This window comes from uncultured Lacinutrix sp., from assembly GCF_947500605.1.
GTDB lineage: Bacteria > Bacteroidota > Bacteroidia > Flavobacteriales > Flavobacteriaceae > Lacinutrix.
This window is the reverse complement of sequence record NZ_CANMSJ010000009.1, coordinates 1-57,671: the sequence shown is the minus strand read 5'-3', so window position 1 is coordinate 57,671 and position 57,671 is coordinate 1. Positions and strand designations below refer to the sequence as shown.

47 protein-coding genes and 5 tRNA genes (1 of these 52 running past the window's edge) are annotated in these 57,671 nt (G+C 32.0%); 45 read left to right on the top strand and 7 right to left on the bottom strand.

The features are described from left to right. The 4 genes from typA to Q0935_RS12590 form a co-directional block, all read left to right on the top strand. A protein-coding gene (gene typA, locus Q0935_RS12605; protein ID WP_299386714.1) for a translational GTPase TypA crosses the window boundary here: on the top strand, positions 1-608 show its 3' portion. 1,192 nt of this gene lie to the left of the window's left edge; only the last 608 of its 1,800 coding nucleotides appear in the window; its start codon lies beyond the left edge, outside the window; the stop codon is at positions 606-608. A gap of 269 nt (positions 609-877) precedes the next feature. Further along, complete coding sequence (locus tag Q0935_RS12600; protein WP_299386708.1) at positions 878-1,741, top strand: GNAT family N-acetyltransferase; 864 nt, start codon at positions 878-880, stop codon at positions 1,739-1,741. Continuing rightward, positions 1,738-2,838 carry a DegT/DnrJ/EryC1/StrS aminotransferase family protein gene (locus Q0935_RS12595; protein WP_299386704.1) on the top strand — a complete coding sequence of 367 codons (1,101 nt, stop codon included), beginning with the start codon at positions 1,738-1,740 and terminating at the stop codon, positions 2,836-2,838. The genes Q0935_RS12600 and Q0935_RS12595 overlap by 4 nt, the downstream gene beginning before the upstream one ends. Next, entirely contained in the window at positions 2,838-4,142 is a 1,305-nt protein-coding gene (locus tag Q0935_RS12590) for an O-antigen translocase (RefSeq protein WP_299386702.1), read from the top strand. Before Q0935_RS12595 ends, Q0935_RS12590 begins: the two co-directional genes overlap by 1 nt. Here the strand turns inward: Q0935_RS12590 and Q0935_RS12585 are convergent. Then, positions 4,123-5,262 (bottom strand): glycosyltransferase, encoded by a 1,140-nt coding sequence (locus Q0935_RS12585; protein WP_299386697.1) that lies wholly within the window; start codon positions 5,260-5,262, stop codon positions 4,123-4,125. The genes Q0935_RS12590 and Q0935_RS12585 overlap by 20 nt on opposite strands. A gap of 35 nt (positions 5,263-5,297) precedes the next feature. On the opposite strand from Q0935_RS12585, the gene Q0935_RS12580 reads away from it, so the two are divergent. Further along, entirely contained in the window at positions 5,298-6,137 is an 840-nt protein-coding gene (locus Q0935_RS12580; protein WP_299386692.1) for a glycosyltransferase family A protein, read from the top strand. A 2-nt stretch (positions 6,138-6,139) separates the two neighbouring features. Then, a complete protein-coding gene (locus Q0935_RS12575; protein WP_299386688.1) occupies positions 6,140-6,556 on the top strand; it encodes an FdtA/QdtA family cupin domain-containing protein in 417 nt (138 codons plus the stop codon). On the opposite strand, the gene Q0935_RS12570 is transcribed toward Q0935_RS12575, so the two are convergent. After that, positions 6,546-7,436: a glycosyltransferase family 2 protein gene (locus tag Q0935_RS12570; protein WP_299386684.1), complete on the bottom strand. Its 891-nt coding sequence runs from the start codon at positions 7,434-7,436 to the stop codon at positions 6,546-6,548. The genes Q0935_RS12575 and Q0935_RS12570 overlap by 11 nt on opposite strands. Positions 7,437-7,561: 125 nt before the next feature. On the opposite strand from Q0935_RS12570, the gene Q0935_RS12565 reads away from it, so the two are divergent. After that, positions 7,562-8,377 carry a 2OG-Fe(II) oxygenase gene (locus Q0935_RS12565; RefSeq protein WP_299252811.1) on the top strand — a complete coding sequence of 272 codons (816 nt, stop codon included), beginning with the start codon at positions 7,562-7,564 and terminating at the stop codon, positions 8,375-8,377. On the opposite strand, the gene Q0935_RS12560 is transcribed toward Q0935_RS12565, so the two are convergent. Then, on the bottom strand, positions 8,378-9,061 hold the full coding sequence (locus Q0935_RS12560; protein WP_055435196.1) for a cell division ATP-binding protein FtsE: 684 nt from the start codon (positions 9,059-9,061) through the stop codon (positions 8,378-8,380). It lies immediately after the preceding gene. A gap of 122 nt (positions 9,062-9,183) precedes the next feature. Between Q0935_RS12560 and Q0935_RS12555 the strand changes: the two genes are divergently transcribed. From Q0935_RS12555 to Q0935_RS12520, 8 genes are all read left to right on the top strand, one after another. Beyond that, entirely contained in the window at positions 9,184-10,470 is a 1,287-nt protein-coding gene (locus Q0935_RS12555; RefSeq protein ID WP_299386680.1) for a hypothetical protein, read from the top strand. Positions 10,471-10,582: 112 nt separating this feature from the next. Further along, positions 10,583-13,606 carry a tetratricopeptide repeat protein gene (locus Q0935_RS12550; protein WP_299386675.1) on the top strand — a complete coding sequence of 1,008 codons (3,024 nt, stop codon included), beginning with the start codon at positions 10,583-10,585 and terminating at the stop codon, positions 13,604-13,606. A 122-nt stretch (positions 13,607-13,728) separates the two neighbouring features. Further along, positions 13,729-15,480, top strand: coding sequence for a TonB-dependent receptor (locus Q0935_RS12545; RefSeq protein ID WP_299386671.1), 1,752 nt, complete (start codon positions 13,729-13,731; stop codon positions 15,478-15,480). Positions 15,481-15,633: 153 nt separating this feature from the next. Further along, positions 15,634-17,256: an amidohydrolase gene (locus Q0935_RS12540; RefSeq protein WP_299386669.1), complete on the top strand. Its 1,623-nt coding sequence runs from the start codon at positions 15,634-15,636 to the stop codon at positions 17,254-17,256. 110 nt (positions 17,257-17,366) lie between these two features. Then, on the top strand, positions 17,367-17,894 hold the full coding sequence (locus Q0935_RS12535; protein WP_299386665.1) for a hypothetical protein: 528 nt from the start codon (positions 17,367-17,369) through the stop codon (positions 17,892-17,894). 4 nt (positions 17,895-17,898) lie between these two features. After that, complete coding sequence (locus Q0935_RS12530; RefSeq protein ID WP_299386661.1) at positions 17,899-18,213, top strand: hypothetical protein; 315 nt, start codon at positions 17,899-17,901, stop codon at positions 18,211-18,213. A 219-nt stretch (positions 18,214-18,432) separates the two neighbouring features. Further along, positions 18,433-18,612 carry a hypothetical protein gene (locus Q0935_RS12525; protein ID WP_299386657.1) on the top strand — a complete coding sequence of 60 codons (180 nt, stop codon included), beginning with the start codon at positions 18,433-18,435 and terminating at the stop codon, positions 18,610-18,612. Between the two features lie 38 nt (positions 18,613-18,650). Beyond that, positions 18,651-19,322, top strand: a complete 672-nt coding sequence (locus Q0935_RS12520) for a hypothetical protein (RefSeq protein WP_299386653.1) — start codon at positions 18,651-18,653, stop codon at positions 19,320-19,322. On the opposite strand, the gene Q0935_RS12515 is transcribed toward Q0935_RS12520, so the two are convergent. Further along, positions 19,319-20,020 carry a bifunctional 2-polyprenyl-6-hydroxyphenol methylase/3-demethylubiquinol 3-O-methyltransferase UbiG gene (locus Q0935_RS12515; protein WP_299386650.1) on the bottom strand — a complete coding sequence of 234 codons (702 nt, stop codon included), beginning with the start codon at positions 20,018-20,020 and terminating at the stop codon, positions 19,319-19,321. The two genes, Q0935_RS12520 and Q0935_RS12515, sit on opposite strands and share 4 nt — an antisense overlap. Positions 20,021-20,132: 112 nt before the next feature. Here Q0935_RS12515 and Q0935_RS12510 point away from each other — a divergent pair, with 112 nt between their 5' ends. The 3 genes from Q0935_RS12510 (at position 20,133) to Q0935_RS12500 (ending at position 22,770) form a co-directional block, all read left to right on the top strand. Then, positions 20,133-20,627, top strand: a complete 495-nt coding sequence (locus Q0935_RS12510) for a YkgJ family cysteine cluster protein (RefSeq protein WP_055435188.1) — start codon at positions 20,133-20,135, stop codon at positions 20,625-20,627. Positions 20,628-20,686: 59 nt separating this feature from the next. Then, complete coding sequence (locus Q0935_RS12505; protein ID WP_299386644.1) at positions 20,687-21,511, top strand: sterol desaturase family protein; 825 nt, start codon at positions 20,687-20,689, stop codon at positions 21,509-21,511. Between the two features lie 290 nt (positions 21,512-21,801). Further along, positions 21,802-22,770 (top strand): hypothetical protein, encoded by a 969-nt coding sequence (locus tag Q0935_RS12500; RefSeq protein ID WP_299386640.1) that lies wholly within the window; start codon positions 21,802-21,804, stop codon positions 22,768-22,770. A 220-nt stretch (positions 22,771-22,990) separates the two neighbouring features. Here the strand turns inward: Q0935_RS12500 and Q0935_RS12495 are convergent, their stop codons facing one another. Next, complete coding sequence (locus tag Q0935_RS12495) at positions 22,991-24,265, bottom strand: DUF1343 domain-containing protein (RefSeq protein WP_299386637.1); 1,275 nt, start codon at positions 24,263-24,265, stop codon at positions 22,991-22,993. Positions 24,266-24,272: 7 nt separating this feature from the next. Here Q0935_RS12495 and Q0935_RS12490 point away from each other — a divergent pair, with 7 nt between their 5' ends. Next, complete coding sequence (locus tag Q0935_RS12490) at positions 24,273-25,511, top strand: FtsX-like permease family protein (protein WP_299386633.1); 1,239 nt, start codon at positions 24,273-24,275, stop codon at positions 25,509-25,511. A gap of 314 nt (positions 25,512-25,825) precedes the next feature. Next, a complete protein-coding gene (locus Q0935_RS12485; protein WP_299252765.1) occupies positions 25,826-26,806 on the top strand; it encodes a PLP-dependent cysteine synthase family protein in 981 nt (326 codons plus the stop codon). A gap of 260 nt (positions 26,807-27,066) precedes the next feature. Here Q0935_RS12485 and Q0935_RS12480 read toward each other — a convergent pair whose 3' ends face one another. Continuing rightward, positions 27,067-27,501: a hypothetical protein gene (locus Q0935_RS12480; protein ID WP_299252762.1), complete on the bottom strand. Its 435-nt coding sequence runs from the start codon at positions 27,499-27,501 to the stop codon at positions 27,067-27,069. 119 nt (positions 27,502-27,620) lie between these two features. Here Q0935_RS12480 and Q0935_RS12475 point away from each other — a divergent pair, with 119 nt between their 5' ends. From Q0935_RS12475 to Q0935_RS12360, 24 genes are all read left to right on the top strand, one after another. Next, positions 27,621-28,901, top strand: coding sequence for a DUF2851 family protein (locus tag Q0935_RS12475; protein ID WP_299386627.1), 1,281 nt, complete (start codon positions 27,621-27,623; stop codon positions 28,899-28,901). Between the two features lie 39 nt (positions 28,902-28,940). Beyond that, positions 28,941-29,168: a PspC domain-containing protein gene (locus tag Q0935_RS12470; RefSeq protein WP_055435178.1), complete on the top strand. Its 228-nt coding sequence runs from the start codon at positions 28,941-28,943 to the stop codon at positions 29,166-29,168. Between the two features lie 3 nt (positions 29,169-29,171). Beyond that, positions 29,172-30,197, top strand: coding sequence for a TrkA family potassium uptake protein (locus Q0935_RS12465; protein WP_299252755.1), 1,026 nt, complete (start codon positions 29,172-29,174; stop codon positions 30,195-30,197). Positions 30,198-30,289: 92 nt separating this feature from the next. Beyond that, positions 30,290-31,900 carry a sodium:alanine symporter family protein gene (locus Q0935_RS12460; RefSeq protein ID WP_299252751.1) on the top strand — a complete coding sequence of 537 codons (1,611 nt, stop codon included), beginning with the start codon at positions 30,290-30,292 and terminating at the stop codon, positions 31,898-31,900. A gap of 14 nt (positions 31,901-31,914) precedes the next feature. Then, positions 31,915-32,793, top strand: a complete 879-nt coding sequence (locus Q0935_RS12455; protein WP_299386622.1) for a helix-hairpin-helix domain-containing protein — start codon at positions 31,915-31,917, stop codon at positions 32,791-32,793. An 11-nt stretch (positions 32,794-32,804) separates the two neighbouring features. Continuing rightward, a complete protein-coding gene (locus Q0935_RS12450) occupies positions 32,805-33,977 on the top strand; it encodes an acyl-CoA dehydrogenase family protein (RefSeq protein WP_299386617.1) in 1,173 nt (390 codons plus the stop codon). Positions 33,978-34,323: 346 nt separating this feature from the next. After that, complete coding sequence (locus tag Q0935_RS12445; protein WP_299386613.1) at positions 34,324-35,742, top strand: carboxypeptidase-like regulatory domain-containing protein; 1,419 nt, start codon at positions 34,324-34,326, stop codon at positions 35,740-35,742. 185 nt (positions 35,743-35,927) lie between these two features. Further along, positions 35,928-36,818: a tyrosine-type recombinase/integrase gene (locus Q0935_RS12440; protein ID WP_299386609.1), complete on the top strand. Its 891-nt coding sequence runs from the start codon at positions 35,928-35,930 to the stop codon at positions 36,816-36,818. Positions 36,819-36,851: 33 nt separating this feature from the next. Continuing rightward, positions 36,852-37,154 (top strand): ribosome-associated translation inhibitor RaiA, encoded by a 303-nt coding sequence (gene raiA, locus Q0935_RS12435; protein ID WP_299252736.1) that lies wholly within the window; start codon positions 36,852-36,854, stop codon positions 37,152-37,154. Positions 37,155-37,255: 101 nt separating this feature from the next. Beyond that, positions 37,256-37,329 (top strand) — tRNA-Thr (locus tag Q0935_RS12430). A 64-nt stretch (positions 37,330-37,393) separates the two neighbouring features. Continuing rightward, positions 37,394-37,475: transfer RNA gene (locus tag Q0935_RS12425), tRNA-Tyr, on the top strand. Between the two features lie 52 nt (positions 37,476-37,527). After that, positions 37,528-37,600, top strand: a tRNA-Gly gene (locus Q0935_RS12420). Positions 37,601-37,611: 11 nt separating this feature from the next. Continuing rightward, a tRNA-Thr gene (locus tag Q0935_RS12415) sits at positions 37,612-37,683 on the top strand. Between the two features lie 69 nt (positions 37,684-37,752). Next, complete coding sequence (tuf, locus tag Q0935_RS12410; RefSeq protein ID WP_055435170.1) at positions 37,753-38,940, top strand: elongation factor Tu; 1,188 nt, start codon at positions 37,753-37,755, stop codon at positions 38,938-38,940. 61 nt (positions 38,941-39,001) lie between these two features. Continuing rightward, positions 39,002-39,074 (top strand) — tRNA-Trp (locus tag Q0935_RS12405). A gap of 91 nt (positions 39,075-39,165) precedes the next feature. Continuing rightward, complete coding sequence (secE, locus tag Q0935_RS12400; protein WP_299252726.1) at positions 39,166-39,360, top strand: preprotein translocase subunit SecE; 195 nt, start codon at positions 39,166-39,168, stop codon at positions 39,358-39,360. Positions 39,361-39,369: 9 nt separating this feature from the next. Next, entirely contained in the window at positions 39,370-39,924 is a 555-nt protein-coding gene (nusG, locus tag Q0935_RS12395) for a transcription termination/antitermination protein NusG (protein ID WP_055435168.1), read from the top strand. A 69-nt stretch (positions 39,925-39,993) separates the two neighbouring features. Further along, positions 39,994-40,434 (top strand): 50S ribosomal protein L11, encoded by a 441-nt coding sequence (gene rplK, locus Q0935_RS12390; RefSeq protein ID WP_299386604.1) that lies wholly within the window; start codon positions 39,994-39,996, stop codon positions 40,432-40,434. Between the two features lie 17 nt (positions 40,435-40,451). Continuing rightward, positions 40,452-41,141, top strand: a complete 690-nt coding sequence (rplA, locus tag Q0935_RS12385) for a 50S ribosomal protein L1 (RefSeq protein ID WP_299252711.1) — start codon at positions 40,452-40,454, stop codon at positions 41,139-41,141. Between the two features lie 19 nt (positions 41,142-41,160). Continuing rightward, on the top strand, positions 41,161-41,682 hold the full coding sequence (gene rplJ / locus Q0935_RS12380; protein WP_055435165.1) for a 50S ribosomal protein L10: 522 nt from the start codon (positions 41,161-41,163) through the stop codon (positions 41,680-41,682). 55 nt (positions 41,683-41,737) lie between these two features. After that, positions 41,738-42,109 carry a 50S ribosomal protein L7/L12 gene (rplL, locus tag Q0935_RS12375; protein WP_299252701.1) on the top strand — a complete coding sequence of 124 codons (372 nt, stop codon included), beginning with the start codon at positions 41,738-41,740 and terminating at the stop codon, positions 42,107-42,109. 124 nt (positions 42,110-42,233) lie between these two features. Then, the gene (gene rpoB, locus Q0935_RS12370) at positions 42,234-46,046 is read left to right on the top strand and encodes a DNA-directed RNA polymerase subunit beta (RefSeq protein ID WP_299253110.1); all 3,813 of its coding nucleotides are present in this window, start codon (positions 42,234-42,236) and stop codon (positions 46,044-46,046) included. A 71-nt stretch (positions 46,047-46,117) separates the two neighbouring features. Then, positions 46,118-50,419 (top strand): DNA-directed RNA polymerase subunit beta', encoded by a 4,302-nt coding sequence (gene rpoC / locus Q0935_RS12365; protein WP_299386598.1) that lies wholly within the window; start codon positions 46,118-46,120, stop codon positions 50,417-50,419. 147 nt (positions 50,420-50,566) lie between these two features. Beyond that, positions 50,567-50,887 carry a DUF3467 domain-containing protein gene (locus Q0935_RS12360; protein ID WP_299252695.1) on the top strand — a complete coding sequence of 107 codons (321 nt, stop codon included), beginning with the start codon at positions 50,567-50,569 and terminating at the stop codon, positions 50,885-50,887. A 265-nt stretch (positions 50,888-51,152) separates the two neighbouring features. Here the strand turns inward: Q0935_RS12360 and Q0935_RS12355 are convergent, their stop codons facing one another. Continuing rightward, positions 51,153-52,742, bottom strand: coding sequence for a peptide chain release factor 3 (locus tag Q0935_RS12355; protein ID WP_299386594.1), 1,590 nt, complete (start codon positions 52,740-52,742; stop codon positions 51,153-51,155). A 505-nt stretch (positions 52,743-53,247) separates the two neighbouring features. Here Q0935_RS12355 and Q0935_RS12350 point away from each other — a divergent pair. Then, positions 53,248-57,671: Calx-beta domain-containing protein (locus tag Q0935_RS12350; protein ID WP_299386590.1), on the top strand; the 4,424-nt coding region annotated here is incomplete at its 3' end.

Genomic DNA, 57,671 nt, shown 5'->3' with positions numbered 1-57,671 from the left:
TTGAAGAGTTAACTATTGACCTTCCAGAAAATGTATCTGGTAGAGCTGTAGAGTTTGTAACATTACGTAAAGGTGAGTTACTTTCTATGGAAGCTAAAGGAGATCGTATGATTTGCGAATTCTTAATCCCTTCTCGTGGTATTATTGGTTTACGTAACTTATTATTAACTGCTACTGCTGGTGAGGCTATTATGGCACACCGTTATAAAGAATACCAACCTTTAAGAGGTGCTATTCCAGGTCGTGTTTCTGGATCTTTAGTATCTATGGAGAATGGAACTGCAATTCCTTATTCTATCGATAAATTACAAGATAGAGGTAAGTTTTTCGTAGAACCAGGTGAAGATATTTATGAAGGTCAAGTAATTGGTGAGAACTCTCGTCAAGATGATATGAATATTAACATTACAAAAGCTAAAAAGCAAAGTAATGTACGTTCTTCTGGAGCAGATGATAAAGCTAAAATTGTACCAGCAATTAAATTCTCTTTAGAGGAAGCTTTAGAATACATCCAAAAAGATGAGTATGTTGAGGTTACACCAAACCACTTACGTTTACGTAAAATTTGGTTAAAAGAAGCAGACAGAAAAAGAAACAAAATTGCTTAATTAGCAATTAGATATAGTTTATTTAAAGAGAAACACTGAAAAGTGTTTCTCTTTTTTTTTACTTAAAATTAAAATAATATTTAAACCGCGACTATTTGGTCGCTCTTTTTGTTTAAAAAATTAAAATTATTGTATTTTGCTATGCATAACCTTAACTAACAATTACCGCTATTTATACTGTACAAAAATATACGCCAGAAAACCTTAAGCTTTGGGACGACTTTGTGTCTAAGGCCAAGAATGCGACATTTCTTTTTAAAAGAGCGTTTATGGAGTATCATAGCGATAGGTTTGAGGATTTTTCGTTATTGGTTTTTAAAAACGAAAAACTTGTAGCAGTATTACCAGCAAATAGAAATGGAAATCAGTTGTTTTCTCATCAAGGATTAAGTTATGGTAGTTTTGTTATTTCTAAAAAGACTAGAATATCAGACTATTTTAATATAGTTAGCACACTTTTAAAATGGATAAATACTGAAGGTTTTTTAGAATTAACTATAAAGCAGCTTCCTTTTATTTATAATAAAAATTTAGCTGAAGAATTTGAATATGTATTGGGGGAAATAGATTATAGCTTAGTAGCAAATAACAGTTATTATGTTTTAGATAATTTAAAAGAATATAAGCCCAATAGAAATAGAACTCGAGCGATAAAGAAAGCTCAAAAGCAAATGGAACTAGTAAATTCTGGAATGGATTTATTTTGGGAAAGTATATTAACTAAAAACTTAAAAGATAAGTTTGGAGTAAAACCAGTGCATACTTATAATGAAATTGCTGCTCTACAATCTAAATTCCCTAATGAGATAAAATTTTATGGAGCTAAAGAAGGAGTTGTTTTACATGCGGGAGTAGTATTATTTATTACAGAAAACGTAGTGCATTTTCAATACAGTTCCGGGAAAGAAGATAGAGATGAAACGGGAGCATTAGATTTCTTGTTTGATGCTATTATTAAAAAGTATTCCAACTATAAATATATAAGTTTTGGGAGTTCGGCAACAGACGATACGCTTAAAATAGATTTAGGATTAGCCTATTGGAAAGAAAGTTTTGGTGCTTATTTAATGCCACAACGTACATATACTATTAAAACAAATTCAGGTACTAACTTAGAACGCGCTTTTAAATGATTAAATTTCTAGACCTACATAAAATAAATGCACGTTTTGACTCCCAGTTTAAAAAAGAGTTTCAACAGTTTTTAGATTCTGGTTATTATGTTTTGGGAGATGGTACAACAGCTTTCGAAACTAATTACGCTAATTACTGCGGTACAAAACATTGCGTAGGCGTTAGTAATGGCTTAGACGCCTTAATTCTTATTTTTAAAGCATATATACAAATAGGGAAATTAAATGTAGGAGACGAAGTTATAGTGCCTGCAAACACCTATATAGCATCTATTATATCTATTATCCAGGCAGGTTTAAAGCCTGTTTTTGTGGAACCTAATAGTGCAACCTTTAATTGCGAAGCTTCAACTATTAAAAAGTATATAACAAGTAAAACGAAAGCAATATTAACTGTGCATTTGTATGGGCAGTTGGCAGATAGTGAAGCGATTTCTTTATTGGCTCAAGAGCACGGTTTATTATTAATAGAAGATGCTGCGCAAGCGCATGGAGCAGAAAATGTTTTAGGAAAAAGAGCCGGTAATTTAAGTAACGCAGCTGCTTTTAGTTTTTATCCAAGTAAAAACTTAGGGGCTTTAGGTGAAGCAGGAGCTGTAACGACTAACGACGATGAACTGGCTAAAGTAGTTTCAGAATTAAGAAATTATGGTTCTGTAAGAAAATACGAAAATGTAAGGCTAGGAGTTAATAATAGAATTGACGAGCTACAAGCTCGTATATTAAATATTAAATTACAACATTTAGATGCGGATAACGATAAAAGACGTGATATTGCTAAACGCTATCTTTCTAAAATTATAAATAAAAAAATAACACTTCCATTTTATGATGGATCTAAAAACCATAGTTTTCATCTGTTTGTTGTATTGGTAGATAACCGAGATGATTTTATAAATTATTTGTTGAAAAATGATATCCAATCTTCAATACATTACCCAAAACCACCGCACAAGCAAGAAGCATTACAAGAGTTTTTAGATTTACAATTACCTGTTACAGAGCATATACATAGAAACTGTGTAAGTTTGCCAATAAGTCCTGTTTTAACGGAAACTGAAGTAATTAAAGTTATTAAAACTGTAAATGCTTTTTGATGAGTTTAAATGATTATAAGACCTATTTTAAACAACATACTTTATTAAAGATTACATCTCTTAATTCTTTAGTAATTTGTGTTAAACTTTTTGTTTCTGTGTTTATTCAGAATTTATTAGCCGAGACGGTTGGTGCTTCTGGATTAGCAAAAGTAGGACAGATTAGAAATTTAATAGGTATTGTAACTAGCACGTCTTCTTTAGGTGTTTTTAATGGTGTTGTAAAATACACTTCAGAATTAAAAGAGGATAAGGCACTTTTAAATAAAATGTTTTCTACTACTTTTATTTTTATAGTGGTTGGTATTATCTGCAGTAGCTTAACATTACTTTTATTTTCTAACACAATAACGATTTATTTATTTGGAGATAGTGAGTTTGTGTTTGTTATAAAATTACTTGCAGTTATAGTGCCGTCTATAGCTTTAAATAGAGTTTTTAGTGGTGTTTTAAACGGACTTTCTGCTTATAAAAAGTATGCGAAAATAGAACTGTTTTCGTACTTATTGTCTAGTGTTTTATTTGTGTCTTTTCTGTTACAATTTAATCTAGATGGTGTATTGGTTGCTATTGCTATAACTCCTATTTTACAGCTGTTAGTTAGTGTTTTTGTATTTGGTAAAACTTTAAAAAAGTATATTAAATTAGATACTTTAAAGTTGAATAATATATACCTAAAGGGATTGCTAGTATTTACAATTATGTCTTTGGTATCTACTGTTTTATTAAATTTTGTGGAAATAGATATTAGAACACAAATTTCTAACCGTATTAGTGAAGATGAAGCTGGAAACTGGACAGCAATGCTTTTTTTATCTAAAAATTATATGGTATTTTCTTCAGGATTATTTACGCTTTATGTGATTCCTAAATTTGCGAGAATACAAGCAGGAATGGAGTTTAAAAAAGAAGTAATACATATTTATAAAACATTAATACCACTTTTTGGCATTGGAATGGTTGTTATTTATCTTTTTAGAAATGTAATTACACATATTATTTACCCAGATTTTGATGCTATGGAGCCTTTATTTAAATGGCAATTATTGGGAGATTTTGTTAAAATAGCATCATTGGTAATTGCACATCAGTTCTTGGCAAAAAAGATGTTAGTAAGCTTTATTGTTACCGAAATAATATCGTTAGCCTTGTTCTACGGTTTATCTATGTTTTTGGTAGATATTTATGGAACAGAAGGTGTTGTAATGGCTCACTTTTTTAGATATATTATTTACTTTTTTATGGTATTAATTATTATTTGGTACTCTTTTAAATATAATAAAATTAGCGGGTCCAAGCCTTAAGATATTGTTTAGCAGATTTTACGTAGTTATGTTCGCGTTCAATAAATTGTCTTGCATTTTTAGAAATTTCTGTAATCTTTTCTGGATTTAATATCAACCATTCTAATGAGTTAAAAATAGCTTGAGCATCTGGCAGTGCGTTAATAGCAACGGTATTCTCTTTTAAGTTGTAATAATCTAACCATTCTTGTTCAGCACCTGTAAAAACAACTTTTCCTTTGGCCATTGCTTCTAGAGCATTATAACCTTGATCGTATGCATACACTTGATCTAACAAAATATGCGATTCATTATAAATTTTTATATACTCGCTGTAAGGTAAATTCTCGGTGATTTTTATAGTTACTTTATCAGCATACTTTTCTTGAATACTATCTAAAGCTTTTTCAAAAAACGAGATTCCTTTTTTTATTTTTGAGTGCGTATTTATTCCTAAAAATATAATGATTTTATTATTTGTATTTGGTTTAATATACTCTATCTTTTCTGTGTTAATAGGGTTTGGGATAAGACCTAAATAATTAGGTTGATTTAGCATTGGTAGATGATAGTCTATATCTGAGGCAATCGTTCCAGAACTAACTGTTTTTAAAAAATCATGAAGTTTTTTGTAGGGTGCTGTTGTATATTTTAAAGAAAATACAAATAGATTTTTTAATGTTTTGTTTTTTAGGTACGGTGTTAAAATAGAGTATTTTATGCTGTTTTTTAAGTAATAATTAATAGAGGTGTAGTCATCTCCACAACATAAAAGGAACAAGTTCTTATTTTGAGAAACAAGTTGCTTTAAAATTTCAACTTGTGTTTTAGGCTCTATAAAAAGGGCGTCTTCATTTATTAACTGTACAATATCAAAATCACTAAACTGAGGTAATAGTTTTTTAAATCTGAAAGCATTTTCAATCTTAATAAAATCGGTATTAAAAAAACGAATGGATAAATTATTAAGTTTATTTAAAACGAAGAAAGATTTAATTTTAGAGTTAAAATTAATATCGGTTTTAAACTTCTTCATACCATCGCCAGAGCTTACAATTGTTACTTCATGACCAAGTTTAACTAAGCCTTCTTTTAAAGAACTATGCAATCTACTGTATTCTCCAACTAATAGAATCTTCATTTATATTTTATACATTTGTTATCAAAGATAATTTAATGAACAATGCCACCAAAACTAATTTTAAATTAGAGATTCTGTTGTCTACAATGAACAGAAATTCTTTAGATTTTCTGGCAAAACTTTTTCCTAATAATAGTTATTTTAACTATAATTTTCTCATTATTAATCAGACGAAAAAAGATTGTTTATTAACATCTAAGTACAAAAATATTAGAGTAATAAATTCATTTACAAAAGGTTTAACTAATAGTAGAAATTTAGCTTTAGAAAATGCTAAAGGCCCAGTTTGTTTAATTGCAGATGATGATGTTATTTATAATTCTAATTTTGAAGCTGTAATTCTTAAAAGTTTTAAAGAGAATGCAATAGCAAATATTATTACATTTAAGATGAAAGATCTTGAAGGTAAGGATTTTAAAAATTACACAGCGAGTACATGGCACAGCGTGTTATCTTTAAAGCAAGTTAACTCTGTAGTTATTGCTTTTAAATTGAAAGATGTAAGAGCTAAAAACATTATTTTTAATCCATATTTTGGACTAGGTTCTACTTTTGAAACGGCAGACGAATATATTTTTTTAAGAGACTGCTTAAAGGCAGATTTAAAACTTTGGTTTCAATCGGATTATATATTATCTCATGATATTAATAGCTCCGGTAAATTAGAAGGAAGTGATAGGATCATTTTTGCAAGAGCTGCATTATTTTATAAGTACTCGGGAATTTTGGGCTATTTAAGATTATTTAAATATCTTTTCGTTATTCTTAATAATGATAGTATTAAGTTTAGCCAATTATTTGCTAAGTGCAAAACAGGATTACAAGGTATTTCAGCATATAAAAAAATAGTACAAGCAGGACAAGAAACAAGATAGTAATGGAAAACACAACAATAGACAACGTAGAGGTTATTAATATTCCTAAAATTATAGATGCAGAAAGAAGAGGCAATCTATGCGTTATAGAGAATGATATCTTGCCATACAGTGTAGAACGTGTTTATTATTTGTTTGATGTCCCAAGCGATGCAAATAGAGGAGGACATTCTCATATTGCATGCCATGAACTATTAGTTGCTTTAAGTGGTAGCTTTGATGTAGTAATAAAAGATGGCACAAATGAAAAGACTATTACATTAAATAAGCCCGACAAAGGATTATTAATAGTGGATGGTATTTGGCGTGAACTTGAAAATTTTTCTTCTGGTGCTGTATGTTTGGTATTAGCTTCAGAGGTTTATAAGGAAGAAGATTATATAAGAGAATATTCTCAATTTGTAGAATCTAAACAGTAGTGTCTTTTCTATAGGCATAACACATGTAGCTAAGTCTGTATATCTGTAAGATGGTTATTGAAGGAGATCCACTTAGTAGATTTTTCTTCATGCTACTTTTAAAAATGTTGAAGAATAAACTAAACAACCAAACTAATTTATAGCGATTTAATTTCGAAAATAATAAAAGTAAATCGTTACTATGACTTTTAATGTCTTCCGTTTTATAAAAATGTAATAACGTTAATGCAGCTTGCTCTTGTTTTTTTAAGGACTGCTTGTTTTCTTCAATTCCAAGATGATAGACCTCATTGTCAATATGTAAAACTTTAACATTATTATCTTGAAGTAAGGCTGCGAAATAGTTATCGAAACCATAGCCTTTATTGTCTTCAATCTTTGAGTTAATTAAATTGAAAACATCTTTTTTTATTAAGTAGTTAGCCGAAATAATTACTTTATAAGGAGATAAGTTTCTAGTGGTTGCAGGAATTTGTTCTTTTTTGCTTCCGTACTTCCAACGTAAAACAATAGAATCTTTTGGCTTCGTTTTGTAGTAGGCAAAACCTCCAAAAATGGCATCAAAATCTAATTTAATAGTATTGCTATAGTTAGTTATAAACTGTTCGGTTTTAGGTAAAACATCGGCATCTAAAAACAGAAGCCATTTGTATTTTGCTTTACTTGCTAATGCTTGTCTTGCTTTTACGCGTCCAATGTTGTTTTTGTTTTCAATAATTGTTGTGTTATTTAATCCATTGCTCGAATTTAAATTTTGCGTACTACCATCTTCTAACACAATTATTTCAAAAGAGAAATTGCTATTATTTAGTTGCGCATGTACTGCTGTAACTAATTTTGAAACATTACAGTTGTATGTTGGGATTAAGACTGAAAGCATAATTTTATGTGTTTAAAAATACTATTTTTTAATAGGAAGAAATAAGAAATTGTCTTTTTAATTTTTAGCATTATAATTCTATAAAAAATTATAAATTGCAGCAGATTAATTTTTGATATTTTCTTTTGGATAAACACGCTATTTCAGATATTATTTATAACCATATTCTCACTAATAAGCAGTCTTTGATTGCACAATTTAATGAGAGCAAAAATGCTATTGGTTATTTTTATATAGATAATGTTTTACCAGAAAAATTGGCGTTAGAATGTGCTAAGGTTTTTCCGAAGCCTGAAGAAATGAAATTACTTAAATCCATTAAAGAGTTTAAGTATGTGTCTGCGCAAATGGATAAGCATCATCAATTATTAGAAGAAGTTATTTATGCTTTTCAAAACGAGAAAATTGTAAAACTTATTGGCGAAATATGTAACATTTCTTCTTTGTTTCCAGACGATTCACTTTATGCAGGAGGTTTATCTCTAATGGCACAAGATAATTTTTTAAATCCTCATTTAGATAATTCTCATGATGCAGAACGCGAACGCTGGAGAGTTTTAAACTTACTGTATTATGTTACGCCAGAATGGGAAAAAAATAATGGAGGGCATTTAGAATTATGGCCAAATGGACCACAAAAAGAACCTATAGAAATAGAAAGTAAATTTAATAGGTTAATAGTTATGGCTACGCATTCTAGTTCATGGCACTCTGTTAATAAAGTAATGATAGATGGATCGAGATGTTGTATTTCTAATTATTATTTTAGTGATAAAGCATTGCGAGAAACGGATAAATTTCATGTTACCAAATTTAGAGGCAGGCCAAATGAAACATTTACTAACCTATTTTTAGATTTCGATTCTAGCTTAAGAATGTTAGTTAGAAAAGTATTTAAAAAAGGTGTGCGTAAAAATCCACATGTTTACAAAAAGCAATAATTAAGCTCTTCGTTGTACAACTTCAAATACTTGATTTTCATCACACTTTAAAGTTTTACTTGGGTACTTTAAAAGCAAAGCATAATCGTGCGTTGCCATTAAAATTGTATTTCCGTTTTTGTTAATTTCTTGCAATACTTCCATTATCTCCACACTTGTTTGTGGATCTAAGTTTCCTGTAGGCTCATCGGCAAGAATAAGTTCAGGATTATTTAGTAAAGCACGTGCAATAGCAATGCGTTGCTGTTCTCCTCCAGACAGCTCGTGAGGGAATTTAAAACCAGTGGTTTTCATGCCTACTTTATCTAGCACTTCTTCCATGCGCTTAGTCATTTCTGCCTTATTTTTCCAACCTGTTGCTTTTAATACAAATTCTAAATTAGCATTAACAGTTCTATCGGTTAATAATTTAAAATCTTGAAAAACAACACCTAATTTTCGTCTTAAAAAAGGAATGTCTTTCTCTTTTAAAGTATTTAAATTAAAATCTACAATACTACCTTCTCCTTTTTTTAAAGGAATGTCTGCATATAAAGTTTTCATGAAACTACTTTTTCCAGAACCAGTCTTTCCAATTAAATAAACAAAGTCTCCTTTTTTTATTTCTACATTAACGTTAGACAAGACTAAACTGTCACCTTGAAAAATAGAAGCGTCTTTAAATTCGAGAACAGTATTTGCCATATAGATTTTATCATTAATAATAAGTGTAACAAAGAAAATAAAAAAATATGACAGATAAATAGTTTCATCAATTAATTAAAATCTAAAAATGTTAATTTAGCCATTAATTATTTATAATGTCTATGTTAAAACAATTACCTAAACAATCACGTATAGTTTACCTCCTTATTTATTTGTTTGCAGGTTTATATGTTTTACGTGTTGGTCCTACTTTTTATCCAGATAGTTATGCTTTTATAGACATGGCAATTAATAGATCTCCTGTCTATTCGGTTTTTTTAAAATGTTTTACGCTAATATTTGGAGATGCTTTTGCGTTTCCAACACTTATAGTTCAGTATTTATTAATGGTTTTTGCAACACATTTTTTGCTTAGCACATTATACAAAAGCTTAAAACTACACTCTTATACAGTGTTATTTTTTCAATTAACTTTTTTAGCCAATGCTATAATTTGGTACCATTCTGTAACTAGAATTTTATCTGAGTCTTTAGCATTTCCATTGGTAATTATATTTGTTGCTTATTTGTTTACAGCAATAAAATATAACAGTTTTTCATCTTTATTAAAAGCGATAGGTGTATTGTTTTTACTTCAGTTTAATAGAGGTCAGTTTATTGTCTTTATTCCAATAGTATTGTTAATTGGTATTTACTTAATGTACAATACTAAAAAAATAAAAATAGGTGTGTTATCTATCGCTTTATTAATCTTAATTCCAATTTTTAGTAGTTTTTCTGAACGTGTTTATAATAAAATAGTAATCAATCAATACAAAAACTATGCTATGACATATGTGCACTTTATAAGCGCACCATTTTTTGTTGCGAATAGCGAAAATGTATCTCTTTTTAAAACTGAAGAAGAGAAAGATTTTTTTAGAAGAACTTTTAATAGGTTAGAATCTAAAAGGTTGACTTTAGAAATGTCAACAGAAGACGATGAAGCACCTTATGTTTTTTTTGAAAGAAATTTCACTAAAATATGTAATGCAACTATTCACGAATACAATAGAGATTTTTATGCAGCTAAAGGTCTTAATGAGTATGAACAGCAGTATAAGGTAGACGAGCTAACATCTAGTATGTTTTTACCATTACTAAAAGCGAATTTAAAGAGCTGGGTAAAACATGTAAAACGAAGTTTTATAAAAGGAGTTGGAGGTAGAATAGTTTTATTAATACTCTTCTTTATTTTGGCATGTAGCTCTTGGTTATTTATTAAAAGTAAGGATTATAGATTCGTGTTTTTGGCACTTGCAATTGTTCTTAAATTTTCAAATAACTTAATAATTGCAATGGTTGTACATTCTATAGGACGTTATACTTTCTATTTCGATTGGATAATTTTTGCAGCACTAATTCTACTATTTAATCCGTTATTTAAAAAATACAGCAAACTCAATTAATTAGAAAGAGTACTAAGGGTTTTTTCTTTTAAATAACAATTATAACAAATTTCTAACGTTAACATATTAGGATTAATTTATCTTTGATTTTTAAATTTAAAACACCTAGTCAATGACTAAAAAGTATATAACAGTTCTACTTGTAGCCCTAAGTTTTACATTATTATCTTCAGCACAGCAATCTGCTGCTTACACAAGCAATTTTGTAGCTTATCAAAAAGCGCTATCGTTATACAATAATCAACAATATTTAGCAGCTCAAGCAGCTTTTAAGGATATTAAAAAAGAGTCTCAAGGCGATGCTATAGAATCAGACTGTGCCTATTATATTGCTAATTGTGCTGTAAGATTAAACCAGAAAAATGCAGATACTCTAATCGAAGAGTTTGTAGAAGATTATCCAACAAGTACTAAGAAAAATACTGCTTTTGTAGATGTTGCAGATTACTATTTTGAAAACGGGAAATTTGCATATTCAGAAAAATGGTACAGTAAAGTAGACGAAAACTCACTATCCCTAAACGAACGCGAAAAGTTCAATTTTAATCGAGGATATACTGCATTTTCTTCAAAAAATTACAAAGCCGCAAAAAAGTATTTAAATAGAGTAGAAAACTCTCAAAAATATGGTTCACAAGCTAAATACTATATTGGTTTTATGGCTTATGAAGGAGATGATTACGATAAAGCCAACGAATATTTTACACAAGTTGAAGGTGAAGATAAATACAAAGAAAAGTTAAGTTATTATCAAGCAGATTTAAATTTTAAATTAGGAAAATTTGAAAAAGCAATAGAGTTAGCAAAAGCGCAATTAGAGAAAACAAACGAGCAAAACGAAGTATCCGAACTTAATAAAATTGTAGGTGAAAGTTATTTTAATTTAGAAAACTACGAAGAGGCTATTTCTTATTTAACGGAATACAAAGGCAAAAAAGGAAAGTGGAATAACACCGATTATTATCAATTGGGCTATGCTTATTACAAGCAAAAAGATTATGAAAAAGCCATTTCAGAATTCAATAAAATTATAAATGGTAATAATAGTGTGGCGCAAAATGCATACTATCACTTAGGAGAAAGCTATGTGAGTTTAGATAAAAAGCAAGAGGCTTTAAATGCTTTTAGAAATGCCTCGCAAATGGATTACGATTTAAAAATTCAAGAAGATGCGTGGCTTAATTATGCTAAAATTAGTTACGAAATTGGTAATCCATACCAATCGGTTCCTCAAGTATTAGCGAGTTATTTAGATAAATATCCGGAAACAAATAATAGAACAGAATTAGAGACTTTATTAATAGACTCTTATATTACTTCAAAAAACTACAAAGAAGCTTTAGTTTTATTAAAAGGTAAAAAGAGTTTCGAGAATAAAGTAGCTTATCAAAAAGTAACGTATTACAGAGGAATAGAATTATATAACGAAAGCAATTATGCTGAAGCCGAAAAGATGTTCGATGCTTCTATAGGCGAATCTCAAGATTTAAAGTACACAGCAAGAGCAACATTTTGGAAAGCAGAAACCGATTATAATTTAACAAATTACGATGATGCTTTAATTGGTTTTAAGCAATTTCAACAGCAAACTGATGCCAATAAAACTCCAGAATATAACAATTTAGATTACCACTTAGCATACACTTATTTTAAGCAGAAAAATTACGATCAAGCGATTAAGTACTTCAAAGATTTTACAGCAAGTAAAAAAGAAGATAAAGTAAGATTAAACGATGCTTACTTACGTTTAGCAGATAGCTATTTTGTAACAAGTGCTTATGAGAGCGCGATTACAATGTATAGCGAAGCACTAAGCGTAAATAAAATTGAAATGGATTACGCATTCTTTCAAAAAGCGATGAGCTATGGTTATTTAGGACAAACAGATAAGAAAATTTCAGAATTAGAAACATTCATTTCAAAATATCCAAGTTCAAAATTACGTGACGACGCTATGTACACCTTAGGTAATGCCTATGTAAAAGCAGGAAATACAGGTAAAGGTATTGCAATGTATAATCAATTAGTTTCAGAATATAATAATGGATCTTTTACTTCAAAAGCATTATTACGCCAAGGTTTAGTGCATTACAATAAGAGTCAAAATGAAGAAGCGTTAACTAAATTTAAAAAAGTTGCTGGCGATTTCCCTAATTCCTTAGAGGCAAATCAAGCAGTAGCAACAGCACGTTTAATATATATAGACTTGGGTCGTGTAGATGATTACGCTGCATGGGTTCAAACCTTAGATTATGTAGAAGTAACCGATGGCGATATAGATAATGCCACATACCAATCTGCAGAAAAGCAATATTTAGATGGTAATACAAACGATGCTATTAAGTTGTTTAATCGTTATTTAAATGATTTTAATAACGGATTACACGCAAATCAAGCTCATTTTTATTTAGCACAATTGTATTTCAAAAAAGAGTTAAAAGAAAACGCAAAACCACATTATAAAGCAGTTGTAAATGCATCTCAAAGCGAGTTTACCGAAGAGGCTTTATTGCGTTTGTCTCAAATAACATTAGAAGAGAAAAACTGGAACGAAGCAATACCTACATTAAAACGTTTGGAAGCCGAAGCTAATTTTCCTCAAAACAGTCTGTTTGCGCAGTCTAATTTAATGCAAGCAAATTACCAACTAAATAAGTATACAGAAGCTGTCGCTTACGCGGAAAAAGTACTCAACAATCTAAACTTAGATAATAAAATAAAAAGTGATGCTTATGTTATTATTGCACGTTCGGCAATTAAGACAAACGATGAAGCGAAAGCTAAATCTGCTTATGCAAATGTAGAGTTAACAGCTACGGGAGAAACTGCAGCAGAAGCATTATACTACAATGCTTACTTTAAAAATAAAGAAGGTAGTTATGCTGCATCGAATACTGTTGTACAGCGTTTGGCTAAAGATTATTCTGGCTATAAGTTCTATGGCGCAAAAGGATTAATTATTATGGCTAAAAACCAATATGCTTTAAACGATGCTTTTCAAGCAACTTATATTTTAGAAAGTGTTATTAAGAATTTTAATGATTTTCCAGAGGTTGTTACAGAAGCGCAAACAGAGTTAGCTATAATAAAAACAGAGCAAGCTAAAACGAATGCCTCAGTAGAAACTGAAGATTAGTGTTTTTAAATTAAAACAAATGTAACTCTATCATTCCTGCGCAGGTAGGAATCCACACAATAACAAGAATTAATATAGATTTCTGCTTTCGCAGGAATTAAAGAAAAAATAAAGGAGAATATATGTTTCACAAAAAGCAATTCTTATTAATTATAGCAGCATTAACTACAACAGTAATGCTTGCACAAGAGCGCGAACAAGACACGTTAAACCCAGATGTTATTAATGTAATTAAACCGTATGCGCCAACGATTTCCGATGCCTTTAAAGTAAAGGAAATGCCAACATTAGACGATGCAGAAACAGGAACAAAAAAAGAAATAAAGTATAATATCTTTTCTTTTCCGGTGGCTTCAACATTTACACCAGCAAAAGGAAAAGCAGCAGTTGTAGACAAAGCTAGAAAAGTGAAATTATACGATAATTATGCCACTTTAGGAGTTGGCACATACACTACTATTGTAGGCGAAGTGTACTTAAACCACGAACTTAATAGTGGCGAGAACGTAAGTGCTCATGTTAGTCATCACTCTTCTCAAGGCGGTATAGATGGAGTTCTTACAGACGATAATTTTTTAGATTCTAAAATAGATTTAACTTACAGTAAATTAACTAACGATTTAAATTGGACTGTTGGTGGTGGTTTTGGATTGCAATCTTATAACTGGTATGGTTTACAGCAACCATTATTTAACCAAGCTACAGCAGATACGTTAGATGTTGGCCATAATTTTACAGATGCTCATATTTCTGGAGCATTAAATATTGAAGATGGTATTTTTAAAGGTGCCGATGTGTTATTCAGACGTTTTGGTGACAATCTGGGATCTGGAGAAAACAGACTAAAATTAAGCGGAACAGCAGATATTCCTATTAGAGATGAAATAGTCTCAACAGTATTAAGTTTAGATTATTTAGGAGGAAATTTTGAAAGAAATTATTTTGATGCTACAGAAATAAACTACGGAAACTTTCAAGTAGGTTTAGCACCAACATACCAAATTAAAAAAGACGATTTAACCGTGAATTTAGGTGTAATATTAACTTATTTAAACGATACCGAAGCTGGTAAAAGTAGTTTCTTTATCTATCCAAATATTAGCGCAAGCTACCGTTTAGTAGATGAGTTTATTATTGCTTTTGGAGGTGTAAAAGGTGGTTTAAATCAGAATTCTTATCATAGTTTTTCTACCGAGAATGCATTTGTTTCTCCAACATTATTTATTACACCAACAGATCAACAATACAATGCTTATGCTGGTTTAAGAGGTAAGTTGTCTAATACTATTGGTTATTTGGTTAGCGGAAGTTATAAGTCGGAAAAAAGTAAAGCTTTATTCCAAAACAATTTAGTGCCTTATGGTTTCGATAATAATGAAAGCTACCATTACGGAAACTCGTTTGGTGTAACTTACGACGATGTTACAACTTTAGGAGTAGCAGGAGAATTAAGTGTAGATATAAATAGAAATTTTACTTTAGGTGCAAAAGGAGAATACTTTGTTTACAATACAAAGAACGAAGAAGAAGCTTGGAATTTACCAGAAATTAAAGGAACTTTATTTATGGATTACCAAATTAACGAACATTGGTTTGCAGGAGCAAACCTGTTCTTTGTAGGTGAACGTAAAGATTTAACGGGTTTTAATGATATCAATAATCCAAGTTTACCTAGCCCTTTAAATCCAACTCAAGTTATAGCATTAGATAGTTATTTCGATGCTAACATTCATGGAGGTTACCATGTAAACGATCGTATTTCTGTATCTGTAAAAGGAAACAATCTTATTGGAGAAAATTACAACAAGTGGCAAAATACAGATGTTCAAGGTATTCAGTTTTTAGCTGGAGGAACTTATAAATTCGATTTCTAAAAATGTTTCGGTCATTGTGAGGCACGAAGCAATCTTAATAATAGAACCACAATTAAGTAAATTAATTAGAAGTAATTTTTATTTCATTTCAAAAACGTCCTCTAAACAAGAGGACGTTTTTTATTCTTATATTTATCATCCAAAATAATACAAATGAAAAAGCTAATAATAGTTGCAGCAATCTTTACACTCTTAAGTTGTAATAACAATAAAATAGAAGTCGATTCTATTGTAATAAATGCTAATGTTTATACTGTAGATTCAGATTTCGCTAAAGCGGAAGCGTTTGCTATTAAAGACGGAAAGTTTCAAGCAATAGGAAGTACTTCAGAAATACAGAAAAGCTTTTCCGCTAAAGAAATAATTGACGCTAAAGGAGAAACTGTTGTACCTGGCTTAATAGATGCACATTGTCATTTTTATGGATTAGGTTTAAATAAGCAAACCGTAAATTTAGTAGGTACTACGAGTTTTGATGACGTTATGAAACGTGTTATAGCATTTCAAGAGAAAAAAAACACATCATTTATTATTGGTCGTGGTTGGGATCAAAACGATTGGGAAGATAAAACCTATCCAGATAAAATGCTTTTAGATAAATTATATCCAGACACTCCAGTTGCTATAACAAGAATAGATGGTCATGCTATGTTGTGTAATCAAGTGGCTTTAGATATGGCAAATATTACTGCAAAATCTAAAGTTGAAGGTGGAGAAATAAAGATTAAAGACGGAAAACTTACAGGAATTCTTATTGATAATCCTATGGAATTGGTTGAGGCTATTTTTCCAAAACCAACACGTAAACAACAAATAAATGCATTGTTAGATGCGCAAGAGTTTTGCACTAATTTAGGTTTAACTACAGTTAGTGATGCAGGGTTAGACAAGAAAGTAATTGAATTAATAGATAGTTTACAAAAAGCAAATACATTACACATGCGAGTGTATGCTATGATTAGTAATAAAAAGGAAAACCTGGATTATTACTTAAACAAAGGGAAAATTAAGACAGAGCGATTAAATGTACAGTCTGTAAAAGTATATGCAGATGGTGCTTTAGGTTCTCGTGGAGCAGCTTTAAAAGAATCTTACAGCGATGAGCATAATCATTTTGGAGCCATGGTAATTGGAACGGACGATTATAGAGCTTTGGCACAAAGAATAGATAAAGCAGGTTACCAAATGAATACGCATGCTATTGGAGACTCGGCTAATAGATTTGTGCTTCAAACTTATGAGAAGACTTTAATGAATCAAAAAAATAGACGTTGGAGAGTAGAGCACGCACAAGTGATTACAGATAACGATTTTAATTATTTTGAAAATGAAAACATAATTCCTTCAATACAACCTACACATGCAACAAGCGATATGTATTGGGCAAAAGATAGAGTAGGAGAAACTCGAGTAAAAGGTGCATATGCATACAAAACATTATTAGAAAAAAGCGGAAGAGTTGCACTTGGTACAGATTTTCCTGTGGAACAAGTAAGTCCATTTCTAACATTCTATGCTGCGGTAGCAAGAAAAGATTTGAAAGGTTATCCTGAAAATGGTTTCCAAAAAGAAAATGGTTTAACAAGAGAAGAGACTTTAAAAGGGATGACCATTTGGGCAGCATATTCTAATTTCGAAGACCAAGAAAAAGGAAGTATTGAAGCAGGTAAATTTGCAGATTTTATAATATTAAATCAAGATATTATGGAAATTCCTGAAGAAAAGATACCTTTAACAAAAGTAAAGCTAACCTATATTAATGGAGTGGCACAATAATTGATTTTAGAAAATTAGAAAAAAACAAAATATGTTCATGGTTTTATATGCTAAGTAGCGTATTACTATTGTTAAACATATAACCATTAAAATATTAAATATAAAGACATATGAAAAGAGTATTTACATTACTATTATTTTTAAGCTTATCGGCAACAAGTTTTGCGCAAGTAGATGCATATAGTGAAGACGTTAAAAAATGTGTTAAAAGTAATGGTACAATGTCTTATTACGAAGATGTAATGGAGCAAATGTATACTATGCTTAAAGTTCAGTTTACAGATGCTAATGTTCCAGATACCGTTTGGGCAGAAGTTAAAAAAGGAAAATCTGCTGCAATGGATGAGTTAGCACAAATGATGGTGTCTGCTTATAAAGGACACTTTACACATCAAGATGTTAAAAACATGAATGTTTTATACGCTTCTAAAGCAGGGAAAAATATGTTTAAAACAGATGGTTTAACTGAAGGCGATAAAGTGATTTTAAGTGAGTTTTATAAAAGCGATACAGGACAGAAAATTTTAGGATCTCAAGAGTCTATGAATGAGTCTATGAGTAAAATTTCAGAGATGTGGAGTAGCGGAGTTTATCGTGGTGTAATCGCACAATTGTCTGAAAAAGGATATAATTTATAAGGTAATGCTTAGGAGAGCGTTACAGGTATTATTTGTTCTTGTTTCTTATCAAGTATTCGCATGTACCTGTATTTATCCTCCTATACCTCAAAGATTCGATACTGCTAATGCTGTTTTTAAAGCAAAAATAGTAGAAGTCGTAGCATATTATGAAAATACAAAACAGCCAAAACAAGTTAGATTTCGCCTTTTAGAAGATTTTAAAGGTACGGTCTCCTCAGATTTTATCTATTTATCTAAGTCAGTAGGTTCATGTTCTTCTCCAAACCTCCAAGTTGGTTCTACATGGTTAATTTTTTCTGATGCTTCTAAAAACTAAAGGATATCTGTTTCTATATGTAATCCTTCAGTTTTATACAACAAAGGAAAAGCAGAAATAGAAGAGGCTAAATTAAAGGTTTTAAAAAAGATCTTTAAAGATTATAGTGATTTAGATAATATCACACTTCTCAAATCTAATAACACTTTTAGTATTTATAACCCAGTAAAAGGGCGTAGATATAAATTAAGTTACAAAGCATTTAATAATGATTATGGTTTGTATTATATTACAGTCGATCCTATTTCTGGTAAAGTAATTGAAGTTACTATTATAAAAGTGTTGAATGAAAAAGACGACTTAAAAATAATAGAAACTTATAAATCGAAAAGAATTAAAAATAGGCAACAATTTACCGATGTTTATAAAATTCCTGTGATTGTCTGGAAAACGGATTAATAAAGAGTCTTCTGTCTAAACCTAAATTTATAAAAAGAATGAATAAATTTTTACTTACCCTAGCTTTACTTACATCTACTAGTTTCGCTTTCGCACAATACGGCTGGACTAAAGCAGAAGTCACTTTAAAAAACGGAACTGTTTTAGAAGGTGAAGCTTCTTTAGCAATGATGTCTAACGGTATTAATTTAGGGAAAGAAAAGCTTAAATTCAGAAAAAATAAAAAGGATAAGAAATCTAAATATCTACCCAAAGAAGTTGAGCAGATAGTTTTTACTGTTAGCTATAAAGAGAAAGTAGGACGAAAAAAGGTAGAGAAAACTAGAATTGAAAATTACATTCCTGTTTATTTAAATAAAAAACAAAGTAAATTAGGCTTTGTAGAATTAATGGTAGATGGCAATTTAAGACTTGTTGGTAGAACCGTTGCTGTACAATCTGGCGGTGGTTGGAATGGAGCAACTGGAGCTCCTGGAGCTGCACCGGTTTACATGCCTGGTTATATGGGGAGTCATAACCAAGTAATGTTTTTAAAAGAAGGAGAGAAGCCTCAGATTTTTAATCAAGTAAGCTTAACCAAGTCTTTTAGAAAAAGAGCAATGGATTATTTTAAAGATTGCCCGACGTTGAAAAATAAAATTGATAAAAAAGAATTTATAAAAGAAGACCTTCAAGATATCGTTAAGTTTTATAACTCTAGTTGTAACTAGATATAAAGCTTAGCTAAATAATCGAAATGCTCACCTTCTGCAACCTTCTCGCAATTTAATCCAACCGAAGCACAAGCAATAACCAAAGTGCTAAAATCTAGGTATAACCATTTCATTGGTGATTCCTCTTCATCTTTATATTTTAAGAAGTAATCTAACTCGCCATAATATCCAGAGTTTAGATCTTGCCAAAAGCCACCATCTTCGTCTTCGTACATATATTTAATGTCAGTAGAATCTATTAAAATTTGTCCATTGGTATTTAACAAGTTTTTTAAATGTGTTAAATATTCGGGAAGTGCTTTTAGAGTTTGAAAAATTCCAGTACCATTCATTAATAGTAATATAGTATCGAAAGTTTCTTTCTCTTCTAATATGGGAAGCAATTCAGCATTTAAAACTCCTCTTTTTTTACAAACTTCAATAGCACCTTTAGATAAGTCAATAGCTTTTACATTTTCACCTTTTGCTTGAAGATATAAACTATGGCTGCCCGCACCACAACCAACATCTAAAATATGTCCTTTTGCGAGTTTTAATGCTTCTTTTTCAATTTTTGGCATTTCAGTATAGTCCCTAAATAAATAATCTAGAGGTAGAGTATCTTCTTCCGAAATGTTAGTGGACGTAATAATGTCTTCTGAAGTATTTCCGTTGTAAAAATCTAATAATGCTTTTCCGAATAAGTCTTTTTTCATATAGCTGTCGTTGCGAGACTTTAGTAAAGGTAATCTGTTAATTTGTAGTTTCTTTTTAAATATTATTTAAGTCCTTTACTATTGATAAAGACGAAAATATTATTTTCGCACAATGCAAGACATTATCAATAATCTTCCAAAGCTCGCCAAAGATAAGCATAAGGAAAATAAAACCTTTTTTACAAAGCTTAAAAAGAAGGCACCCAAAAAACTGGATTACATTATGCAGGAATTGCATGATGAAGAATTTAAAAGCACCGATTGTTTAGAATGTGCCAATTGTTGTAAAACTACAGGTCCTCTATTTACAGATAAAGATGTAGATAGAATTGCGAAGCATTTTAAAATGAAAACGCAAAAATTTGTAGAGCAGTTTTTAAGGATAGATGAAGACAACGATTACGTGTTGCAAAGTGTACCTTGTACTTTTTTAGGTGCCGATAATTATTGTTCTATATATGATGTGAGACCAAAGGCTTGTAGCGAGTTTCCACATACCGATAGAAAGAAGTTTCAGCAAATCTCTAATTTAACCATGCAAAATGTTGCAATTTGTCCTGCAGCTTTTAATATTGTAGAGAAGATGAAGGAACGTATTAAATTATAAAATACTGGGTGAGTTAATTTTGTGTTTTTTAAATTATTACCTTTAAATAAAAACGATATTTGGAAAATTTAATCACCTATTTCGAAAACATTCCAACACTACATAGAAGTGTTTTACTAGTTGGCGGTATTACTTTATTCTGGCTATTAGAAGGCATATTACCTTTATTTAACTTTAAGTATAAAAAATGGAAACATGCGTTACCAAACTTGTTTTTTACACTTACCACCATCATTATTAATTTTGCTTTAGCTTTTGCGTTACTAGCAACAGCAGATTGGGTTAAAATTAATGACTTCGGAATTATTAATTGGCTACCAGAAATACCATTTTGGCTATATGTTACTTTAGGTGTGTTGCTTTTAGATTTTGTAGGCGCCTATTTGGCTCATTATACAGAGCATAAAATTGGTGTGCTGTGGATGGTACATTTAGTACACCATAGCGATCATGAAGTAGATACTACGTCGGCAAATAGGCATCATCCTTTAGAAAGCATTATTCGTTTTATATTTACTTTAGCAGGTGTTTTTATTATTGGTGCACCAATTGGTATTGTTATGTTATACCAGTCTATGTCGTTAATATTTACACAGTTTACGCATGCCAATATAAAAATGCCAAGGCAATTAGATAAACTGTTAAGTTATATTATTGTGTCTCCAGATATGCACAAAGTACATCATCATTATAAGTTGCCATATACAGATTCTAATTACGGAAATATATTCTCAATTTGGGATCGTATTTTTGGTACTTATATGCACTTAGATAGAGCCAAAATTGTTTACGGTGTAGATACTTTTCCAAATGCCGAAGAAAATGCAAGTTTAAAGCATCTTTTAAAACAACCTTTTCATAAATACAGAAAGCCAACGAGTTAAACTTTTTAATAGAATATTAGTAATTTTTAGTGTAATGCCTACTTCTTTATTTATTCTATGTTTTTTTGATGTAATCGTTGCATATTACTAAGTAATTAATGCTAATTATTAGTTATATGATTGATTATCAGGTAAAGTTGCGTTTCAGCGAGTTAATTGTACTATTCGGCTAAATTGTTCTAAATTATACATTAAATGCAGATGTATAATTACTATTTGCTTTATTTTTGTAGTCCCTGAAACTAATTGATTTTTAGCAAAATTTAATAGAATTAGTAAAAATTCAGTTTATGAAAAATCTAAAAACGATAACCCTACTTTTCTTAGCTTTACTTTTAAGCGTTTCCATTTATGGACAACAAAGAGCGCTTACTAATATTGAAAGAAACATAAATAAAGATGCTGCTGGTCTAGAGCAATCTTTAAATTTTACATTAGATACATTAACACTTAAAAGTGATAAAAATATTTTACGTGTTACTTTTTTAAGTCACGATGAAAAGGATTCTGTTATAATAGATGTTGATGCTCCAGAAATTAAAATACCATTATATCACTTTAAACAAGGAAGATATACAATTGCGGTTTATAGAGAAGATAAAATTATAGCTTTAGGAGTAAAAAGAGTAGAGGATATAGCTAGACCAAAAAATGCTATCGAAGATTTAGAAGAAAGTATTTTAAGATCTAGTTTAAGTGAAGAAGAGCAAATAGCTAGAAACATTAAACCTCTTAAGAAAAAGCCTAAAGTTGTTGAAGATGTAGATACACGTATGGCTGTTGCTAAAACAAGAGTTAAAAAAGATAAGCCTGTTGTTGCGGCTAAAGCAAAAGTGGATAAAGAAGAGGATACTTCTATAGCCATTGTTAAGCCCGTAATAGAAAAAGAAGAAGATACAAGAGTTGCAGTTGCTAAGCCTAGAGCAGAAAAAGAAAAAGCAACACCTACAAAAAGAGTAGATACAAGAAAACAAAGAGAGCCTAAAGTGGTTTCTAACGTGAATAAAAAGAACATATTCGAAATTGCTGCAGAAAGAGAAGAAGCAAAAAAAGCAATGCGTCTTAAAAATGAAAAAGATAGAGCAGTTACTAGCGTTGACAAAAGTGAGCCCGTAAAAAAGCCAACTACATTAATAGAAGTTAAAAAGGTAACATATAACCTTTCTCAAATTGATAACGATAAGACAGTAGATAAGCAAACTCGCGAAGAGTATAGAGCTAATAATTTACGTCCTAACGGAACACGATACGAAAACTAATTATTTAGTAAATATTTTTAGCTTGCATTACATTAAAACTATTTAAGCCATCTTTTTAGATGGCTTTTATATTTTATATGCTTTACTTTAGTTTTAGTGAATTGCTATAATGGTAATATATATAGCATTAACTTTCTATTAGAAATAAGTTTATAGAGAAGTAAACTAATAAATAGTGTAGTACTAATAATCTAAGATTAAATCGCGTACAAGACAATAACTATTTATAAAGTAAATATTTAGCACGCATTATATTAAAACGATCTAAGCCATTTTTCCAGGTGGCTTTTATGTTTTCTATAGATTCTCCAGCTTCAATTTGTTTCTGTAATTTTTTAGTACCTGCTAGTTTGCTAAAGAAACCATTAGATAGAAAGAACTTGCTTTTATTGCTAGTAGTATTGTAAGCATTAATTAAGTAGCTTAAATCTAACGCCTTTAACTGTTGTGTAGCAGTTAAGTTAAAACCGTTACAAACTTCATTTTTATATTTTGGGTATTTAGAACCAAAGTTTGGTTGAGGTGTAAATTCAAATTCAGATTTTGGTAAAAATGGAGAACCATAAATTTGAAACTGTAATTCCGTACCACGACCGGCACTAACATTTGTTCCTTCAAAAAAACAAAGGCTAGGATATAAGTTTATAGCAATATCGTTAGGTAAGTTTGGAGATGGTTTAATAGGTAAACTATAAGTTAATTCATGATTGTAGTTTTTCATTGCAATAACAGTAAGATTGCATTTTAAACTATTGTTTAGCCAACCTTCGCCATTAATCATTTGTGCATATTCACCAATCGTCATGCCATGTACCACAGGAATAGGATGCATACCAACAAAACTCTTATGTTCTTTTTCTAAAATAGGCCCATCAACATAATGTCCATTTGGGTTTGGTCTATCAAAAATAACAACAGGAATATTTGCTTCGGCGCAAGCCTCCATAACATAATGTAACGAAGAAATATAAGTATAGAAACGTGCACCAACATCTTGTATGTCAAAAACCACAATATCCAAATCCATTAATTGCTCGGCAGAAGGCTTTTTGTTCTTTCCGTAAAGAGAAATAATAGGTAAGCCTGTTTTAGTATCTATACCATCTTTAACCACTTCGCCAGCATCTGCCTTACCTCTAAAACCATGCTCTGGAGCAAATACTTTTTTAACATCAATTCTATTAGAGATTAGAGAATCTACCAAGTGTATGTAATTGTCATTATTATCGGTTTGCGATAAATCTATCTCATTTTTAAACACCACGCTAGTCTGGTTTGCTACTACGCCAACACGTTTGCCTTTTAAAAGTTTTAAATACGCATTGGTTTGGTTTGCACCAATAACAAGAGTATTGTTATTCTTTACTGGCTCAATAACCTCTGCAGTAGCATTGGTTCGGGAAGCAACATCAACCTTATTAGCCTTTCCGCAAGAAATTCCTAAAAAAAGAAATAATAAAACTGTATTTTTACACCACATTAATTGTACACTCATAACTTTTTTGAATTTCGAATATTTTATAGCTAAACGCATTATTGATAGTAAAGCGTATAAAAGTAGTATATCGGCACCAATAATAAAAATTGGAATCGTAGCAATTGCTTTGGGTATTATTGTAATGATGATTGCCATAGCAACAGGAATTGGTCTACAACAAAAAATAAGAGACAAAGTAGTGGCATTTAATGGTCATGCCACGATTACTAATTACGATACCAATAATTCGCAAGAAAGCGAAAAACCAATTTCTATAAATCAAGATTTTTACCCAGATTTTAATAGCGTATCGGGCATAAAACATGTACAAGGCGTAGCAACAAGACATGCTGTTTTTATACAACCAGACACTTTCGAGAGTGTGGTAATAAAAGGTGTTGGCGCAGATTACGATTGGCAATATCTACAAGAATTTTTAGTAGAAGGTGTTTTGCCAGACTTTTCACAAAAACGAAACGAAGACCTTTTAATATCTCAATATTTTGCCAATAGACTTAATTTAAAAATAGGAGATAAGGTAACCGCTTACTTTTTAGATAAAGATGCAACTAGGTTACCAAGACCATTAGGTTATAATGTAGTTGGTATTTACAACTCTGGATTTAAAGATTTCGACCAGCAATTTGCTATTGGAGACATTAAACATATTCAGCGTTTAAACAAATGGGAAGCAGACCAAATAGGAAATTTTGAAGTTTTTATAGACGATTTCGATGCTATAGACCAAAAAACAACGGCTATATTTCAAGAAACGCCTTCGACATTAAACGTAGAATCTGTAAAACAAAAATTCGGAATGGTATTCGAGTGGATTGGTATTTTCGATAAAAACATCATCGGTATCATTGGTATAATGATTATTGTCGCAGGTATTAACATGATAACTGCATTACTGGTTCTAATTTTAGAACGTACCCAAATGATTGGTATACTAAAAGCTCTAGGAAGTAGTAGCAATACCGTAAGAAAAATATTTATTTACAATGCTACTTATCTTATTCTTAAAGGTCTTTTTTGGGGGAATTTAATAGGATTAAGTTTATTATTTGCACAAAAATATTTTGGCTTTTTAAGCTTCCCTAATCCAGAGCAGTATTACATGACCACTATTCCTGTGTACATAAGTCTAGATTATATTTTATTATTAAACATCGGTACATTTGTGCTCTGCTTGGCTATGTTGCTAATTCCATCGTACATAATCACTAAAATTTCTCCTGTAAAAGCCATCCGTTTCGAGTAGTATTTTGGGAGTTACCTAAAACTCGAGTTTTCCGTAATTTCTTTTTCGCTTTTTAAGGGCAAAATAGGATGTTTATCAACTGCGAAGCAACCACGGTTTCTTTATAAATAATATGTATTATTAATCGCTAACTCGAGTTTATCAGTTGTGTTTAGTAATTTAAATTAACTGTTTTATATACGCAATTATTTATTCTTTATAAACCTTATAATTACTAAGTAGTTTAGCCCTAGTTAAAATGAACGTTAAAACAAACAAAAGTATATTTCCATTTTAGTACTTTTGCAAAAGAAAAAGTAAAATAAAAACAAAGCATGCAATACGCAGAAAATATCCTTGGAACTATAGGAAACACACCATTAGTAAAAATAAACAAACTTACAGCAGAGCTACCATGCTTGGTACTCTCTAAATACGAAACCTTTAACCCAGGAAACTCGGTAAAAGATCGTATGGCATTACAAATGATTGAAGATGCCGAAGCGGATGGTAGATTAAAACCAGGAGGAACAATTATAGAAGGTACCTCTGGTAATACAGGAATGGGATTAGCATTAGCAGCCATAATAAAAGGTTACAAATGTATTTTTGTAATGGCAGATAAGCAGTCTAAAGAAAAAGTAGACATTCTAAAAGCAGTAGGAGCAGAAGTAGTAGTTTGCCCAACAGCAGTAGAGCCAGACGATCCAAGATCGTATTACTCGGTATCAAAACGTTTAGGTGAAGAAACACCAAATTCTTGGTATGTAAACCAATACGATAACCCAAGTAATGCAAAAGCACATTACCAAAGTACAGGTCCAGAAATTTGGGAACAGACAGATGGAAAAATAACACACTTTGTTGTTGGTGTAGGAACGGGAGGAACAATTTCAGGAGTTGGTAAATACTTAAAAGAACAAAATCCCAATATTAAAATTTGGGGAATAGACACTTACGGTTCTGTATTTAAAAAATACCATGAGACTGGAGTTTTCGATGAAAAAGAAATTTATCCTTACGTAACCGAAGGTATCGGAGAAGATATTTTACCAAAAAATGTAGACTTCGATATTATCGATGGGTTTACTAAGGTAACAGATAAAGATGCTGCGGTTTACACGCAACGTTTAAGTAAAGAAGAAGGTATGTTTTTAGGTAATTCTGCTGGAGCTGCAATTAAAGGTGTGCTACAATTAAAGGAACACTTTACTAAGGACGATGTTGTTGTTGTGTTATTTCACGATCATGGCTCACGTTATGTAGGTAAAATGTTTAACGACGATTGGATGCGAGAAATGGGTTACATAGAGTAACAAATTCCTGCGAAAGCAGGAATCTCATAATAGAAAAGCAAAAAGCACAGTTTTATAACTGTGCTTTTTTTTATTTAGAATTTTGGAGATTTCGTTTAATATTTCGCTGATATAAAATCGTTTCAATGTTTTATATCATACGTTAAACGAAGTTAGCGTATTTTTTTGCAAAGTCAAGTTTCAAATACACGAAAAAGCTTACATTTAAGACATCCAAGAAGACATTCTTATCTATGGAAACACAAAAAAAATAATTGTTTTTAAGGTGTATAGAAAGAGAAACTACGATCGTGAATAATAACTTCAGGGTTTTCAATACTATAAGACGCATTAATATAATTAATATCATCATTTAAAATGTAGGTCTTATTTGTGTTATTAAAAACAAATAAAGTATCTACATGTGTTGAAGGACTAAATGTTCCAAAACTATTTTTATGTCTAAAATTTTGGGTTACTACTAAATACAAACCGTCAGGATATAAGTTCTCAGCATTTAACTCAACATCTATAACAGTCGTTATATCTATTTTTAAACTGTTAGATGGGTTAGCGTTGTAGTCAAAAGAAATAAATTCTTTTTTGAATATATGATTTGAAGTGCTTGTTTTTTTTATACTATCATCACTATTAGTACAAGAAAAGAGTAAAGATAAAATTGATAATACCATTAATATTCTAGTTAGTTTTCTCATAGTATAGTACCGTTTTAATAAAATATTTTTAGATTCTTTGTTGTCCGTTTTAGACGAAGGCTGCATAAAAACATTACAAAGTTAAACTTATTGTTTTAACAATTTCTTACATTTAAGACATGCAAGAAGACTTTCTACACTATCTCTGGAAACACAAAAAGATAACGACTACAAATCTTAAAACCACAAAAGGAGAAAAAATAGTTATCAATAATGTGGGTGAGCACAACCATAATGCAGGACCAGATTTTTTTAATGCACAATTAAAAATTGAAAATCAGTTATGGGCAGGAAATTTAGAGATCCATATAAAATCTAGCGATTGGTATTTACACAACCACGAGATAGATAGTAATTACGATAATGTAATTATACACGTAGTTTGGGAACACGATACCGAAATTTTTAGAAAAGACAATACCGAAATTCCAACGTTAGAATTAAAACACTACGTTACTCCGGAAGCATTACATAACTATCAAAAACTATTTAGTAACACACAAAAATGGATAAATTGCGAAAACGATTTTGCAAGTATACCAGAGTTTGCGATGTCTAATTGGTTAGAGCGTTTGTATTTTGAGCGTTTAGAACGTAAAGCAAACGATATTAAAATAGTATTAGAACAAAGTACAAATAATTGGGAAGCTGTTTTATTTAAAATGTTGGCTAAAAACTTTGGACTTAAAGTAAACGGACAAGCATTCGCAAGTATTGCAAGTTCTTTCGACTTTTCTATAATAAGAAAACAACAATCTAAACTGTTAAGTATAGAAGCGCTACTATTTGGTCAAGCCGAATTATTACAAGATGATTGCCAAGAACCGTACTTTTTAGAATTAGAAAAAGAATATCAATTTTTAAAGCAAAAGTTTGGTTTGTCTTCTCAAAATGTAACATCGCTACAATTTTTTAGATTAAGACCACCAAACTTTCCAACCGTTCGTTTATCGCAACTAGCGAATATGTACTATTTACATCAAAATGTGTTTTCAAAAATTATAGAAACAAAAACCTTAGAAGGTTTCTATAAGTTGTTTTCTGTAGAAACATCTGTATTTTGGGAAACGCATTATACATTTAATAAAGAGTCTAAAGCTTCAAAAAAGAAATTAACAAAATCATTTATAGATTTGCTGTTAATTAATACTATTATTCCTATAAAGTTTAGCTATGCAAAACAAATAGGTAAACCTATAGATAACGAGATTATACAATTGCTTGAGCAAATAGCTTCAGAAAAAAATAGCATCGTTAATAAATTTAATAGCTTAAAAAAAGTTTCTAAATCTGCATTAGACTCCCAAGCTTTAATTCAGCTTAAAACAGAATATTGCGATAAAAATAAATGTTTGCAATGTGCTATTGGTAATCAGTTGCTTAATAAAATATCAAACTAATTTAGAATTAAATTAGAAAAGGTTTTATTACCTTGCAATATGCAAATAGCACGAAATACATTGTTGTTTTTTCAAAAACACGGCTACCATGTTTGTCAGCGAATAGCAGATAGATTGGGTATTCGTGCCAAAATTGTTCGTACCTCTTTTATGTATTTAACATTTATAACCGTTGGTTTCGGTTTTGCCTTATACTTATTTATGGCTTTCTGGATGCGAATAAAAGATATTCTATACACTAAAAGATCTTCGGTTTTCGACTTATAAAAAATGGTAGATTCATTACTTAAATTTTTTAGAACAAAAATATATTTAGCCATTGCGCTATTAGTATTTGTATTGTTAACAGGTGTTTTAGGGTTTAAAATGATCTCTGGATACTCTTGGGTAGATGCTGTTTATATGACGGTTATTACTATTACAACCGTTGGTTTTGGAGAAGTGCAACCGCTGGATGATAGCTCTAAAATATTTACTGTATTTTTAATTTTGTCTAGTGTTGTAATAGTAGGTTACGCACTTTCTATTATTACCGAGTATATTATTAGTAGAAATAACTTCGATGAGCTAAAAAAGAAAAAGATGCAAAAGAAAATTGATGGTTTTCAAAACCATACCATTATTTGTGGTTTTGGACGTAATGGAAAACAGGCAGCTAAAAAACTAATGTCTTACAAAAAGCCATTTGTAATTATTGAGAAGAATAAAGAAATAATAGATAAGTTCCAGAGTGAGACAATGCCAATGGTATTTGGTAATGCTAATGAGGACGAAGTACTTTTGCAAGCAGGTTTAGAAAGAGCAGGTACATTAATTTCGGCTTTGCCAAGTGATGCCGATAATCTATTTGTGGTGCTTTCTGCAAGACAAATTAATAAAGAAGCTTGCATAATTAGTCGTGCTTCTCGAGAAACGTCTTATAAAAAGTTAAAATTAGCAGGTGCTAATAATGTTATTTCTCCAGATAGAATTGGTGGAGATCACATGGCATCTTTAGTTGTTGTTCCAGACTTAATTGAGTTTATAGATAACCTAGCTGTAGGTGGAAACGATAATGTAAATATTGAAGAAATAGATGTAGATAAACTCTATAACACCTCAAATAAAGTGCAGACTATTAAAGATTTAGACTTGAGAAATAAAACGGGTTGTACTGTTATAGGCTTTAAAGGAAGCGGTGGAGAATACATTGTTAACCCAGAAGCCGAAATAAAATTAGTGCCACATTCTAAAGTAATTGTATTGGGAAGACCAGAGCAAATACAACAGCTAAAATCTATCTACGATTTGGATTAGTGTTAATCTTTTAACGATTACCATTTTATAAACTCAGCAATTTTTTGCATCTTGCTATTCTTAAACTAAAAATTAACTAACTAAAACACATTATGAAGAAGTATCTTCTTTCAATTTTCTCTTTAATTCTACCACTGTTATCAATCGCTCAAGACTCCGCAGAGATTGGTATAGACCAAAAAATCGATAAAGCCTTTGGAAATGCAACAGGTTGGTTTGTGGATTTAATATTTTACCAAATTAACTTTGGAGGTGGCGTAAAAATATTTTGGGTTCTATTTCCTTTAATTCTTGGAGCTCTATACTTTACTTTTTACTTTAATTTTATAAATTTTAGAGGATTCTTTACTTCAGTAAATATTGTTAGAGGTAAGTACGATCATTTAGATGGTGCAGATGATAAAAGTGTTCAAGATTTAAGTGTCGCTGGAGATTCTACTCCTGGAGGAGATTCTATAGAGACTATTAAGGTAGAAAATCACGAAGGTGAGGTTAGTCATTTCCAAGCATTAACAGCTGCATTATCTGCAACTGTAGGTTTAGGAAACATTGCTGGTGTTGCCATTGCAGTTTCAATTGGTGGAGCAGGAGCAACCTTCTGGATGATTATTGCTGGATTTTTAGGAATGGCTTCAAAATTTGTAGAATGTACTTTAGGTGTAAAATATAGAGATATAGAATCAGACGGTACTGTTTATGGAGGACCAATGTATTACTTAACTAAAGGATTAAAGTCTAAAGGACTTGGTGGTTTAGGTCGAGTATTAGCAGTGCTTTTTGCAATATTTGTTATTGGTGGTTCTTTTGGAGGTGGAAACATGTTCCAAGTTAATCAAGCATTTCAGTTAGTAGAAAATATTACAGGAGGTGAGCAATCTTTCTTACATGGTTATGGTTGGGCTTTTGGTCTTGTTATGGCTATTTTAGTGGGTATCGTTATAATTGGTGGTATTAAGAAAATTGCAAAAGTAACAGACAAAATTGTACCATTTATGGTTGCTATTTATGTAGCAGCATCATTATTTGTAATTATTTCTAAATCAGATATGGTTGGATCAGCTTTTCTTGCAATTTGGGATGGAGCATTTAGTCCTGAAGGAATTGCCGGTGGTGTAGTTGGTGTATTAGTACAAGGATTTAGACGTGCTGCGTTCTCGAACGAAGCAGGTATTGGTTCGGCTTCGATAGCGCATTCTGCAGTAAAAACAAAATATGCTGCAAGTGAAGGTTTAGTTGCATTATTAGAACCTTTTATAGATACTGTTGTTGTTTGTACAATGACGGCTTTAGTATTAATTATTACAGGTTTTGTAGATCCATCTAATCCTCCGGGAAGTGATGCGCAAGCAATTTTATTAACATCTAGCGCATTCGAATCTTCAATCTCATGGTTCCCATATGTATTAACTATAGCAGTTGTATTGTTTGCATTTAGTTCTATGATTTCTTGGTCTTACTACGGTTACCAAGGATGGTCTTACCTATTTGGACGTACTAAAAAAGCAGAGTATACTTATAAAGTTATCTTTTGTGTATTTGTAGTTGTTGGTGCTGCGGCGAGTTTAGGATCTGTAATTGGATTCTCAGATGCTATGGTATTTGCAATGATGGTTCCAAACATGATAGGTCTAGTACTTCTTGCTCCTAAAGTAAAGGAGGAGCTTACAAAGTATATGTCTGCTATTAAAGCTAAAAAGGAATAACATATAATATTAATATGAAAAATATAAAATCCCATTTCAAGTTCACTACGCAACAACGAAATGGGATTTTTTTATTGCTATTACTCATTGTTGCTTTACAATGTGTTTATGCATTTGTTAATTTTTCTTCGGAAGAAATAACCGTAGATTCAAAAGCATTACAATTATTTCAAACAGAAATAGATTCTTTAAAATTGGTAGAGCTTGAAAAACGTAAACCAAAAATCTATCCTTTTAACCCTAATTTTATTACCGATTATAAAGGTTATACTTTAGGAATGTCTAGCGAAGAAATTAATAGACTTTTAAAATTTAGAGCTAAAGACCAATGGATAAATTCTCCCAAACAGTTTCAGCAAGTCACAAAAGTTTCAGATTCAGTTTTTAATAAGATATCACCTTATTTTAAGTTTCCAGATTGGGTAACTAACCCAAAGCCTAAAAAGCAATACACAAAATCCTTCAATACAAGTAAGGCTAAAACTGAAGCAGAAAAAATAGATTTAAATACTGCAACCGCAATTCAGCTTCAAAAGGTTTACGGAATAGGAGAGGCGTATTCAAAACGTATTATTAATTACCGTACAAAGCAAAATGGTTTTGTTTCAATAATAGAGTTAAATCAAGTTTATGGCTTAAAGCCTGAAACTATAGAAGAACTTAAAAAATCGTTCAGTTTAAAAACGCCAAAAGCCATTAATAAAATTAATTTAAACACAGCTTCAAAGTCACAGTTAGTAACTGTAAGATTTATAGATTACGAAATAGCCCATAATATTATAGAATACAGAACACTGTATGAAGGGTTTAATTCTTTTGAGGATTTAATAAAAGTTAAAGACTTTCCTGTGAAAAAAATAGAGATAATTAAGTTATATTTACGGCTTAATTAGAATATAATAAAATGGACAGCAGATACTTCACCGAAGAACATAATTTATTTAGACAAAGTTTAGCAGACTTCTTACAAAAAGAGGTTGTGCCGCATATAGACAAGTGGGAAAAAACGGGTCATATAGAACGCTTTATATGGGAGAAATTTGGAGAGATGGGATTTTTTGGAATCGCATATCCTGAGGCTTATGGTGGAATGGATTTAGATCTGTTTTATACCGTTATATTTTTAGAAGAACTTCAAAAAGTAAATTCTGGAGGTTTTGCAGCAGCAATGTGGGCACATGCATACTTAGCAATGACGCATGTAAATGCAGAAGGAAGTGAAGAGGTTAAACAAAAATATTTAACAAAAAGTATTACAGGAGAGTTTATTGGCGCTATGGCAGTAACCGAACCTTTTGGAGGTAGTGATGTTGCAGGAATGCGAACAACTGCTGTAAAAGAAGGAGATACTTATATATTAAATGGTTCTAAAACTTTCATTACAAATGGTGTATACAGCGATTATATTGTAGTTGCAGCCAAAACAAGTCCAGAACTTGGTAATAAAGGTATTAGTATGTTTATAGTAGATAGAGATACAAAAGGAGTAAGTGCAACCAAGTTAGATAAATTAGGTTGGAGAGCTAGTGATACAGGAGAAATTGCATTCGATAATGTAGTTATTCCTGCAAGCCATTTAATGGGAGAAGAAGGAAAAGGTTTTCCATACATTATGCAACACTTTGCTTTCGAACGCTTAATTATGGGTGTTAATGCACATGCAAGAGCAGAATTTGCTTTAGAATATGCAGTAAAATATATGGGAGAACGTCAGGCTTTTGGTAAAAGTATAGACAAATTCCAAGCCTTACGCCATACAATGGCAGATTGCTATGCAGACATGGAAGTGTGTAAAGAATTTAATTACACAGTAGCAGCAAGATTAGATAAAAATGAATATGTTGTAAAAGAAGCAACAATATCTAAATTGCGTTCTACAAAAATGGCAGACGATGTTATTTATCAGTGTCTTCAAATGTTAGGAGGCTATGGTTATATGGAAGAATACCCAATGGCACGTTTATTGCGTGATAGTAGACTAGGACCTATTGGTGGAGGAACTTCTGAAATCTTAAGAGAGATTATCGCTAAAATGGTAATTGATAAAAAGGAATATAAGCCTGCTGTTAAGCATTAAGTAAATTATTGTTTTAGCGAAAATTGTTTTCAATTTGCTAAAATGGTAATTGATAAAAAGGAATACAAGCCTGCTGTAAAGCATTAAATAATTTGCCTTTTAGTTAAAATTGTTTTCAATTTGCTAAAACGCTAATTGATATAAAGGTAAATATACCTAAAGTAAAATATAAGATTCTTGCTATTAATACTGAGTTAAATTCAGTAAAGCAAGAATTTTATAGTTTATAGAAAGAGATTAATGTTTAGAAAAGAAATATTACTTTTACCAAGTTTAATTCAATAATGTCACATAGTTTTCGTTATTGAAAAAGAGGTCAAATTATAAATATCAACTTTTTTAAAAAATGAAATACCCAAATCAAATTCTATGTCTGTTATTCTTTTTATGCAGCACAATTGTCTTCGCTCAAAAAGAAATTAGCAATCAAGTAGTAGACTTCTTTAAAGATGAACCTATAGAAAGTGCAAGTGTATATATTAAAAGTACAGCAATAGGTACAGTTACAAATGCAGATGGAAAATTTGCATTACGTATTCCAAAAGAAAATGTGTCAGACACTTTGGTCGTTTCATCAATTGGTTATTCAACAGAAAAAATCCCATTAGATCAATATGATGATTCAGAACCTATATACTTAGTTGAAGCTGTAGCATCTCTAGACGAGGTTGTGTTAGAGGCAGAAGTAAGGCCAACAACAGGAAACGACATTGTTTTAAAAGCAATTGAAGAGTTACCGCTAACAATGCCAGATTCATCATACATTCAAAAAGGTTTTTTAAGGCACAAAGAGCGTAATAAAAAAGAATTTAAATGGCTTATCGAAAGCGCTATTTCAGTTTACGATTCTAGTTATGCAGTCCCGGCAAAAAAGCATTTAAAGGTAAACGTAGATCAAATGCGTAAAAGTTACGATTTAAGGGACATCGATAGTTTGTTTACTTATGCTTCTTATATAAATCAAAATTCTACAGTAAGAACAAATCCTAAAAACTTAAAAAGAAGTCAAGTTAAAACTGCTTTGTTAGAGAAATCTATTAAGTGGAACGATAATAGGGTAAACGGGCTGCAAAACATATTTCAAGGTAAATTAAATATGTTTAGAAATGTAGACGGTAAAAAAGCAATATTTGGTGAAGACATTTTAAAAAATCATCAATTTAAACTTGATACTATTTTAGTAGATAACGAACGTAAGCTTTATAAAATAGAAATTACTAAAGGAGAAGAACATGTCGGCTTGGATACCAAAGGGATATATAATGAAGGTTTTGAAGCAAAAGGTTGGCTATACATCTATTACGATAATTTCGCCATTAAAAAGGTCGAATATGAGCTAATAGCAGCCTCAGAACAGCAAAAAAGCAGAAGCAAGCGCCTGTTCGATACACAAACCAACCACAAGTTAATAATAACTTACAAGGAGTATAAAGACAAAATGTACCCTAATTATATTTATTACGAAACACCAAAACTGGTTAACGTAGGTTACAAGGCTAAAAACAAACAAGACGAGCAATTTGCCGAACAATTTAATAAAGAAGAACGTTATTACTATACAATACAAGAAATCCTGTTTTCAGACATTGTTTTAAATCACGATAAAATAGAAGCAGAACTTCAAAAAAAATGGGATATGGATATTTTTTCACCAAAAGTATATAACAAAGAGTTCTGGGAGACATACAATGTCTTGCTAGAAAGTGAAGACGAAGAAAAAATGATTCAAGACTTAAGTAAAAGAGCCTCTCTTTTTAAAGAATAATTTTTTAGGCGTTACCAAGGCTTGCAATAAAAAATGCAAGTCTTGGTCAGGCTTTCACTACTCGCTCTCTGCGAGGAGCTCAAACAAACCGTTCAAACCTTAACGCGGGAGTACTTGTTAATATAGTTTACACTAGTAAATTTAAGTAATGCTTATTTCTTATATTTAACAAACAAACTACAATTATGTCTATAAAAGCCTTTACAGATTATCTACAACTAGAACGTAATTATTCCAGTTTAACAGTAAAAGCATATAAAAACGATATAAACTCTTTTCAATCTTTTTTAATTCAAGAATTCGACGATTCAGAATTAGGTAAAGTAAACTATTCTCAAATTAGAAGTTGGATTGTGCAATTAGTAGAATCTAAAATTTCTAACCGAAGCGTAAATCGTAAAGTCTCAGCGTTAAATTCCTATTATAAGTTCTTATTAAAAATAGGAGACATAGAGATAAATCCATTAGCGAAACACAAAGCTTTAAAAACAAGTAAAAAAATACAAGTTCCTTTTTCCGAAGCCGAAATAAATATAGCACTAGACGATTTAAAATACGAAGATGATTACGAAGGTCTAAGAAATAAACTAATAATAGAATTGTTTTATTCTACAGGTATAAGAAGAATAGAATTAGTCAATATAAAACTATCAGATATAGACTTTGGTAACAAGACGTTAAAAGTCTTAGGGAAACGAAATAAAGAGCGTTACGTTCCCTTATTGCAGTCTGTAATAGAAACAATAGAAGTTTATTTACCAAAACGAAAAGAGCTAAGTGTAATTGAAGATGTTCACTCACTTTTTTTAACAAAAAAAGGAGTTAAAATATACGAAACTCTTGTTTACAGGATAATAAATGAGTATTTTAGTCTAGCATCTAATAAGGTAAAAAAGAGTCCGCATATACTAAGACACTCATTTGCAACACACTTATTAAATCAAGGTGCAGATTTAAATGCTGTTAAAGAACTTTTAGGACATTCAAGTTTGGCTGCTACCCAAATATATACACATAATAGTATAGCCGAACTTAAAAAAGTGTATTCTAATGCACATCCAAGAAGTAAAAAGTAACAGCTATTGTATAACCTATTTAATACAACGCTTATGAAAGTAAACACGCAAGCAGTAAATTTTAATGCAAATCCAGAATTATTAAACTTCGTTCAAGAACGAATGAATAAGTTAGAAACGTATTTTGATAAAGTCATAAAATCTGACGTCTTTTTGAAAGTAGAAAACACAACAGGTAAAGAAAATAAAGTTTTTGAAGCACGAGTTAGTGTTCCTGGAGATAGTTTTGTTGTAAAAAAACAATGTAAATCTTTCGAAGAAGGCGCTGATAGCGCGATTGCGTCGTTAGAAAGGCAGCTAAAAAAGCGAAAAGAGAAATTAAGAGCACATTTATGAAAAAAATATGCAAAAAATGTTTTCGAATATCTAAATAAATATATACATTTGCAGTCCGTTAGAAATAGCGGACTTTTTTTTACGAAAAAAGTGTATTAAAAGCCGATGTAGCTCAGCTGGCTAGAGCAGCTGATTTGTAATCAGCAGGTCGTGGGTTCGAGTCCCTCCATCGGCTCTAAAATAAAAGAAGTTGCAAAACTTTTTTTATAGTTCTTTAAAATATTGATAAGTTTAAGATTGGGGAGATACTCAAGCGGCCAACGAGGGCAGACTGTAAATCTGCTGACTACGTCTTCGCAGGTTCGAATCCTGCTCTCCCCACTTTTTTTTACCAAGAAAAAGTAAGTTTTAAACAAAGAATTATTAAATAATTGCGAGAGTAGCTCAGTTGGTAGAGCGTCAGCCTTCCAAGCTGAATGTCGCCAGTTCGAACCTGGTCTCTCGCTCTAATATTTAAGCCGGTGTAGCTCAGAGGTAGAGCGTTTCCTTGGTAAGGAAGAGGTCACGGGTTCAATTCCCGTCATTGGCTCAATTTATTAAATAACAACAAAAAATAGAACATTAAATTATTATATAACTAAGATTAAATTATTAAAACATGGCAAAGGCAACTTTCGATCGTTCAAAACCACACTTAAACATTGGTACAATTGGACACGTAGATCACGGTAAAACAACTTTAACTGCTGCTATTACTAAAGTATTAGCTGATGCAGGTTTCTCAGAAGCAAAAGATTTCGATCAAATTGATAACGCTCCTGAAGAGAAAGAAAGAGGTATTACAATTAATACTTCACACGTAGAATATGCAACAGCAAACCGTCACTACGCACACGTAGATTGTCCAGGTCACGCCGATTATGTTAAGAACATGGTTACAGGTGCTGCTCAAATGGATGGTGCTATATTAGTTGTAGCTGCAACAGATGGTCCAATGCCACAAACTCGTGAGCACATATTATTAGGTCGTCAAGTAGGTATCCCAAGAATAGTAGTATTCTTAAATAAAGTGGATATGGTTGATGATGAAGAGCTTTTAGAGTTAGTTGATATGGAAGTTCGTGAATTATTATCATTCTATGAGTATGATGGTGATAACGGACCTGTAGTATCTGGTTCTGCTTTAGGTGCACTTAACGGTGAACAAAAGTGGGTTGATACTGTATTAGAATTAATGGAGCAAGTTGATGCTTGGATTGAAGAGCCTTTAAGAGAAGTTGATAAGCCTTTCTTAATGCCTATTGAAGATGTATTCTCAATTACAGGTCGTGGTACTGTAGCAACTGGTCGTATTGAGACTGGTATCGCTAATACTGGAGATCCTGTAGAGATTATTGGTATGGGTGCTGAGAAAATTACTTCTACTATTACTGGAATTGAAATGTTCCGTCAAATATTAGATAGAGGTGAAGCTGGAGATAACGCAGGTATCTTATTAAGAGGTATTGAAAAGTCTCAAATCTCAAGAGGTATGGTAATCTGTAAGCCAGGTTCTGTAACTCCACATGCTAAATTTAAAGCAGAGGTTTATATCCTTAAGAAAGAAGAAGGTGGACGTCACACTCCATTCCACAATAACTACCGTCCTCAATTTTATGTTCGTACAACGGATGTAACTGGAAATATTGCATTACCAGAAGGAGTTGAGATGGTTATGCCTGGAGATAACTTAACAATACACGTTGAGTTAATTCAAGCAATTGCAATGAATGTTGGATTACGTTTCGCTATACGTGAAGGTGGTAGAACAGTTGGAGCAGGTCAGGTAACTGAAATTTTAGACTAATTTTAGTCTAACTAATATAGAGTTAAGGTGTCTCGTTTTCGTGATGCCTTAACTCATATTTACGGGCGTAGCTCAGTTGGTAGAGCACTGGTCTCCAAAACCAGGTGTCGGGAGTTCGAGTCTCTCCGCCCGTGCTTATAGTAATCAAGGCTTTCAATAAGCCTTTTTTACTAAGATGAATTTGATAAATGTAGTAATATGTTTATCGCAAAATAAAGATTGAAAATGGCTGGAATAGTAAATTATATTAAAGAATCATTCGGTGAGTTGAAAAACAATGTGACTTGGACGCCTTGGCCAGAAGTGCAAAGGTTAACAATTTTAGTTGCTGTGTTTTCAATCATATTCTCTTTAGCAATTTGGGGAATTGATTCTGTTTTCAGTAAAGTTATAAGCGAATACTTTAAATTAATTAGTTAATATAAAGTTATGGCTGAAGTAGGAGAAAAAAAGTGGTACGTTGTAAGAGCAGTAAGTGGTCAAGAGAATAAGATTAAAACTTATATTGAAAACGAAATTGCTCGTTTAGGTTTACAGGATTATGTTGAGCAGGTTTTAGTGCCAACAGAAAATGTAGTGCAAATAAGAAACGGCAAAAAAATAAACAAAGAGAAAGTATATTTCAGTGGTTATATAATGATAAAGGCTAACCTTACAGGTGAAGTTCCACACATCATTAGATCAATAACAAATGTAATAGGCTTCTTAGGTGCAACTAAAGGTGGTGATCCATTACCTTTAAGACAGTCCGAAGTTAATAGAATGTTAGGTAAAGTAGATGAATTATCTGTAGATATGGATTCTAGTGTTGCTATTCCATTTACAAAAGGAGAAACTGTTAAGGTTATAGATGGACCTTTTAATGGTTTTGATGGAACTATCGAAAACATTAATGAAGAAAAACGTAAACTTGAAGTAATGGTTAAGATTTTCGGAAGAAAAACACCATTAGAATTAAGTTACATGCAAGTAGAAAAAATTTAATAATTGTTACAATAAAGAAAGTATTAAATCAGCTTCAAATTTATTTAATACGAAACTAAATTATTTAAAATGGCAAAAGAATTAGGCAAAGTAGTCAAATTACAAGTAAGGGGAGGTGCAGCGAATCCGTCGCCACCGGTTGGACCCGCTTTAGGTGCCGCTGGTGTTAATATCATGGAGTTCTGTAAGCAGTTTAATGCTAGAACTCAAGACAAAGCTGGTAAAGTATTACCAGTTGTGATATCTGTTTACAAAGACAAATCATTTGACTTTGTAATTAAAACTCCACCAGCAGCAGTTCAATTATTAGAAGCGGCCAAGGTGAAAAAAGGATCAGGTGAACCTCATGTACGTAAAGTAGCTAAGGTAACTTGGGATCAAGTAAAAACTATTGCAGAGGACAAAATGGTAGATTTAAACGCATTTACAATTGGATCAGCAATGAAAATGATCGCAGGTACTGCAAGATCTATGGGTATAACTGTTAAAGGTGGTGAAGCACCTAATTAACCTAAAAAGATTTTAAAATGGCAAAATTAACAAAGAAACGTAAAGAGGCTGTTGCAAAGCTAGAAAAGGATAAAGTATATTCTTTACAAGAAGCTTCAGCACTAATAAAAGAAATTAGTAACACTAAGTTTGATGCTTCAGTCGATTTAGCTGTGCGTTTAGGAGTAGATCCTAGAAAAGCAAACCAAATGGTTAGAGGTGTAGTATCTCTTCCTCATGGTACAGGTAAAGATGTAAAAGTATTAGCATTAGTAACTCCAGACAAAGAAGCAGAAGCTAAAGAAGCTGGTGCAGATTTCGTTGGTTTAGATGAGTACCTTGATAAAATTAAAGGTGGTTGGACAGACGTAGACGTAATCATTACTATGCCTAGTGTTATGGGTAAATTAGGTCCTTTAGGACGTGTATTAGGTCCTCGTGGTTTAATGCCTAACCCAAAGACAGGTACTGTAACTATGGATGTTGCAAAAGCTGTAACAGAAGTTAAAGCTGGTAAAATTGACTTCAAAGTTGATAAAACTGGTATCGTTCACGCTGCAATTGGAAAAGCATCTTTTAGTGCTGATAAAATTAAAGAAAACGCAAACGAATTATTAACAACATTAATGAAACTGAAGCCAACTGCTTCAAAAGGAGTTTATGTAAAAAGCATTTTCATGTCTTCTACAATGAGCCCAAGTATTGCAGTTGAAACAAAAATCGGTTAGTAGTTAAATAACTTTTATTATGACAAGAGAAGAAAAATCACAAGTTATTGAAGAATTAACTGCTCAATTAGCCGAAAATGCTAATATCTATTTAACTGATTTATCAGGATTAAATGCAGGTAATACTTCAGATTTACGTCGTGCTTGTTTTAAAGCAAACGTAAAATTATCAGTAGTAAAAAATACATTACTTGAAAAAGCAATGGAAGCTTCAGATAGAGATTTTGGAGACTTACCAACAACGCTTAAAGGTAATACTTCAGTAATGTACTCTGAGACTGGTAATGCACCAGCTAAGGTAATTAAAGCTTTCCGTAAGAAAGCTGAGAAGCCTCTTTTAAAAGGAGCTTTTATTGAAGAAACAGTATATATTGGAGATGATCAACTGGATATGTTAGTTGAAATCAAATCTAAAGAAGAATTATTAGGAGATATCATTGGATTATTACAATCTCCTGCGAAGAACGTTATTTCTGCACTTAAATCAAGTGGACAAACACTTTCTGGTATTCTTAAAACATTATCTCAAAAAGAGGGATAATATTAAAAAGTACGCACTTTACACTTAAATATTAAAATTAAAAAAATTATCACAAATGGCAGAATTAAAAGATTTCGCAGAACAATTAGTTAACCTTACAGTTAAAGAAGTAAACGAGTTAGCAACTATATTAAAAGATGAATACGGTATCGAGCCTGCTGCAGCAGCAGTAGTAGCTGGACCAGCTGCAGGTGGCGGAGAAGCTGCTGAAGAGCAATCAGAATTTGATGTAATCTTAAAAGCTGCAGGTAGCGCTAAGTTAGCTGTTGTAAAATTAGTTAAGGAATTAACTGGATTAGGATTAAAAGAAGCTAAAGGTTTAGTTGATGATGCACCAAGTGCAATCAAAGAAGGTGTTTCTAAAGATGAAGCAGAAGCTCTTAAAACTCAATTAGAAGAGGCAGGAGCAGAGGTAGAACTTAAATAAGTCTTACCAATAATTTTTACAAAGGTTTAGGTCTTGAGATTACTCTCAAAGACCTAGACCATTTGTCGTATATAGGTAGTACCTATATACAAGTATTTTTTTTTAATCAAAATTTCGTCCATTGATGTTAGTAACACAAGCTGAAAGATTAAATTTCTCGTCTATTGTAAATAGAACTGAATATCCAGATTTCATGGATATTCAAATAAAATCCTTCCAGGATTTTTTCCAACTTGAAACAAAATCTGAAGAAAGAGGTAATGAAGGATTATATAACACCTTCATGGAGAACTTTCCAATCACAGATACTCGTAATCAATTCGTTTTAGAATTCTTAGATTACTTTGTCGATCCACCAAGATACGCTATAGATGAGTGTATAGAAAGAGGGCTTACATATAGCGTTCCATTAAAAGCAAGGTTAAAGCTTTATTGTACAGATCCTGAACATGAAGATTTCGAAACTATTGTTCAAGATGTATACTTAGGAACAATACCTTACATGACACCTTCAGGTACTTTCTGTATCAACGGTGCAGAGCGTGTAGTAGTATCTCAATTACATAGATCTCCTGGTGTATTCTTCGGACAATCTTTCCATGCAAATGGAACAAAATTATATTCAGCAAGAGTAATTCCTTTTAAAGGATCTTGGATTGAATTCGCAACAGACATCAATCAAGTGATGTATGCGTATATCGATAGAAAGAAAAAATTACCTGTTACTACTTTATTCAGAGCTATCGGTTTTGAAAGAGATAAAGACATTTTAGAGATTTTTGATTTAGCCGAAGAGGTTAAAGTTTCAAAATCTGGACTAAAGAAAATATTAGGTCGTAAACTTGCAGCGCGTGTATTAAATACATGGCATGAAGATTTCGTTGATGAAGATACAGGTGAAGTTGTATCTATCGAGCGTAACGAAATTGTTCTTGACCGTGATACAGAATTAGACAAAGACAATATTGAGGAAATCTTAGAAGTTGGTGTAAAAACTATTCTTTTACATAAAGAAAGTGCACAACAAGGAGATTACGCAATTATACATAATACGCTTCAAAAAGATCCAACAAACTCGGAGAAAGAAGCTGTAGAACATATCTATAGACAACTACGTAATGCTGAGCCGCCAGATGAGGAGACAGCACGTGGTATTATAGATAAATTATTTTTTAGTGATCAACGTTACTCTTTAGGAGAAGTAGGTCGTTATAGAATGAACAAGAAATTACAGTTGGATATCGGTATGGATAAGCAAGTGCTTACCAAAGAAGATATCATAACTATTATAAAATATTTAATTGAGTTAATAAACTCTAAAGCAGAGATTGATGATATTGATCACTTATCTAACCGTCGTGTACGTACAGTTGGTGAACAATTATCTTCTCAGTTTGGTGTTGGTTTAGCACGTATGGCTCGTACTATTCGTGAACGTATGAACGTTCGTGATAACGAAGTCTTTACTCCAATAGATTTAATTAATGCTAAGACTTTATCGTCTGTTATTAATTCATTTTTTGGTACTAACCAATTATCTCAATTTATGGATCAAACGAATCCTCTTGCAGAGATTACGCACAAGCGTCGTTTATCAGCATTAGGACCAGGTGGTTTATCAAGAGAAAGAGCAGGTTTCGAAGTACGTGATGTTCACTACACACACTACGGACGTTTATGTCCTATTGAAACTCCTGAAGGTCCAAACATTGGATTAATTTCATCTTTATCTGTATATGCGAAAGTGAATTCTATGGGATTCTTAGAAACGCCTTATAGAAAAGTTGAAAATGGAGTAGTAGATATTAAAAACACTCCAGTTTATTTAAGTGCAGAAGAAGAAGAAAACATGTTAATTGCCCAAGCTACTGTAAAAGTAGATGAGGACGGTAAGATTCTTGATGAGAAGGTAATTGCAAGACAAGAAGGAGATTTTCCAGTAATTGAACCTACAGCAGTAAATTATACTGATGTAGCACCAAACCAAATTACTTCAATATCTGCATCTTTAATTCCTTTCTTAGAACATGATGATGCCAACCGTGCATTAATGGGATCTAACATGATGCGTCAGGCCGTACCATTATTACGTCCGCAAGCACCTATTGTTGGAACAGGATTAGAAAGACAAGTAGCATCAGATTCTCGTGTGTTAATTAACGCTACAGGAGAAGGTGTTGTTGAATATGTTGATGCTAACGAGATTATTATTAAGTACGAACGTACTGATGATGAAGCTAAAGTAAGTTTTGAAAGTGATACAAAATCTTATCCTTTAGTAAAATTCAGAAAAACAAATCAGGGTACTTCTATTAACTTAAAGCCAATCGTTAAGAAAGGCGATAAAGTTAAAAAAGGTCAGGTTTTATCAGAAGGTTATGCAACAGAAAAAGGAGAATTAGCTTTAGGTAGAAATATGAAAGTAGCCTTTATGCCTTGGAAAGGGTATAACTTTGAGGATGCAATTGTAATTTCAGAAAAAGTTGTTCGTGAAGATATATTTACTTCTATTCACATAGATGAATATTCTTTAGATGTAAGAGATACAAAATTAGGTAACGAAGAATTAACTAACGATATTCCTAATGTTTCAGAAGAGGCTACTAAAGACCTTGATGAGAATGGAATGATTCGTATTGGTGCAGAAGTTAAGCCAGGAGATATTCTTATTGGTAAAATTACTCCAAAAGGAGAATCTGATCCTACACCAGAAGAAAAATTATTACGTGCTATCTTTGGAGACAAAGCAGGTGATGTAAAAGATGCTTCTTTAAAAGCATCTCCATCATTACATGGTGTAGTAATTAACAAAAAGTTATTCGCTCGTGCTATTAAAGATAAACGTAAAAGAGCTCAAGATAAAGAAGATATCAACCAATTGGAAGGTATCTACAATAGTAAGTTCGATGATTTACAAGCTGTTTTAGTTGAAAAACTTTTCACTATTGTAAACGGTAAAACATCACAAGGTATCTTTAACGATTTAGGAGAAGAAGTTTTACCTAAAGGTAAAAAGTTTACTTTAAAAATGTTAAACTCGGTTGATGATTATACTCACTTAACAGGAGGTACTTGGACAACAGACGATCATACAAATAAATTAGTTGCAGATTTAATTCACAACTACAAGATTAAGGAAAATGACTTACAAGGTTCTTTACGTCGTGAGAAGTTTACAATTTCTGTAGGAGATGAGTTACCAGCAGGTATTATTAAATTAGCTAAAGTTTATATCGCTAAGAAGCGTAAACTTAAAGTTGGTGATAAAATGGCAGGACGTCACGGTAACAAAGGTATTGTTGCACGTATTGTTCGTCAAGAAGATATGCCTTTCTTAGAAGATGGAACTCCAGTAGATATCGTATTAAATCCATTAGGTGTACCATCTCGTATGAACATTGGACAGATATATGAAACTGTATTAGGATGGGCCGGACAAGATTTAGGTCGTACTTATGCAACGCCAATTTTCGATGGAGCAACTATTGAACAAATTAACGAATTAACTGATGAAGCTGGAATACCTAGATATGGTCATACATATTTATACGACGGTGGAACAGGAGAACGTTTTGATCAACCAGCAACAGTTGGTGTAATCTACATGCTTAAGTTAGGGCATATGGTAGACGATAAGATGCATGCTCGTTCTATAGGACCATACTCATTAATTACACAGCAACCATTAGGTGGTAAAGCACAATTTGGTGGTCAGCGTTTTGGAGAGATGGAAGTATGGGCACTAGAGGCTTATGGAGCATCTGCAACATTAAGAGAAATCTTAACAGTAAAATCTGATGATGTTGTCGGTAGAGCTAAAACTTACGAAGCAATCGTAAAAGGTGAGCCAATGCCAGATCCAGGATTACCAGAATCTTTCAACGTACTTATGCACGAATTGAAAGGACTAGCATTAGACATTAGATTAGAGGAGTAAAAAATAGTTTACAGTGTTCAGTCAGCAGTAATTACTGCGACTGAATACTGAATACTGAAAACTATAAAGAAATGGCAAGAAAGCAAGATAAGAATACAGTACAGAGATTTAACAAAATCTCAATTGGTTTAGCATCACCAGAGTCTATTTTAGCAGAGTCTAGAGGTGAGGTTTTAAAGCCAGAAACTATTAATTATCGTACACATAAACCAGAAAGAGATGGTTTATTCTGTGAGCGTATTTTTGGTCCTGTAAAAGACTACGAATGTGCTTGTGGTAAATATAAAAGAATTCGCTATAAAGGTATTGTTTGTGACCGTTGTGGTGTAGAAGTAACAGAAAAGAAAGTACGTAGAGATAGAGTAGGTCACATTAATTTAGTGGTACCTGTTGCTCATATCTGGTATTTCCGTTCGTTACCAAATAAAATAGGTTATTTATTAGGGTTACCATCTAAGAAATTAGATATGATTATTTACTACGAACGTTATGTAGTAATACAAGCAGGTAATGCTAAAAATGCTGAAGGAGAACCAATTCAAAAAATGGATTTCCTTACTGAAGAAGAGTATCTAAATATTTTAGAAGAACTTCCTCAAGATAATAATTATTTAGAAGATTCAGATCCTAACAAGTTTATAGCTAAAATGGGTGCTGAGTGTTTAATAGATTTATTAGCACGTATAGATTTAGATTCTTTATCTTTTGAATTACGTCACAAAGCAAATACAGAAACGTCTAAACAACGTAAAACTGAGGCATTAAAACGTCTTCAAGTTGTAGAAGCTTTACGTGAGTCTAACTTAAATAGAGAGAATCGTCCAGAATGGATGATTTTAAAAGTAGTGCCAATTATACCACCAGAATTAAGACCATTAGTGCCTTTAGATGGTGGACGTTTTGCTACTTCAGATTTAAATGATTTATACCGTCGTGTAATTATACGTAACAACCGTTTAAAGAGACTTGTAGAGATAAAAGCTCCAGAAGTTATCTTACGTAACGAGAAGCGTATGTTACAAGAATCTGTAGATTCATTATTAGATAACACACGTAAATCATCTGCTGTAAAAACAGATTCTAACAGACCGTTAAAATCTTTATCAGATTCACTTAAAGGTAAGCAAGGACGTTTCCGTCAAAACTTACTTGGTAAGCGTGTTGATTATTCTGCACGTTCGGTAATTGTTGTTGGACCGGAATTAAGATTATTTGAATGTGGTCTTCCAAAAAATATGGCTGCAGAACTTTACAAGCCATTCATCATTCGTAAATTAATCGAAAGAGGAATTGTAAAAACTGTAAAATCAGCTAAGAAAATAATAGACAAAAAAGAGCCAGTGGTTTGGGATATCTTGGAGAATGTTCTTAAAGGACACCCAGTATTACTTAACCGTGCGCCTACGCTTCACCGTCTAGGTATACAGGCATTTCAGCCTAAACTTATTGAAGGTAAAGCAATACAATTACACCCATTAGCTTGTGCAGCATTTAATGCCGATTTTGATGGAGATCAAATGGCAGTGCACTTACCGTTAGGACCTGAAGCTATTTTAGAATGCCAACTACTAATGTTAGCATCTCATAATATCTTAAATCCAGCAAACGGAGCTCCAGTAACTGTACCATCTCAGGATATGGTACTTGGTCTTTATTACATGACTAAGTTACGTACATCAACTCCAGAAGTTGCTGTAAAAGGTGAAGGATTAACATTTTACTCTGCAGAAGAAGTAAACATTGCATACAACGAAAAGCGTGTAGACTTAAATGCTCAGATTAAAGTTCGTACAATAGATTTTAATGCAGAAGGAGAATTAGTTCCTCAAATAGTAGAAACGACAACAGGTCGTGTATTATTTAATGAAAAAGTACCAGCTGCAGCAGGATATATTAATCAAGTATTAACTAAGAAATCTTTAAGAGATATTATTGGTGATATTTTAAGATTAACAAGTGTACCAGAAACGGCAGATTTCTTAGATGAAATTAAAACGTTAGGTTACTTATTTGCCTTTAGAGGTGGATTATCGTTTAGTTTAGGAGATATTATTATCCCACCAGAAAAGCAATCTATGATTGATGCTGCCAACGCTAAAGTTGATGGTATTACTGGAAACTATAACATGGGTCTTATTACTAATAACGAACGTTATAACCAAGTTATTGATATTTGGACATCTACCAATGCAGAATTGACTGAACTGTCAATGAAACGTATTAGAGAAGATCAACAAGGATTTAACTCGGTGTTTATGATGCTTGACTCTGGAGCTCGTGGATCTAAAGAACAGATTCGTCAGCTTACAGGTATGCGTGGATTAATGGCTAAGCCTAAAAAATCTACTGCAGGAGGTGGATCTATTATTGAAAATCCAATTTTATCTAACTTTAAGGAAGGACTTTCAATTTTAGAATACTTTATTTCTACTCACGGTGCACGTAAAGGTCTTGCCGATACAGCACTTAAAACTGCCGATGCAGGTTACTTAACACGTCGTTTAGTAGATGTATCTCAAGATGTTATTGTAAACAGTGTAGACTGTGGTACATTAAGAGGTGTAGAAGTTTCTGCTCTTAAGAAAAATGATGAAGTTGTAGAAAAATTAGGAGCACGTGTTTTAGGACGTATTGCACTTAACGATGTATATAACCCATTAACTGAACAATTAATTGTTGAGGCTGGACAATTAATTGAAGATGATATTGCTGCGGCAATTGAAGCATCTCCAATTGATGCTATCGAAGTTCGTTCACCATTAAGTTGTGAAGCTAAAAAAGGAATCTGTGCTAAATGTTACGGAAGAAACTTAGCAACTAATAAAATGGTTCAACGTGGTGAAGCAGTAGGTGTTGTTGCAGCACAATCTATTGGAGAACCAGGTACACAGTTAACACTTCGTACATTCCACGTAGGTGGTATTGCAGGTAACATTTCTGAAGAAAATAACTTAGCAGTTAAATTTGATGGAGTTGCTGAAATTGAAGAATTAAAAACTGTAAAAGGTACTAATAAAGACGGAGAAGATGTAAATATTGTTATATCTCGTACTTCAGAACTTAAGTTAGTAGACAAGAAAACAGGTATTACATTAAGTACAAATAATATTCCTTATGGTTCAACTATATTCGTAAAGGATGGAGATAAGCTTAAAACAGGTGATATTGTTTGTGAATGGGATCCATATAACGGTGTAATTATTTCTGAATTTGCAGGTAAAGTAAGATATGAAAATATCGAACAAGGTATTACTTATCAAGTAGAAATTGATGAACAAACAGGTTTCCAAGAAAAAGTAATTTCAGAATCTAGAAATAAGAAAATTATACCAACACTTATTGTTGAAGATAGTAAAGGTGAAGCAATTCGTTCTTACAACTTACCAGTAGGTGCACACATAATGATTGACGATGGAGAGAAAGTTAACATTGGTAAAATTTTAGTTAAAATACCTCGTAAGTCTTCTAAAGCAGGTGATATTACAGGTGGTTTACCAAGAGTAACAGAATTATTTGAAGCTCGTAACCCATCTAATCCAGCAGTAGTAAGTGCAATTGATGGTGTTGTTTCTTTCGGAAAAATTAAGAGAGGTAATCGTGAGATTATTATAGAATCTAAATTAGGAGATATTAAGAAATACTTAGTGAAGTTATCAAGTCAGATTCTTGTTCAAGAAAATGATTTCGTAAAAGCTGGTATGCCTTTATCTGATGGTTCTATAACACCAAACGATATCTTAAACATAAAAGGTCCTGCAGCTGTACAACAGTACTTAGTGAACGAAGTTCAAGAAGTATACCGTTTACAAGGTGTGAAGATTAACGATAAGCATTTCGAAGTTGTTGTAAGACAAATGATGCGTAAAGTGAGAATTATTGACTCTGGAGATACTATCTTCTTAGAAGATCAATTAGCACACAAAGCTGATTTTATTGAAGAAAACGACGCTATTTTTGGTAAGAAAGTAGTAGAAAATGCAGGAGATTCTACAAACTTAAAAGAAGGACAGTTAATTACTGCTTTCGAATTAAGAGACGAGAATTCTTTATTACGTCGTGAAGATAAAGCATTGGTTGAAGCAAGAGATGTAAGACCAGCAACAGCAACTCCAATACTTCAAGGTATTACGAGAGCATCGTTACAAACTAAATCGTTTATTTCTGCGGCATCGTTCCAGGAAACAACGAAAGTACTTAACGAAGCAGCAGTAGCAGGTAAGATTGATTCATTAGAAGGTCTTAAAGAAAATGTAATTGTAGGACATAGAATTCCAGCAGGTACAGGAATGCGTTCTTACGAAAACATTATCGTAGGATCTAAAGAAGAATTCGACCAAATGATGCAAGCTAAACAAGAGGTAAATTATAATTAATAATTTCCAATTTCTGCGCAGACAGAGATAACTTAAATTAAAACGATAGTTTTAATTATATTAAAAGAAAGTCCTGCTATTTAAGTAGGACTTTTCTTTTTTAAAAAGAATCAGTTTTTAAATTTTTAGGAATTAAAATAAATTACAATGGCAGATAATAAAGATAACAAGCCAAAACAAGGGCAAATTAACATAGAATTGGACGAAAAAGTAGCCGAAGGAATCTACTCTAATCTTGCAATTATTAACCACTCTGTGTCAGAGTTTGTTGTTGATTTTGTTAGTATTATGCCTGGAACACCAAAAAGTAAGGTGAAATCTAGAATAATTTTAACGCCTCAACACGCTAAACGTTTATTAAAGGCTTTAGGAGAAAATGTTCAAAGATTTGAAAAAGCACATGGAGAAATAAAAGATTATGAACAACCTCCAATCCCATTAAATTTTGGTCCAACAGGACAGGCATAATATTTTTAGTAAAATTTTAATTAAACTAGTTTTATTAAATATTACCACAAATAAAAAACCTCTAAATTTAATTTAGAGGTTTTTCTTATTTAAAACTAATTGATAGTTTTTAATTATTATATAAAAATATTTAATAACAAAAAACTATAACGTTTTGAAATATGACCTTCTTAAATAGTCTTATTTTTTAAAATCTATTTTAAAGCATGTATTATTACGTTGTGATGACGTAATACGTCTTAAAAGTCTTTAAAATTGATTTTAGCTATTCAAATTCTGAAACATAGTGAAATTTAACAGTTGGATATTTTTGCTGTGTCATTTGTAAAGAAAAAGAAGAATCAGCTAAGAAAACCAATTGTCCGCGTTTATCTTTTGCTAGATAACGCTGTTTTACTCTTTTAAATTCTTTAAATTCTTCATTTTTTGGATCCTCTGGCTCTATCCAACATGCTTTAAATACATTTAGATTTTCATAGGTACATTTTGCGCCATATTCATGCTCTAATCTGTATTGTATTACTTCATATTGTAACGCTCCAACGGTACCAATTACCTTTCTTCCGTTTAATTCTAGTGTAAATAATTGGGCAACACCTTCATCCATTAATTGGTCGATTCCTTTATATAATTGCTTAGATTTTAAAGGATCAGCATTGTTTATGTATCTAAAATGTTCTGGTGAAAAACTAGGAACTCCTTTATAATTTAGTATCTCACCTTCAGTTAAAGTATCACCAATTTTAAAACTTCCAGTATCTTGTAAACCTACAATATCACCAGGATAAGAGATGTCTACAATCTCTTTCTTTTCAGCAAAAAAGGCATTAGGACTAGAGAATTTTACTTTCTTATTATGCCTTACATGTAAGTATGGTGTATTTCTTTTAAACTCACCAGAGACTATTTTCACGAATGCTAATCTATTTCTGTGGTTAGGATCCATGTTTGCATGAATTTTAAAAACAAAACCAGTAAACTTATCTTCATCTGGTTTTACTAACCGTTCTTCACTTTGCTTAGCTCTAGGTTTTGGTGCTATTTCAACAAAACAGTCTAATAATTCACGAACACCAAAGCTGTTTAAAGCAGAACCAAAAAATACAGGTTGTAGCGTACCATCTAAGTATTCTTGATTGTTAAAATTAGGATATATTCCTTGTACTAATTCTATTTCTTCTCTTAGTTCATTAGCAGCTTTATCGCCAACTAAAGTGTTTAATTCTTCCGAAGCTAAGTCTTTTATTTCTATAGTTTCTTCAATATTTTTTCTGCTATCTCCACTAAATAGGTTTATGTTTTTCTCCCATATATTATAGATACCTTTAAAATCGTAACCCATACCAATTGGAAAACTTAAAGGTGTAACTCTTAATCCTAATTTTTGTTCTATTTCGTCTAATAATTCGAAAGCATCTTTACCTTCACGATCCATTTTATTAATAAAAACAATCATTGGTATGTTACGCATACGGCAAACTTCAACAAGTTTTTCTGTCTGCTCCTCGACACCTTTTGCAACATCAATTACAACAATAACACTGTCTACTGCAGTAAGTGTTCTAAAAGTATCTTCAGCAAAATCTTTGTGTCCTGGTGTATCTAAGATATTGATTTTTATTCCGTTATACTCAAAAGCAAGAACAGAGGTAGCTACAGAAATTCCACGCTGGCGTTCAATTTCCATAAAATCACTAGTGGCTCCTTTTTTTATTTTATTACTTTTTACAGCTCCAGCTTCTTGTATGGCACCTCCAAAAAGTAAAAGTTTCTCTGTAAGTGTTGTCTTACCTGCATCTGGATGTGAGATAATTCCAAATGTTCTTCTACGTTTTATTTCGTCTAAAAATTTCATTAAAATAAATTTTGACAAATATAGCTTTTGAATTTGTACGGTTAAAATGAAATAGATTTTATTATATCCAATTAACAGATTATAAGTAAGAGTATTAAATTAATATTCTAAAATATTTAATTATGTAGTTTATGAAATAAAATGAATTTAAAATAGTTTTTCATTTTATCGAATTTAAATACATGTTAACGATGAAAAACAATATTTATTTTCTCAAAAATTTAGATTAGCTAAAAAAATTAGCAAAAATTCATGATTTTTTTGTTTTATCTGATATTCTTGCTTTTTAACGAATTAGTTTAGTAAAACTGAATACTAGTCTTTTTATTGACAAATAGATATTACTTTTGTCGCTGTATTTTTATGGATTTGCTATGGAAATATGGAAAATTAAAGATAATAGCCAAACGATATTTGGTTTAAACAAATGTTTGCTTTGTATACTAACGTTAACAAAGCTTTTTAAATATTATTTAAGTATAAAATAATTTTACCCATCATAAATATGAAAATCTCTACTCGATTCTCGATTAATTTAAAAACTCTTAGAAGTCTTTTTTGTCTTTTAATTGTCGTATTAGGTGCTAATATAGCTTCTGCTCAGTCTGATTTAGATTGGGGGACAGCTACTTGGACGCCAGGTGCTGCTTCTGGTACTATTCCTTTTACCACACCAGCGGGTTATGAACCTGTGTCAGTGACTATAAGTATGGCTTTTAATGCTTCAGACGGTATTTTTTATAATGGAAGTTTGGGGAATTTTCCTAGCATAGATTATATAGGAGGTGAATTTGGAGGTATAGATGATCTTGGTGTAGCTTTCGATCCTGCAGATAACGGTAGAACAAATGTTGACTCGCCGATTACTATGACTTTAACTTTTAGTGAGCCTGTGTCTGGTGTTAGTTTTATTATATCTGATATTGATCAAAGTGCGAATAGAATTGATGAAGTATATCTAACCAGTAATGCTGGTGATCCGGTTTCAATAACTCGTGAAGTACCAATAGCTAATTCAGAAATAGCAACTATAACTGCTAATACGCTTGCTTCTTCTGCTGCAAAGGATGCTTCTGCAGATGATAATACAGGATCTGCAACGGTTGATTTTGGTACTAAGTTAATAAGTACGATAACAGTAGTTTATAGTGATGCTGGGGAAACTGATGGTATTAGAGGTGCTGGTTTTTTTGGAGGATTTAATGTTAGAGCTGCTTCTGTTTTAGAAGCAACAAATGATGTTCAGACTGCGGTGGTTGAAGGTGTGGGCGGTCAGGCAATTAGTAATGTTTTGACTAATGATGTTTATCAAGCAGGAAGCCCTACGGTTTCCGATGTTACTTTAGCTCAAGTTAGTACTACCAATCCTGGTGTAACATTAAATACATCTACAGGAGCTGTGGATGTGGCTTCAAATGTACCAGCAGGAAATTATATTATAGAATATCGAATTTGCGAAACAGCAAATTCGGCTAACTGTGATACAGCTTTTGCTTATGTAACTGTTTTACCCGATAATGATGGTGACGGTATTGATGATACAGTAGATTTAGATGACGATAATGATGGGATTCTAGACGAAGACGAGTTAGATTGCTCTTCAGGTTTTGTGGCTTTAGGTCAAAATTTCAATAATAATACAACGGGTACAAATGGTGGAGCTGCTACAGCTTCATTAACAGGGTTATATGCTTATAATGGAGTAGATGTTTCAGCTAGTTTCGATCCTCAAGGAAATGTAATATGGAATGATGGAGTTAGTAGTGCAAGTGGAGCAGGTGTTTCTGGTCCTTATATAAATACACAACCTACAAACACTAATTTTTCTATAGGTGATGTAGCTGTTTATACATATACATTTTCACAACCTGTTTTTAATGTAGAGTTTAAATTCGCTGGATTAGATAACTCAGACAGAGCAGATTTTACAGCTAATAATTCTGGAACAAATGCTTTAGTGTTGTTGTCAGATATTAATTTAGGTACCGATGGTATTTTCTTTGGTCAATCTGTTGTTAGTAATGCAGGTGGAGATAACGCTCCAGATAATGCTATTCAAGTATCTATTCCTGGGCCAATTACAGAAATAACTATTACTGTTGGTAAAGAAGATGGTAATTCTGGGAATGTTACAATGCAATTTTACGAGCTTGAGTATTGTATTGGTTTAGATACAGATGGTGATGGTATACCTAATATATATGATACTGATTCTGATGGAGATGGTTGTTTTGATGCATTAGAAGGAGGAGATAACATTTTGGCAACAAACGTATTAGCTAATGGGCAATTAGATGGTACTGCTAATGCGGCATCCAATGGTGTTCCTAGTAATGTAAGTTCTACTACAGGTCAAACAGTAGGAGGTTCTGTAGATGGAACACCTTCAGATACTAATGGACAGTGTGATTCCGATGGAGATGGTGTTATAGATGCAAATGATATTTGTAACGGTTTTGACGATGCAGCAGATATAGATGGAGATACTGTGCCAGATGGTTGTGATTTAGATAATGATAACGATGGTATTTTAGATATTAATGAATGTTCACCTTCAAAAACAGTTGATATTCTTATTGAGGAAGCAGATTTAACCTTTACAGCTAGTGGTAACCCAGGTAATATAGGTGATACTGCACGATATGCTAATGTTGGTTCTTATGAAGGGACTAATATAGATTTAAGAATTACTGTATTAAGTAATTCAGATTTAGCGAATTTAGAAGTAGATCTTTCTGGTGTTAATTTTACACCAACAAATGGCGAGCCTACTCTTTATTATCCTATCTATTTAGCAAGTACAAATCCAGCAATCGTTGGTTTTGCTAATTTTGATTTCGAATTTTTAATTAACGGAACAAATACACTTATTGAAGTTCCTGCAAATTTAGTAATTCAAGATATTGATGATACAACTCCAGGTGAAGTAGTAGAATTCAATAAAAAAGATATTTTAAATTATGAAGTAACTACAACAACTTCTTTAGTAGTTGCTAGTAGTGTTAGTAATTCTTCTTTTGGTAATGCTGGTTCATTTTTAAAAGTAACTTCTACAGGTAATGCTGCTGGTGCTGCAGATGAGAACTTATGGTTTGGTATTCAAATGCCTTTTGTAGATGAATTTAATATAACTTTTGCGAAAAGGCAATTTGATACAGGATACTTATTTAATACAAAAACATTTTCTAGTACTACAAATACAACTCAGGTAACTCCGGGATGTACTGCAGATTACGATAATGATGGTATTCCAGATTATTTAGATGTAGATAGCGATAATGATGGTTGTTTTGATGCACTTGAAGGAGGAGATAATATTTTAGCTGCAAACGTATTGGCTAATGGTCAATTAGATGGAACAGTAGATCTTACAACAGGTGTACCAAATAATGTAAATGTAAATTCTGGTCAAGCTGTTGGTGGTTCTATAGATGGAACGCCTTCAGATTCTAATGGTCAATGTGACTCAGATAATGACGGTGTTATAGATGCGGACGATTTATGCCCTGGTTTTGATGATAATGCAAATGCCGATGGTGATGCATATCCAGATAGTTGTGATGAAGATGATGATAATGATGGAATTTCGGATATAGACGAAGGATTAGTGGTTACTAATGCGACTCCTGTATGTGGTTCTCAAACAATTTTGAATTTTAATAGTTCATTTACAGAAGAATCTGGTGATGGTAACATAGCTACTTTCTTATTAAATGAAACATTTAGATTTCCTAATGTAACAACTGGTATTGATGCCTTAGTAACTATTACCGAATTAAACGGAACAACTGTACCAACAATAGATGATAATGGTTCTAATCCAAATTCATTTCAACCACGTTCTGCTTTTAACTTAGTTAATGTAGGTGACAGAGCTTATACAGAATACAGATTCGATTTTGTTACAACTGGAGGAACAGTAGGAGTTAACGATGTTATTATTCCTAACTTCTTTGTTAACTTTAATGACGTAGATGGTAATGAAAGATATGGTGAGCAAAATTGGTCACAAACAGCAGATACACATGTCGTAAATACACCTACGGAACTTTTAATTACAGAAGAATCTAATTTTATAGTAGGTACATCTGGAATTAACGAATATCCTGGAGTAACAAGTAATTTTCCACAGGTTAATTACTCTACATCTCATTCAGGTAAATCAACATATACAATTAGACTAGGTGTTATTGCACGCCAAGCAGGAGCTTCAGCTTCTGGAAGACAACATAATGTTCAATTCGATTGTCCTTCTAACTTTGTAAACCCAGTAACTACTACTACTATTGATACAGATGGTGATGGTATTCCTAACCATTTAGATTTAGATAGTGATAACGATGGTTGTTTTGATGCTTTAGAAGGTAATGGAGGAATTACTTCAGCTCAAATCGATGGAAACGGAGTAATTACAGGAGCAATTAATACTAATGGTATTCCAAATGCTGCAAATAGTGGTGCTGGTCAAGGAGATTCAAGTTCAACTGATGATCAGACTATTGGTGATGAATGTAAAGTAAATACAATAATTGGAGATGTAACAGTAGATGAAGGAGATGGTACTGCAACTGTGCCAGTTACAATTGATGAAGTTAGTACTTTCGATACGGTAATAGATATTACAACTACAACAGGAACAGCCGGAACATCAGATTATACAGCAACTACAACAACAGTAACTATTCCAGCAGGACAAACAAGTGTTGATGTTGTAATTCCAATTTTAGAAGATAATATTGATGAACCAAATGAAACATTCACAGTTGGAGGAACAGTTACTAGTGGTAATGCATTTAACCCAACACCAGGAACAGTAACAATTACCGATAACGATGCGACACCAGTAGTAACAATCGGAGATGTAACAGTTGATGAAGGAGCGGGAACTGCAACAGTACCAGTAACTATCGATGTACCAAGTTCAGAAGA

What these genes read in the sequence shown, in the direction of transcription:
- Q0935_RS12455 (WP_299386622.1), top strand. Translation starts at nt 31,915, where the DNA reads ATGAAAAATATAAAATCCCATTTCAAGTTCACTACGCAACAACGAAAT.
- rplA (WP_299252711.1), top strand. Translation starts at nt 40,452, where the DNA reads ATGGCAAAATTAACAAAGAAACGTAAAGAGGCTGTTGCAAAGCTAGAA.
- Q0935_RS12580 (WP_299386692.1), top strand. Translation starts at nt 5,298, where the DNA reads ATGAACAATGCCACCAAAACTAATTTTAAATTAGAGATTCTGTTGTCT.
- Q0935_RS12480 (WP_299252762.1), bottom strand. Translation starts at nt 27,501, where the DNA reads ATGAGAAAACTAACTAGAATATTAATGGTATTATCAATTTTATCTTTA.
- tuf (WP_055435170.1), top strand. Translation starts at nt 37,753, where the DNA reads ATGGCAAAGGCAACTTTCGATCGTTCAAAACCACACTTAAACATTGGT.
- Q0935_RS12595 (WP_299386704.1), top strand. Translation starts at nt 1,738, where the DNA reads ATGATTAAATTTCTAGACCTACATAAAATAAATGCACGTTTTGACTCC.
- Q0935_RS12510 (WP_055435188.1), top strand. Translation starts at nt 20,133, where the DNA reads ATGCAAGACATTATCAATAATCTTCCAAAGCTCGCCAAAGATAAGCAT.
- Q0935_RS12555 (WP_299386680.1), top strand. Translation starts at nt 9,184, where the DNA reads ATGTTAAAACAATTACCTAAACAATCACGTATAGTTTACCTCCTTATT.
- Q0935_RS12520 (WP_299386653.1), top strand. Translation starts at nt 18,651, where the DNA reads ATGAATAAATTTTTACTTACCCTAGCTTTACTTACATCTACTAGTTTC.
- Q0935_RS12590 (WP_299386702.1), top strand. Translation starts at nt 2,838, where the DNA reads ATGAGTTTAAATGATTATAAGACCTATTTTAAACAACATACTTTATTA.
- Q0935_RS12540 (WP_299386669.1), top strand. Translation starts at nt 15,634, where the DNA reads ATGAAAAAGCTAATAATAGTTGCAGCAATCTTTACACTCTTAAGTTGT.
- Q0935_RS12360 (WP_299252695.1), top strand. Translation starts at nt 50,567, where the DNA reads ATGGCAGATAATAAAGATAACAAGCCAAAACAAGGGCAAATTAACATA.
- Q0935_RS12515 (WP_299386650.1), bottom strand. Translation starts at nt 20,020, where the DNA reads ATGAAAAAAGACTTATTCGGAAAAGCATTATTAGATTTTTACAACGGA.
- Q0935_RS12545 (WP_299386671.1), top strand. Translation starts at nt 13,729, where the DNA reads ATGTTTCACAAAAAGCAATTCTTATTAATTATAGCAGCATTAACTACA.
- Q0935_RS12570 (WP_299386684.1), bottom strand. Translation starts at nt 7,436, where the DNA reads ATGCTTTCAGTCTTAATCCCAACATACAACTGTAATGTTTCAAAATTA.
- Q0935_RS12470 (WP_055435178.1), top strand. Translation starts at nt 28,941, where the DNA reads ATGCAAATAGCACGAAATACATTGTTGTTTTTTCAAAAACACGGCTAC.
- Q0935_RS12600 (WP_299386708.1), top strand. Translation starts at nt 878, where the DNA reads ATGGAGTATCATAGCGATAGGTTTGAGGATTTTTCGTTATTGGTTTTT.
- rplK (WP_299386604.1), top strand. Translation starts at nt 39,994, where the DNA reads ATGGCAAAAGAATTAGGCAAAGTAGTCAAATTACAAGTAAGGGGAGGT.
- rpoB (WP_299253110.1), top strand. Translation starts at nt 42,234, where the DNA reads ATGTTAGTAACACAAGCTGAAAGATTAAATTTCTCGTCTATTGTAAAT.
- rpoC (WP_299386598.1), top strand. Translation starts at nt 46,118, where the DNA reads ATGGCAAGAAAGCAAGATAAGAATACAGTACAGAGATTTAACAAAATC.
- Q0935_RS12445 (WP_299386613.1), top strand. Translation starts at nt 34,324, where the DNA reads ATGAAATACCCAAATCAAATTCTATGTCTGTTATTCTTTTTATGCAGC.
- Q0935_RS12355 (WP_299386594.1), bottom strand. Translation starts at nt 52,742, where the DNA reads ATGAAATTTTTAGACGAAATAAAACGTAGAAGAACATTTGGAATTATC.
- Q0935_RS12530 (WP_299386661.1), top strand. Translation starts at nt 17,899, where the DNA reads ATGCTTAGGAGAGCGTTACAGGTATTATTTGTTCTTGTTTCTTATCAA.
- secE (WP_299252726.1), top strand. Translation starts at nt 39,166, where the DNA reads ATGGCTGGAATAGTAAATTATATTAAAGAATCATTCGGTGAGTTGAAA.
- Q0935_RS12485 (WP_299252765.1), top strand. Translation starts at nt 25,826, where the DNA reads ATGCAATACGCAGAAAATATCCTTGGAACTATAGGAAACACACCATTA.
- Q0935_RS12585 (WP_299386697.1), bottom strand. Translation starts at nt 5,262, where the DNA reads ATGAAGATTCTATTAGTTGGAGAATACAGTAGATTGCATAGTTCTTTA.
- Q0935_RS12535 (WP_299386665.1), top strand. Translation starts at nt 17,367, where the DNA reads ATGAAAAGAGTATTTACATTACTATTATTTTTAAGCTTATCGGCAACA.
- Q0935_RS12460 (WP_299252751.1), top strand. Translation starts at nt 30,290, where the DNA reads ATGAAGAAGTATCTTCTTTCAATTTTCTCTTTAATTCTACCACTGTTA.
- Q0935_RS12440 (WP_299386609.1), top strand. Translation starts at nt 35,928, where the DNA reads ATGTCTATAAAAGCCTTTACAGATTATCTACAACTAGAACGTAATTAT.
- rplJ (WP_055435165.1), top strand. Translation starts at nt 41,161, where the DNA reads ATGACAAGAGAAGAAAAATCACAAGTTATTGAAGAATTAACTGCTCAA.
- raiA (WP_299252736.1), top strand. Translation starts at nt 36,852, where the DNA reads ATGAAAGTAAACACGCAAGCAGTAAATTTTAATGCAAATCCAGAATTA.
- Q0935_RS12495 (WP_299386637.1), bottom strand. Translation starts at nt 24,265, where the DNA reads ATGAGTGTACAATTAATGTGGTGTAAAAATACAGTTTTATTATTTCTT.
- Q0935_RS12465 (WP_299252755.1), top strand. Translation starts at nt 29,172, where the DNA reads ATGGTAGATTCATTACTTAAATTTTTTAGAACAAAAATATATTTAGCC.
- Q0935_RS12560 (WP_055435196.1), bottom strand. Translation starts at nt 9,061, where the DNA reads ATGGCAAATACTGTTCTCGAATTTAAAGACGCTTCTATTTTTCAAGGT.
- Q0935_RS12475 (WP_299386627.1), top strand. Translation starts at nt 27,621, where the DNA reads ATGCAAGAAGACTTTCTACACTATCTCTGGAAACACAAAAAGATAACG.
- Q0935_RS12575 (WP_299386688.1), top strand. Translation starts at nt 6,140, where the DNA reads ATGGAAAACACAACAATAGACAACGTAGAGGTTATTAATATTCCTAAA.
- nusG (WP_055435168.1), top strand. Translation starts at nt 39,370, where the DNA reads ATGGCTGAAGTAGGAGAAAAAAAGTGGTACGTTGTAAGAGCAGTAAGT.
- Q0935_RS12450 (WP_299386617.1), top strand. Translation starts at nt 32,805, where the DNA reads ATGGACAGCAGATACTTCACCGAAGAACATAATTTATTTAGACAAAGT.
- Q0935_RS12500 (WP_299386640.1), top strand. Translation starts at nt 21,802, where the DNA reads ATGAAAAATCTAAAAACGATAACCCTACTTTTCTTAGCTTTACTTTTA.
- rplL (WP_299252701.1), top strand. Translation starts at nt 41,738, where the DNA reads ATGGCAGAATTAAAAGATTTCGCAGAACAATTAGTTAACCTTACAGTT.
- Q0935_RS12550 (WP_299386675.1), top strand. Translation starts at nt 10,583, where the DNA reads ATGACTAAAAAGTATATAACAGTTCTACTTGTAGCCCTAAGTTTTACA.